The 43,389-nt window shown below is 68.2% G+C and carries 43 protein-coding genes and 1 other RNA gene; 15 read left to right on the top strand and 29 right to left on the bottom strand.

The features are described from left to right. On the bottom strand, window positions 1-411 hold a 411-nt coding region (locus EK403_RS09980), incomplete at its 3' end, for an NUDIX domain-containing protein (protein ID WP_128777432.1). 102 nt (window positions 412-513) lie between these two features. On the opposite strand from EK403_RS09980, the gene EK403_RS09975 reads away from it, so the two are divergent. Continuing rightward, window positions 514-1,395, top strand: a complete 882-nt coding sequence (locus EK403_RS09975) for a metallophosphoesterase family protein (RefSeq protein ID WP_128777343.1) — start codon at window positions 514-516, stop codon at window positions 1,393-1,395. Between the two features lie 11 nt (window positions 1,396-1,406). Here EK403_RS09975 and EK403_RS09970 read toward each other — a convergent pair whose 3' ends face one another. From EK403_RS09970 to EK403_RS09945, 6 genes are all read right to left on the bottom strand, one after another. Then, entirely contained in the window at window positions 1,407-2,096 is a 690-nt protein-coding gene (locus EK403_RS09970; protein WP_128777342.1) for a hypothetical protein, read from the bottom strand. Between the two features lie 48 nt (window positions 2,097-2,144). Further along, window positions 2,145-5,696, bottom strand: coding sequence for a pyruvate carboxylase (gene pyc / locus EK403_RS09965; protein WP_128777341.1), 3,552 nt, complete (start codon window positions 5,694-5,696; stop codon window positions 2,145-2,147). A gap of 135 nt (window positions 5,697-5,831) precedes the next feature. Further along, complete coding sequence (locus EK403_RS09960) at window positions 5,832-7,070, bottom strand: OpgC family protein (RefSeq protein ID WP_128777340.1); 1,239 nt, start codon at window positions 7,068-7,070, stop codon at window positions 5,832-5,834. 120 nt (window positions 7,071-7,190) lie between these two features. Continuing rightward, complete coding sequence (locus tag EK403_RS09955; protein WP_128777431.1) at window positions 7,191-8,582, bottom strand: MFS transporter; 1,392 nt, start codon at window positions 8,580-8,582, stop codon at window positions 7,191-7,193. A 59-nt stretch (window positions 8,583-8,641) separates the two neighbouring features. Beyond that, window positions 8,642-9,634, bottom strand: a complete 993-nt coding sequence (gene galE / locus EK403_RS09950; protein WP_128777339.1) for a UDP-glucose 4-epimerase GalE — start codon at window positions 9,632-9,634, stop codon at window positions 8,642-8,644. Between the two features lie 120 nt (window positions 9,635-9,754). Further along, window positions 9,755-10,396: a Crp/Fnr family transcriptional regulator gene (locus EK403_RS09945; RefSeq protein WP_245479620.1), complete on the bottom strand. Its 642-nt coding sequence runs from the start codon at window positions 10,394-10,396 to the stop codon at window positions 9,755-9,757. 219 nt (window positions 10,397-10,615) lie between these two features. On the opposite strand from EK403_RS09945, the gene EK403_RS09940 reads away from it, so the two are divergent. From EK403_RS09940 to EK403_RS09900, 9 genes are all read left to right on the top strand, one after another. Next, window positions 10,616-11,263: a sensor histidine kinase family protein gene (locus EK403_RS09940; RefSeq protein ID WP_128777337.1), complete on the top strand. Its 648-nt coding sequence runs from the start codon at window positions 10,616-10,618 to the stop codon at window positions 11,261-11,263. A gap of 98 nt (window positions 11,264-11,361) precedes the next feature. Next, a complete protein-coding gene (locus EK403_RS09935; RefSeq protein ID WP_128777336.1) occupies window positions 11,362-12,156 on the top strand; it encodes a response regulator in 795 nt (264 codons plus the stop codon). A 141-nt stretch (window positions 12,157-12,297) separates the two neighbouring features. Then, window positions 12,298-12,807, top strand: a complete 510-nt coding sequence (locus EK403_RS09930; RefSeq protein WP_128777335.1) for a Dps family protein — start codon at window positions 12,298-12,300, stop codon at window positions 12,805-12,807. Between the two features lie 31 nt (window positions 12,808-12,838). Then, on the top strand, window positions 12,839-13,171 hold the full coding sequence (locus EK403_RS09925) for a hypothetical protein (RefSeq protein ID WP_128777334.1): 333 nt from the start codon (window positions 12,839-12,841) through the stop codon (window positions 13,169-13,171). 194 nt (window positions 13,172-13,365) lie between these two features. Then, a complete protein-coding gene (locus tag EK403_RS09920) occupies window positions 13,366-13,566 on the top strand; it encodes a NepR family anti-sigma factor (protein ID WP_128777333.1) in 201 nt (66 codons plus the stop codon). Further along, the gene (locus EK403_RS09915) at window positions 13,563-14,117 is read left to right on the top strand and encodes a sigma-70 family RNA polymerase sigma factor (RefSeq protein ID WP_128777332.1); all 555 of its coding nucleotides are present in this window, start codon (window positions 13,563-13,565) and stop codon (window positions 14,115-14,117) included. The genes EK403_RS09920 and EK403_RS09915 overlap by 4 nt, the downstream gene beginning before the upstream one ends. A 28-nt stretch (window positions 14,118-14,145) precedes the next feature. Further along, complete coding sequence (locus EK403_RS09910; protein WP_128777331.1) at window positions 14,146-15,519, top strand: sensor histidine kinase; 1,374 nt, start codon at window positions 14,146-14,148, stop codon at window positions 15,517-15,519. Window positions 15,520-15,574: 55 nt separating this feature from the next. Beyond that, the gene (locus EK403_RS09905) at window positions 15,575-17,383 is read left to right on the top strand and encodes an ABC-F family ATP-binding cassette domain-containing protein (protein WP_128777330.1); all 1,809 of its coding nucleotides are present in this window, start codon (window positions 15,575-15,577) and stop codon (window positions 17,381-17,383) included. Further along, complete coding sequence (locus tag EK403_RS09900; protein WP_128777329.1) at window positions 17,380-18,210, top strand: TrmH family RNA methyltransferase; 831 nt, start codon at window positions 17,380-17,382, stop codon at window positions 18,208-18,210. The genes EK403_RS09905 and EK403_RS09900 overlap by 4 nt, the downstream gene beginning before the upstream one ends. On the opposite strand, the gene recQ is transcribed toward EK403_RS09900, so the two are convergent. The 10 genes from recQ to tolQ form a co-directional block, all read right to left on the bottom strand. Further along, window positions 18,197-19,975 (bottom strand): DNA helicase RecQ, encoded by a 1,779-nt coding sequence (gene recQ, locus EK403_RS09895; protein ID WP_128777430.1) that lies wholly within the window; start codon window positions 19,973-19,975, stop codon window positions 18,197-18,199. The genes EK403_RS09900 and recQ overlap by 14 nt on opposite strands. A gap of 107 nt (window positions 19,976-20,082) precedes the next feature. Continuing rightward, on the bottom strand, window positions 20,083-20,568 hold the full coding sequence (locus tag EK403_RS09890; protein WP_128777429.1) for a copper chaperone PCu(A)C: 486 nt from the start codon (window positions 20,566-20,568) through the stop codon (window positions 20,083-20,085). Window positions 20,569-20,624: 56 nt separating this feature from the next. Continuing rightward, complete coding sequence (tilS, locus tag EK403_RS09885) at window positions 20,625-21,680, bottom strand: tRNA lysidine(34) synthetase TilS (RefSeq protein WP_128777328.1); 1,056 nt, start codon at window positions 21,678-21,680, stop codon at window positions 20,625-20,627. Window positions 21,681-21,731: 51 nt separating this feature from the next. Further along, window positions 21,732-22,808 carry a tol-pal system protein YbgF gene (gene ybgF / locus EK403_RS09880; protein WP_128777327.1) on the bottom strand — a complete coding sequence of 359 codons (1,077 nt, stop codon included), beginning with the start codon at window positions 22,806-22,808 and terminating at the stop codon, window positions 21,732-21,734. A gap of 124 nt (window positions 22,809-22,932) precedes the next feature. Further along, window positions 22,933-23,451 (bottom strand): peptidoglycan-associated lipoprotein Pal, encoded by a 519-nt coding sequence (gene pal / locus EK403_RS09875; RefSeq protein WP_245479619.1) that lies wholly within the window; start codon window positions 23,449-23,451, stop codon window positions 22,933-22,935. 210 nt (window positions 23,452-23,661) lie between these two features. Beyond that, window positions 23,662-24,012, bottom strand: a complete 351-nt coding sequence (locus tag EK403_RS09870; protein ID WP_128777326.1) for a hypothetical protein — start codon at window positions 24,010-24,012, stop codon at window positions 23,662-23,664. Window positions 24,013-24,113: 101 nt separating this feature from the next. After that, the gene (tolB, locus tag EK403_RS09865) at window positions 24,114-25,421 is read right to left on the bottom strand and encodes a Tol-Pal system beta propeller repeat protein TolB (protein WP_128777325.1); all 1,308 of its coding nucleotides are present in this window, start codon (window positions 25,419-25,421) and stop codon (window positions 24,114-24,116) included. A 91-nt stretch (window positions 25,422-25,512) separates the two neighbouring features. Beyond that, entirely contained in the window at window positions 25,513-26,742 is a 1,230-nt protein-coding gene (gene tolA / locus EK403_RS09860; protein ID WP_128777324.1) for a cell envelope integrity protein TolA, read from the bottom strand. A gap of 7 nt (window positions 26,743-26,749) precedes the next feature. Continuing rightward, on the bottom strand, window positions 26,750-27,199 hold the full coding sequence (gene tolR / locus EK403_RS09855; protein WP_128777323.1) for a protein TolR: 450 nt from the start codon (window positions 27,197-27,199) through the stop codon (window positions 26,750-26,752). Window positions 27,200-27,205: 6 nt separating this feature from the next. Then, window positions 27,206-27,883, bottom strand: coding sequence for a protein TolQ (gene tolQ / locus EK403_RS09850; RefSeq protein WP_128777322.1), 678 nt, complete (start codon window positions 27,881-27,883; stop codon window positions 27,206-27,208). Window positions 27,884-28,084: 201 nt separating this feature from the next. Between tolQ and EK403_RS09845 the strand changes: the two genes are divergently transcribed. Both EK403_RS09845 and EK403_RS09840 read left to right on the top strand, forming a co-directional pair. Further along, on the top strand, window positions 28,085-28,867 hold the full coding sequence (locus tag EK403_RS09845) for a trypsin-like serine protease (protein ID WP_128777321.1): 783 nt from the start codon (window positions 28,085-28,087) through the stop codon (window positions 28,865-28,867). Between the two features lie 153 nt (window positions 28,868-29,020). Beyond that, window positions 29,021-29,803 carry a S1 family peptidase gene (locus EK403_RS09840; protein ID WP_128777320.1) on the top strand — a complete coding sequence of 261 codons (783 nt, stop codon included), beginning with the start codon at window positions 29,021-29,023 and terminating at the stop codon, window positions 29,801-29,803. 340 nt (window positions 29,804-30,143) lie between these two features. Here the strand turns inward: EK403_RS09840 and ybgC are convergent, their stop codons facing one another. Both ybgC and ruvB read right to left on the bottom strand, forming a co-directional pair. Next, entirely contained in the window at window positions 30,144-30,584 is a 441-nt protein-coding gene (gene ybgC, locus EK403_RS09835) for a tol-pal system-associated acyl-CoA thioesterase (RefSeq protein ID WP_245479618.1), read from the bottom strand. Between the two features lie 4 nt (window positions 30,585-30,588). Continuing rightward, entirely contained in the window at window positions 30,589-31,623 is a 1,035-nt protein-coding gene (gene ruvB / locus EK403_RS09830; protein ID WP_128777319.1) for a Holliday junction branch migration DNA helicase RuvB, read from the bottom strand. 74 nt (window positions 31,624-31,697) lie between these two features. Between ruvB and EK403_RS09825 the strand changes: the two genes are divergently transcribed. After that, window positions 31,698-32,765: a hypothetical protein gene (locus EK403_RS09825; protein ID WP_128777318.1), complete on the top strand. Its 1,068-nt coding sequence runs from the start codon at window positions 31,698-31,700 to the stop codon at window positions 32,763-32,765. Here EK403_RS09825 and ruvA read toward each other — a convergent pair. From ruvA to EK403_RS09810, 3 genes are all read right to left on the bottom strand, one after another. After that, complete coding sequence (gene ruvA / locus EK403_RS09820) at window positions 32,762-33,385, bottom strand: Holliday junction branch migration protein RuvA (RefSeq protein ID WP_128777317.1); 624 nt, start codon at window positions 33,383-33,385, stop codon at window positions 32,762-32,764. The two genes, EK403_RS09825 and ruvA, sit on opposite strands and share 4 nt — an antisense overlap. After that, window positions 33,382-33,894 (bottom strand): crossover junction endodeoxyribonuclease RuvC, encoded by a 513-nt coding sequence (gene ruvC, locus EK403_RS09815; RefSeq protein ID WP_128777316.1) that lies wholly within the window; start codon window positions 33,892-33,894, stop codon window positions 33,382-33,384. The genes ruvA and ruvC overlap by 4 nt, the downstream gene beginning before the upstream one ends. A gap of 65 nt (window positions 33,895-33,959) precedes the next feature. Beyond that, complete coding sequence (locus EK403_RS09810) at window positions 33,960-35,207, bottom strand: Hsp70 family protein (protein WP_128777315.1); 1,248 nt, start codon at window positions 35,205-35,207, stop codon at window positions 33,960-33,962. Window positions 35,208-35,335: 128 nt separating this feature from the next. Here EK403_RS09810 and EK403_RS09805 point away from each other — a divergent pair, with 128 nt between their 5' ends. Continuing rightward, a complete protein-coding gene (locus EK403_RS09805; RefSeq protein WP_245479617.1) occupies window positions 35,336-36,088 on the top strand; it encodes a sulfite exporter TauE/SafE family protein in 753 nt (250 codons plus the stop codon). A gap of 17 nt (window positions 36,089-36,105) precedes the next feature. Here EK403_RS09805 and EK403_RS09800 read toward each other — a convergent pair whose 3' ends face one another. Beyond that, the gene (locus EK403_RS09800) at window positions 36,106-36,846 is read right to left on the bottom strand and encodes a YebC/PmpR family DNA-binding transcriptional regulator (RefSeq protein ID WP_128777313.1); all 741 of its coding nucleotides are present in this window, start codon (window positions 36,844-36,846) and stop codon (window positions 36,106-36,108) included. A gap of 447 nt (window positions 36,847-37,293) precedes the next feature. Here EK403_RS09800 and EK403_RS09795 point away from each other — a divergent pair, with 447 nt between their 5' ends. Beyond that, on the top strand, window positions 37,294-39,588 hold the full coding sequence (locus EK403_RS09795) for an FdhF/YdeP family oxidoreductase (RefSeq protein WP_128777312.1): 2,295 nt from the start codon (window positions 37,294-37,296) through the stop codon (window positions 39,586-39,588). Window positions 39,589-39,898: 310 nt separating this feature from the next. On the opposite strand, the gene EK403_RS09790 is transcribed toward EK403_RS09795, so the two are convergent. From EK403_RS09790 to ssrS, 6 genes are all read right to left on the bottom strand, one after another. Continuing rightward, window positions 39,899-40,339: a hypothetical protein gene (locus EK403_RS09790; protein WP_128777311.1), complete on the bottom strand. Its 441-nt coding sequence runs from the start codon at window positions 40,337-40,339 to the stop codon at window positions 39,899-39,901. An 8-nt stretch (window positions 40,340-40,347) separates the two neighbouring features. Next, complete coding sequence (locus tag EK403_RS09785) at window positions 40,348-41,271, bottom strand: ParA family protein (protein WP_128777310.1); 924 nt, start codon at window positions 41,269-41,271, stop codon at window positions 40,348-40,350. A gap of 91 nt (window positions 41,272-41,362) precedes the next feature. Continuing rightward, entirely contained in the window at window positions 41,363-42,187 is an 825-nt protein-coding gene (locus EK403_RS09780) for a TIGR00282 family metallophosphoesterase (protein WP_128777309.1), read from the bottom strand. A gap of 73 nt (window positions 42,188-42,260) precedes the next feature. Beyond that, window positions 42,261-42,386 carry a hypothetical protein gene (locus tag EK403_RS23600; protein ID WP_280986584.1) on the bottom strand — a complete coding sequence of 42 codons (126 nt, stop codon included), beginning with the start codon at window positions 42,384-42,386 and terminating at the stop codon, window positions 42,261-42,263. Between the two features lie 109 nt (window positions 42,387-42,495). Next, window positions 42,496-43,101 (bottom strand): 5-formyltetrahydrofolate cyclo-ligase, encoded by a 606-nt coding sequence (locus EK403_RS09775; RefSeq protein ID WP_128777308.1) that lies wholly within the window; start codon window positions 43,099-43,101, stop codon window positions 42,496-42,498. Between the two features lie 15 nt (window positions 43,102-43,116). After that, a non-coding RNA gene (ssrS, locus tag EK403_RS09770) (6S RNA) lies at window positions 43,117-43,277 on the bottom strand. Window positions 43,278-43,389: the final 112 nt, after the last annotated feature.

Below are 43,389 nucleotides of genomic sequence, written 5' to 3'. Positions count from 1 at the left end.
GCGGGTCGCGGCCGTCACGCCCTCCGGCAGCGTATCGGGCGCGAACCAGCCGCGCTCCGCGATTTCGCGGTTCGGAGCAGGCTCCGGCCGGCGCTCGAAGCGTTCGATACGAAACAGCGCGACGTGGTCCCGCCCGCCATAGGACCGGTTGAAGTAGAGGCCGACCAGCACCGGCCGGCCCAGCGCTTCGAGGCCCGTCTCCTCCAGAAGCTCGCGGACAGCCGCGATCTCTGCGGTCTCGCCCACCTCGACCGCGCCGCCGGGCAGGTGCCAGCCGGGCGCGTAACCATGGCGGACCAGCATCACCCGGCCCGCCTCGTCGGCCGCGAGCGCCCGCACGCCGAGCGTCATGCCGCGGGTGGCGCGTCCCCATCGCGCCAGCGCGGCGCGCAGCAGCTTCGACTTCACCATGCCTACGATCTCGGCCTCCGGAGGGCGGCTCGACCCGGAACCGCGTCGATGGCCGCCCGAAAGCGATGGGCGCGCCGCCGCAGCGCCGCTATATGAGCCCGCGTGACAGTCATCGCCCATCTTTCCGATCCCCATCTCGGGCCGCTTCCGAGCTTCAGCGCCTTCGACCTGCTGTCGAAGCGCGGCCTCGGCGCGATCAACTACATGCGCCGTCGGCGGCGCTGGCACGACATGAACGTGCTCGATCGCCTTGTCGCCGACCTGGTCGACGAGGCGCCGGACGCGGTCGCGGTCACGGGCGACCTCACCAATCTCGGACTCGAGGGCGAGTTCCTGCCCGCCGCGCTGTTCCTCGGGCGGCTCGGTCCCCCAGAGAAGGTCGCGGCCATCCCGGGCAATCACGACGCCTATGTGCGCAACGTCCGCGGCGCCCCGGCGCGGGTCTGGGGCGCGCATATGTCGAGCGACGACGGCCGCGTCGGCTTTCCTTACGTGCGCCGGCATGGTCTCACCGCGCTGATCGGCCTTTCCTCCGCGGTGCCCACCATGCCGCTCGCGGCGACCGGCGACGTCGGCCCCATCCAGCGCGACGCGCTCGGCCCGCTGCTGCGAAGCCTCAAGGAAGAGGGCCTGTTCCGCATCGTGCTCGTGCATCACCCGGTCGCGGAGGACGGCACGCCGTGGCTGCGCCGTCTCCGGGACGCCGCCGAGCTTCGCGACGTGATCGCCCGCGAGGGCGCGGAACTCGTGCTCCACGGACACAATCACGAGCCCGCCCGAGCCGAGATCGCAGGGCCCGAAAGCATCGTGCCGGTTGTCGCCGTGCCCTCCTGCTCGACCGGGATGCTCAGCCACGAACCGCTTGCGGCCTACAACCTCTATAGCGTGTCGGGGGGTCCCGGCGCCTGGGAGTGCGAGGGCGTGACGCGCGGCCTGACGCGCGACGGCGAGATCGCCGAAACCGACCGCTTCCGGCTGGCCTGAGCCGTCCTCGCTCAGAACGGCAACAGGCCCTTGGCGGACGCGAGGATGACGCCGCCGACGACCGCCGCCCCGAGCGCGCCGCCGAGCATGAAGGCGAGCAGGATCGTGATCGCCCGGAGCCACGGCCGCCCGGCAGGCGGGGCCGCCGGCGGCGCCGGCGCTCTCGCGGCCGACGGCGGAGGGGGACTCGCGGACTGCTCTGGTTCGGATCGTGCGGCCATTTCGTGCATGTGCGTTCTTGAAGAGCTGGAGTCGAACACCCGGTCGTCATCTGCGAGCAGTCGCTCACGCTCGATCAGCCGGCGCGCGACATAGGACGTGATCGCCTCGACGATCGCGGCGGTCTTCTCGCTCTCGGCGGCGCAGACGCGGCCGTGCCTGCCGTCGCGCATGAAGCGGTACATGCGCCGGTCGCGGCTCATCTCGACGAACGACACCATGTCGACGAACAGTCGCGGCCGGTCGCCCGGCGCGAGGCCGACGTCGAACAGATCGACTTCGGCCGGCACTTCGGCGAAGACCGGCGCGAGCTCGTCCCTCAGCATCTCGAGACGGGCGATCTCGGCCTGCCGCAAGTCGATCACCACGTCGGTCTGCTCGGCGGCTTCGATCCGCGCGCGGCGGAGCGCCTCGCGCAGCAACCCGCCTTCTCGCGGCGGCGGCGCCTCGGGCGGGCGACCGGGACTTGTCTGATCCAACATGGGGAAGACACTAGCGGCTCCCGGCGCTCGGCGGGAGTCCGGCGGCGCCTACTCGCCCAGCACGACGAGCAGGTCCTTCGCGTCGACCGGCGTTCCGGGCGAGACCAGAACCTCCTTCACCGTCCCGTCTCGCTCGGCGTGAAGCGCCGTCTCCATCTTCATCGCCTCGATCGAGCAGATGACGTCGCCGGCCGAGACCGACTGCCCTTCCTTGACCGCGACCGTCGAGATCACGCCGGGCATAGGGGCGGCGACGTGGGAGGGGTTGCCTTCCTCGGCCTTGCGGCGCGCCTCACGCGTCGCCGAGGCGGAGCGGTTCGGCACCTTGATGACGCGCGGCTGGCCGTTCAGCTCGAAGAACACGCGGACCTGGCCCTCCTCGTCGGTCTCGCCGACGCCGACGCAGCGGATCACCAGCGTCTTGCCACGCTCGATCTCAACCGAGATCTCCTCGCCGGCTTGAACGCCGTAGAAGAAAACCGGCGTCGGCAGCGACGAGACGGGACCGTACTTCTTCTCCGCCGCCGCGAACTCGACGAACACCTTCGGATACATGAGGTAGGAGGCGAGCTCGACGTCCGAGACCTTGCGCTCGACCTTCCCCTCGACCTCCGCCCGCACGGCGTCGAAATCGGCCGGCGGCATCAGCGCGCCGGCGCGCTCGGTCAGCGGGGCCTCGCCCTTCAGCACCTTCTTCTGGATCTTTTCCGGGAAGCCGCCGGGCGGCTGGCTGAGCTCGCCCTTCATCAGCTGCACGACGCTTTCCGGGAACGAGACCTCGACGTCCGGGTCCTCCACCTGCGCCCGCGTGAGGCCGGCCGAGACCATCACCAGCGCCATGTCGCCGACCACCTTGGAGGTCGGCGTGACCTTCACGACGTCGCCGAACATGTCGTTGACGTCGCGATAGGTCCGCGCGACCTCCGACCAGCGGCTCTCGAGGCCCATGGAGCGCGCCTGCTCCTTGAGGTTGGTGAACTGGCCGCCCGGCATTTCGTGCAGGTACACCTCGGACGCGGGCGCCGACAGGTCGCTCTCGAAGGCGGCGTATTGCCCGCGCGCCGCCTCCCAATAGAGCGAGATCGCCCGGATCACCTCGAGGTCGAGCCCGGTGTCGCGCCCGCCGTTCTTAAGCGTCGCGACGATCGAGCCAAGGCAGGGCTGGGACGTCATGCCCGACAGCGCGTCCATGGCCGCGTCGACGGCGTCCGCGCCAGCCTCAATCGCGACCAGCAGCGTCGCGGCCGAGATGCCGGAGGTATCATGAGTGTGCAGATGCAAGGGCAGCGCGATCTCTTCGCGGAGCGCCTTGATCAATATGCCCGCGGCAGAGGGCTTCAGCAGCCCTCCCATGTCCTTCACGCACAGGACGTGGGCGCCGGCCTTCTCGAGCTCCTTCGCGAGCGACACGTAGTATTTGAGGTCGTATTTCGCCCGGCTCGGGTCGAGCATGTCGGCCGTGTAGCAGATCGACGCCTCGCAGAGCTTCCCGGCCTCGTTCACCGCGTCGATCGTGACGCGCATGTTCTCGATCCAGTTCAGGCAGTCGAAGACCCGGAAGACGTCCATGCCTTCCTTGGCGGACCGCTCGATGAAGCTCTCCACGACATTGTCGGGATAGTTGGCGTAGCCGACGCCGTTCGAGCCCCGCACGAGGCATTGCAGCAGGAGATTCGGCGCTCCCTCGCGGATCTTGGCGAGCCGCTCCCACGGGTCCTCGGTCAGGAAGCGCATCGCGACGTCGAAGGTCGCGCCCCCCCAACATTCGAGGCTGAGCAGCTGCGGGAGGCCGGACGCGTAGGAGCCCGCGACGCCCGCGATGTCGATCGTGCGCATGCGGGTCGCCAGCAGCGACTGGTGGGCGTCGCGCATTGTGGTGTCGGTGACCAGCACGCGCTTTTCGGCCCGCATCCACTCGCCGAACTTCTTGGGGCCGAGCTTGTCCAGCAGCTGCCTGGAGCCGGGCGGCAGTTCGCCCTCCCCCGAGCCGACCGTCGCCGGCCGCTCGGATTCGCCGGTGACCGGACCCTCGTCGGGATCGGCTCCGGGTCGGACGTCGCCCTTCGGCCGCGCGAAGACCGGCGCGATCGGGGTCGGCGCGCCCGTCTTCGGCCTGGCGCGGCCCTTGGTCTCCGGATGGCCGTTGACGGTCACGTCGGCCACATAGGTGAGAAGCCTCGTCGCGCGGTCCTGCCGCTTCTCGAAGGCGAACAGCTCCTTGGTGTCGTCGATGAAGCGCGTGGTCGTCTCGCCGGCGAGGAAGACCGGGTGCTCGACCACGTTTTCGAGGAAGGCGAGGTTGGTGGCGACGCCGCGGATGCGGTATTCGCGCAGCGCCCGGCTCATGCGCTTCGACGCCTCCTCGGGCGTCGGCGCCCAGGCCGTGACCTTCTCGAGCAGCGGGTCGTAGAAGCGCGTGATGACGGCGCCCGAATAGGCCGTGCCGCCATCGACCCGGATGCCGAAGCCCATCGCTCCGCGATAGGCCGAGATGCGGCCGTAGTCCGGGATGAAATTGTCTTCCGGGTTCTCCGTCGTGATGCGGCACTGCAACGCATGGCCGTTGAGCTGGAGCTCCTCCTGGCTCGGCACACCGCTCTCCGGCGTCCCGATCTTCGCGCCTTCCACGAGCTTGATCTGGGCCTTCACGATGTCGACGCCGGTGACGACCTCGGTCACCGTGTGCTCGACCTGGACGCGCGGATTGACCTCGATGAAGAAGAAGTCGCCGGTGTCGGCGTCCATCAGATATTCGACGGTGCCGGCGGCCAGATAGTCGGTCGCCGTCGCGATCCTGAGCGCGCTTTCGCAGAGCGTCTTGCGGCGCTCGTCGTCGAGATAAGGCGCCGGCGCCCGCTCCACGACCTTCTGGTGGCGACGCTGCACCGAGCAGTCGCGTTCGAACAGATGCACGGCGTTGCCGTGCCGGTCGCCGAGGATCTGGACCTCGACATGGCGGGCACGCTCGACAAGCTTCTCGAGATAGACGTCGTCCTTGCCGAAGGCCGATTTCGCCTCGCGCTTGGCGTTCTTCACCTCGCTTGGGAGCTTGGCGAGGTCGCGGATGACGCGCATGCCGCGCCCGCCCCCGCCCCAGGATGCCTTCAGCATCACCGGCAGGCCGATCTTCTCGGCCATCCGGCTGATCTCGGCGTCGTCGTCGGGCAGCGGCTCGGTCGCGGGCATCACCGGCACGTCGACGCTGATCGCGAGGTTGCGGGCCGCGACCTTGTTGCCGAGCTTCTTCATGGTGTCGGGACTCGGCCCGACGAACAGGATGCCGGCCTTGGCGCAGGCCTCGGCGAATTCAGGGCTTTCGGAGAGGAAGCCGTAGCCCGGATGGATGGCGTCCACGCCGGCGTCCTTCGCGACCCGCATCACCTCAGGGATGGCGAGATACGCCTCCAGCGGCCCCATCCCGCGTCCGACCTGATAGGCCTCGTCCGCCTTGAAGCGATGCAGCGAAAGCTTGTCTTCCTCGGCATAGATCGCGACCGTCCGGATCCCGAGCTCGGCCGCCGCCCGAAAGACTCGGATCGCGATCTCCGACCGGTTCGCAACCAGAAGCTTCTTGATCTTGCGGGCGGGCGCGGCGGTCATTGGGGGTCGGAGCCTCTGGGACGCGGGCACCGGGCGGCCGCCCGGGCGGCGCTCACTTTTCGCGTTTGCGAAGAGAGGCGCAAGACCTCGCCGCGGCGCAATGACGGAAGCGCGCCGGGCGGCCGCCGGACCGGTTCAATGGATCTCCGGAGCCGCCGCCGCCATGCTGGGCTGAGCGCCGCCGCCGGGCGCGCGGCTCGCGGGTTTGTCGGGCGAGGAGACGGGCGCTCCGGGGCCGCCTTTGGTCGCACGGTCGAGGGCGTCGGCCACGAAAGCGAGGCCGATCAGCACGCCGGCCATGCCGAGCGAATAAATCACCTGGACCGCGAACGACTTGCCGAACCAGTCGAACACGCCGTGGCTCATGGCGGCGAACACCGTCGAGATCACGAACAGCGGCAGGCTTCGCCGCCCGATCAGAACCATCGAGCGTCCGAACAGGCTCGTGCCGAGCGGATTGTCGATCGCGACCGCCCAGGTGGCGAGATGGGCGAGTGCGAGGAAATGGATCAGCCGGATCGGCGAGGCGTTCGTTTTGTCGGCGTGATCGGTGATGATCCAGAGCGGCCGCCAGTCAAGCAGCCCAAGCGTCGCCCATGGCGCGGCCGCGACGAAGCCCACGATCACGATGGTGATCGACAGCGCGAGCGTCGCCGGCGCGGTCACGACGCGCCTCAGCCAAGGCTCCTCGCGCGCGAGGCACATGACGAAGCCGGCGAGGAACACCGCCTGCCAGGCGAAGGGATTGAAGGTCCAGAGCCGCGTGTCGGGATAGGACGACAGGGTGATCCCTGTCGCCCAGGCGATCAGCCAGACGACGACCGCGAAGGCCGCGTAGTAGCGCCAGCGGTCTCGGAACGCCCAGAACAGCAGTCCGACCAGCAGCGTCAGCAAGATGTAGAGCGGCAGGATGTCGAGCAGCGGCGGCAGATAGAGCAGCGTCGCGAGCTTCGGCAGCACCGTCTCGGTCGCGATGAAGAACGGGCGGATGAACAGGTCCCGCTCCATGACGCTCGACCCGGCATAAGTCCGGTAGGCCGAGGCGAGCGTCGCGATCACCACGAAGGCGGTGATGTGATGGATGTAGAGCGTGAAGGCCCGGCTTACCGAATAGGGCGCGGCCATCATCGGGCGGCTCAGGAACTTGGCGAGGAACATGCTCGCCATGGCGAAGCCCGACAAAAAGACGAACAGCTCGGCCGAGTCGGACAACCCAAAATATTTCGTCGTGAACCAGCTCATGACGTTGTCGACGGAGTGGTTCCAGAAGATGAAAACGATGGCGAGCCCACGCCAGAAATCGATCCGCCAGTCGCGCGGCGCCTTGGGTTTCCGGCCGGCTCCCGGAGGCTGCGACGTCGCGGCGTCGGTCATCGATCCTCCTTCCTGGCGCGCGGGCGGCGGCGAAGCGTGGGCGGGCGCGGCTGCGAAAGGGTCCAGACTCGTCCCATAGCCGCCGCGATCAAACTCCCGCAATGCGGCGAAGGTTGCGCGTCAGACGGCCTTCGACAGCGGCGCCGCGATCTCCTCAAGCGAGCGGCCTTCGGCGTCGACTCCGAAAAGCAGGGCGGCGACCCCGGCCGTGATCATCAGCGCCGCCGCGAAGGCGTAGCCGCCGAAGATCGGCCAAACGTCGCCCGCGCCGATCAGCGCGCCGAACACGAAGGGCGCGACGACGCCGCCGAGCGCCGTGCCGATCGCGTAGAAGGCCGCGATGGCGAGCGCCCGAACCTCAAGGGGGAACGCCTCGCTCGCCGTGAGATAGGCGGAGCTCGCCGCCGCGGAGGCGAAGAAGAAGATCACGCACCAGGCCGCGGTCTGGGTCGCCGCGGTCAGCGCGCCCTGCGCGAACAGAAGGCCGGTCAGGAGCAGGAGCGCCCCTGAGACGCTATAGGTCAGGAAGATCATCTTACGTCGGCCGACGGTGTCGAACAGCGGACCGAGCACGATCGGACCGAGCACGTTGCCGATCGCGAATGGCACGAGGTAGAGGCCGACATGCCCGGCTTCGACGCTGTAAAATCTCGTGAGCACCAGCCCGTAGGTGAAGAAGATCGCGTTGTAGAGGAAGGCCTGCGCGATCATCAGCACGAGCACGAGAGCCGAGCGCCCCCGATGCTCGCCGAGCATCGAGGCGAAGATCAGCCGGAAGCCGAAGCTCTTCGCCGGATGGATCTTCAGCGTGCCCACGGCCTTAGGGAGCGGCCGGCCGATTTCGGCCTCGACCGTGCGTTCGATCTCCGCGGTCACGGCCTCGCCTTCCGGGATGCGGTCGTGGCAGGCGAGCCAGCGCGGACTTTCGGGCACGTAGCGGCGCGTGAACAGGATCAGGAGGCCGAGCGCGGCCCCGACCGCGAAGCCCAGGCGCCAACCGAGGTCGGCCGCGAACAGGTCCGTGTCGAGCAGCGCGACCGTCGCGATCGCTCCGACGCCGGCGCCGGCCCAGAAACTGCCATTGACGATCAGGGCGACCCGTCCCCGGAGCCGCGCCGGTATGAGTTCGTCGATCGCCGAATTGATCGCCGCGTATTCGCCGCCGATGCCGAGCCCGGTGATCAGGCGGAACAGCGCGAGGCTCCAGAAGTCCCAGGCGAAGGCCGAGCACAGCACGCCCGCGCAATAGACCAGCAGCGTGGTGAAGAAGATCAGCCGCCGCCCCAGCCGGTCCGTCAGCCAACCGAAGCCGAGCGCGCCCGCGACCGCGCCAGCGAGATACGCCGAGGCGAGCGCGCCGATGTCGGCTTCGCCCAGGCCCAGCGTGTCCTTGTCCTGAAGTCGGGGAGCCAGAGCGCCGACGATGGTGACCTCGAGCCCGTCGAGCACCCAGGTGACGCCGAGCGCCACCACGACGAGCAGGTGAAAGCGCGACCAGGGCAGCCGGTCCATCCGGGCCGGAATGTCGATCTCGCGCGCAGGCGCTATCCCGGCGCCGGCCGGGTCAGCCGTCACGCCGCCGCGCCTCGTTCGGCGAGCCGCCTCTCCCAGGCGAGCGCGTGGCCGACGATCTCGTCGAGGTCGTCATGGTCCGGCGTCCAGCCGAGCGTCGAGCGCGCCTTCGAGGGATCCGCGACGAGCGAGGCGGGATCGCCGTCGCGCCGCGGGGCCGGCTCGACCAGGAAGTCGGCGCCGGAGACGCGCTTCACCGAGGAGATGACCTCGCGCACCGAGGCCCCGCGGCCATAGCCGCAATTCGCCACGAGGCTGGCGCCGCCAGCCGCAAGATAGTCGAGCGCCAGGACATGGGCCTTGGCGAGGTCCGTGACGTGAATGTAGTCACGCACGCAGGTGCCGTCGGGCGTCGGATAGTCCTCGCCGAACATCTGCAGCTTGTCGCGCAGCCCCGCCGCGGCCTGCGACGCGACCTTGATAAGATGCGTGGCGCGCGCGCTCGACTGCCCGGCCCGGCCCTCGGGATCAGCCCCAGCCACGTTGAAATAGCGCAGCGCCGCATAGGCGAGCCCATAGGCGCGCGAGGCGTCGGCCAGCATGCGTTCCGTCATCAGCTTCGAGGCGCCGTAGGGCGAGACCGGATCGAGCGGCGCCGTCTCGGTCAGGGGCTCGGAGGAGCCCTCGCCATAGACCGCCGCAGTCGAGGAGAACACGAAACGCTTGACGCCTCCCGCGACAGCCGACGCGATCAGGGCCCGAGAGCGCACGGTGTTGTTCAGATAATAGCCGAGCGGATCAGTCACGGAGTCCGGGACCACGATAGACCCTGCGAAATGCACGATGGCCTCGACGCCGTGCTCGGCGATCACGCGGCCGACCAGTTCCTCGTCGCCGACGCAGCCTTCGACGAAGGGAACGCCGTCCGGAATGGCTGATCGGAATCCGGTCGAGAGATCGTCCAGCACGACCACGGGACGGCCGAGGTCGACGAGCGCAAGCGTCATGTGGCTGCCGATGTAGCCGGCGCCGCCGGTGACGAGAACGGTCATCGCATGGGTCCCCTCAGAACAACGGCCGTCGCGCTTCGGCGAGCGGGCGGCGGGCGAGTGCGAACATCGTCGCCCATCGGGAGGCTTCAAGTCCCGAGGCCGAGAGCGCGGGTCGGAGTCTCAGATGAGGGGCCGCGGCGCGAGATCCTCCTCGAAATGCTGCGCGAAGCGGCTGAGGCCGCGCAAATTGCGGATGACGAGATGTCCCCCCGAGATCGTGAACAGGCCCTGCGACCGCAGCTTCGCGAGGGTCTTGTTGGTGTGGACGAGCGACAGCCCGAGCGCGTCGGCGATGTGCTGCTGGGTCAACGGCAGTTCGAGGACGCCCTCCTTGACCAGGCCGAGGGGCTCGGCGCGCTTGTAGAGCGAGCACAGCAGCGCGGCGATCCGTTCCCCGGCGCCGCGTCGGCCGACGGACAGGAGGTTCTCGTCCACGAGGGCCTCGGACCGGGCCCCGAGCCAGGTCACGTCGTAGGCGATTTCCGGCATGCGTTCGAACAGGCGCAGCATCCTGCGACGGGGGATGACGCAGAGCTGGATGTCGGTCAGCGCGATCGCGCCATAGAAAGATTTCTCGAACAGCGACGCCTGCAGACCGATCAGATCGCCGGGCAGCGCGAAGCTAAGTATCTGTCGCCGCCCATCGCCGAGCTCCTTGTACCGGAACGCCCATCCGGCGAACAGCGTGTAGAGTTCCGCGTCGGATTGTTCGGGATGAATAAATTCCGACCCGGCCTCGAGGGTCAGATGATCGCTCTTCATCGAATTGATGACGGCGACCTCTTCCTCGCCCTTCTGACGGAACGCCGGCTTTCGACGCAGCGGACAGCTGGGACATGGTACGTACATTGAGCGTGCGCGGTCCGACCGGGTCGTTCAATCAATCATGATCGAGCTCGCTTCACACTTCCACCACTTTCGAACGAGCCGCTATGTCAAAACACATAGGAGATGGGCGGAATAGGCGATAAATCCCATCCGATGGAAGCCGATCCGAACCTCCCAGAGCCGTCCTTCGCGCCGGACGACGCGCGCCTTGCGGCCTTGCGGCACCGCTTCCGGAACCAGACCCAGACGATGACCAGTCTGCTCGGCCTGTTCGGCCGACGGCTCCCCGCCGGCCCCTGCCGCGTCGCCTTCGAGGATATGCGGATCCGCTTCGAGGCGGCCGCCTTCGATCCCTTCCCCGACGCCGATCCCACTGACCTAGGTCCGCGCCCCGCCGATCTCGCGGCCTTCGCGAAACGGGCGCTCGCAATGCTCGATCCCGATTTCGTTCACCGCGTCTCGATCGAAGGCGACCAGGTGCGCGCCGCGCCGCGCCGCGCCTGCGCCCTCGCCCAGATCATCGCCGAGCTGCTGATATGTCTCGTTCGCGAGGGCTTTGCCGGGCGCGTCGGGTCGGGCCGCGTGACGATCTCGGCGTCCGGCGACGGCGAGACGCATATCTTGGTGCTGCAGACGGACGGAAGCGCGGGCGGGCGGCCGATCAAACCGAGCGAAGCGACGGAACTCGGCCTCCAACTCGCAAGCAGCCTCGTCCGCAGTTTGGGAGGACGGCTCTCGATCGAGGCCGCCGGGCCGTTCCGCGCCGAGGCGACGATCCCCAGCGAGCCGCAAGAACGTTGACTTCACCCGCCGAGGCTTGCTCATTGCCCGCCGCGCGCCATCTTGCGCCAGCATTTGCCTGACTCTCCGTCCCTGACGTCGACCGGACACCTCGCTTCATGGCACTCGCCGACACGATCGCTCCCCATCTTCCGTTCCTTCGCCGCTACGCGCGCGCGCTCACCGGCCGGCAGGACAGCGGAGACGCCTATGTGGCCGCTGTCCTCAAAGCGCTGATCGCAGATCCGAGCATCTTCCCGGCCGACGCCGATCCGCGTGTCGGACTCTATGGGATTTTCTCACGCATCTGGTCCTCGGTGGCGCTCAACGTCGAGACCGGCGTCGAGGCTGCGCAGTCGGAGCGCACGATCGAGGCGCTCACGCCGCGCTCGCGGCAGGTCTTCCTGCTGGTCTCCGTGGAAGGCTTCACGCCGGCAGAGGCCGGACGGATCCTGGGACTGTCCGAATCCGAGATCACGCGGGCGATCGACGAGGCCGGCCGCGAGATCGCCGAGCAGGTCGCGACCGACGTCCTGATCATCGAGGACGAAGCCATCATCGCGATGGACCTCGCCAAGCTCGTCGAAGGGCTCGGGCACCGGGTGGTCGGAACCGCCCGCACCCATTCGGAGGCGGTCGCCCTCGCCGAGCGCACGAAGCCGGGACTGGTGCTCGCCGACATTCAGCTCGCCGACGGCTCGTCGGGCCTCGAGGCGGTGCAGGAGATGCTGCCCAATCTCGAGGTGCCGGTGATCTTCATCACCGCCTACCCGGAACGGCTGCTCTCGGGCGAGCGGCCTGAGCCGGTGTTCCTCGTCACCAAGCCGTTCCAGACCTCGACGGTCAAGGCGATCGTCAGCCAGGCGCTGTTCTTCGGAGCCAGGGCCCGGAGCGGCGGCCGCGTGGCGATCTGACGGGAAGGCTCCGTACTAATACGTAGTCGGCTCGATCACTGAAACCTTCGGCCCGTTGCCGCGTTACCGAGGCGAAGTCCGAATACGGACAGCCGCCAATGATCTGCTGGCGGCTTAAAACCTCGATGACAGGGCATGAGCATGTCGAACGTTTCCGCGGCGCTCAAAATACAGCCGCGCGTCGTCAAGCCGTCGACAGGTCTTCGCGATAAAGACCGCAAGGTCATCGCTGAGACTCTGAGCGACATCACGGTCCAGACTTACAGGACGTTGCTGCGTTCGCAGGTCGTCCACTGGAACGTGGTTGGTCCTTTATTCCGGCCTATCCATGAGCTTACTGAGCAGCACTATAGTGAGCTGTTTGGCGCCATTGATGCGCTCGCCGAGCGGATTCGCGCCTTGGGCTTCCCCGTTCCAACGGGCAAGGCCGCGGTCGGGCTCGACAAGGCGCTCGCCCTCGGCGGCCGCATGACGGCCCAGTCGATGGTGGAGGAGCTCATGGAGGACCATGAGGCGCTCGTGCGCCTGATCCGCGAAGGCGCGGGCCAGGCGGAAGAGTTCGACGACTTCGTGACGCACGACCTGCTCGCGGACCGGCTCGCCTTCCACGAAAAGGCGGTCTGGATGCTAAGGGCGATCGTCGCCGAGTGACTCGGCGCGAACAGGAACGGAGGGCATGAGCATGGCGTATGTCGGCCTTGGTCATCTGCGCGAGGCGCGCGACTTTCGGACGGCGTTGGCGGCGGTCGCCTCTCCGTCGGTCCTGGCGCGCTCGGCGCTGATCGCCGTGGCCGCAGCCGCCGCGATCCTGGCGCTGTCCGACGGCGGCGCGACGACCGCAGAACAGCCCCAGCTTGTGGCGACGAAGAAGGCGGATCGCCTCGTCGCGACGACGCCGCTGGCTTCTTCGCAAGCGGCGATCGTCAACGATGCCAAAACGCAGACGACGACGGCGGCGCGCGGGGCCGTCATCCCGTTCGGCGCTTCGTCGCCGATAGGCGCGGGACATCGATGATCCCGCCAGCCCGACGCACGGACGGCCTGCGACGATTTAGCTCGCGTGGAATCGGGGGCGATCATCGTTAGCGGATCGTCAATCGGGGCATGCCAGCATCCTGCGATGGGGTCGCATAAGCGGACCATCGGCTGGCGGTGTGGTGAAGTCGGGCCTCGCCGAAGCGGGCGACGAGGCCGCGGAAGGATTTTGGAATGACGCAGCGTAAGGGCGAGGCCTCCGAGCTCGACACTGACGTGCAGGCTCACATAGGGCGGCAGCTCAGAGCCGGATACGTCGATATCCTGAACCAGCCGGTGCCGGACCGCTTTCTCGAACTGCTCGCCGAATTGGACAGCCGCGAGGGGCGGCGCGCCGGCGAAGAGAACGACGTCCGACAGAATCGCTCTCGATGAGCGAGGCGCCACCTCCGGCGCCTCGGGATGAGCTTCTGGTCCACATCCCGAGCCTTCGCGCTTTCGCCGTCTCGCTTTCCGGACAGATCGACCGGGCCGACGACCTCGTCCAGGAGACCCTCGTAAAAGCCTGGCGCAACCTCGGCAGCTTCACCGAGGGCACGAACATGCGCGCCTGGCTGTTCACGATTTTGCGCAACGTCTACATCTCGGACATCCGCCGGCGGCGGCGCGAGGTGCAGGACACCGACAGCGTGTTTGCCGAAAGCGTCGCGGTGGCGCCCCAGCAGAACGGCCACATGGATCTCGCGGATTTCCGCAAAGCCCTGGCGGATCTGCCGGAAGAGCAGCGCGAGGCGTTGATCCTCATCGGCGCCGCGGAATTCTCCTACGAAGAGGCTGCAGAGATCGCGGGCTGCGCGGTGGGGACTGTGAAGAGCCGCGTCAACCGCGCGCGCAACGCGTTGGCGCGACGCCTCAATCTGGACGTCGGGGAGATCGGGCTCGAGCCACAGCTCCGCGCGGCGCTCGGCACGCCGCCGCATTCTTGACGACGCGCGCCGACGGACCGGGCGCGCCATGGCGATTTCCATGTTCAAGACCCTGAGGAGCCGGATCGCGCTCCTTCTGGTCGCCGCCAACCTGCCGGTGATGGCGCTGGCGGTCGCGATCGGCGTCAACCAATCGAACGTTTCCGACGTCGCCGACCGGGACCGGCTCGTGCAGGCCGCCGCGCTCGTCGCTGCTCGCGCCGGAGGGTTCCGCGGCGAGGGCGCTCCGCTCACCGGTCAGATGCAGGAGGCGATCTTCCGTGACCGCGGTTCGCGGTCGGAGATCGCCGCGGCGGTGGTCTCGCCCGACGGCAAGCTCATCGCTCAGGACGTCGAGGCAACGCCCTTCGGTGATCGATGGCTCCCGGCCGACGGCCTGCCTAAGTCGAGGATCGAGAAGGACAGCCGCCTCCTGAAGGGGCGCGGCGCGGACGGACGCGCCTATCGCTACGCGATCGCCCCCATCCGGGGCGGCGAACGAGTCGCGATCGTGGCCTCGCCCTTCGACCTCCTGAACCGCAGCAAGACCCAGTGGCTGCTGCTCGCGCTCGTGCTGCCGGCCCTGATGATCCTGCTCTGCGTGGGCCTGGTGCTGTTCGGGATCGAGCGTTTCGTGCTGCGGTGGATCCGCGGCTTGCGGGCCGCCGCCGCCGCCTCCGACGGCGGCGGCATGGCCGTGCGGTCGACCGATTTCCGCGGCGCGCCCAACGAACTGGTCGAGCTCGGCGACGCCCTCGCGGCGATGTCGCGCCGCGTCGAGGACCGCTCGACGGCGCTTACCTCGGCGATCGACGACCGCGACCGGCTGCTGCGTGAGCTGCATCATCGCGTGAAGAACAATTTCCAGATGATCGCGAGCCTGCTCGCCCTCCAGCGTCAGGAGGCGCCCGAGACGCTGAGCGCGATCCTGCGCGCCCCCGAGGATCGGGTGCGGGCAATGGCGGCCGCCTACAAAGTCTCTTACGCCTCGGGCGAGATCGGCCATGTCGACGTCGCCGAACTGGTGCGCGACGTCGCCGCGCAGGCCCGTCAGGCGATGGGGGCGCGCACTTTCGAGGTCGCGGCCAATTTCCCGAAGGACGCCGGCGAGATCGATCTCGACCGGGCGGTCTCGCTCGCACTCCTGATCATGGAGCTGCTCAACGCCGCCGCGACCGCGAGCGCAACCGCGAGCGTCACCGGCGACGCCGGCGCCGATGGGCGTCTGGCTCTCACGATCGCCGGCCCGTCGCCCGGCTGGCTGCCCGAGAGCGGACTGTCGCAGCGGCTGATCCACGCCTATGCGGACCAGCTCGGCACGGTGATCGAGGAGCTCGACGGCGGCGCGATCCGCCTCGCCGCGCCACTCGCCTCGGAAAAGCCGAAGATCGGCATGAAGCCGCGCGCGACCGCGGTGCACTGAGGGCGCCGAGCGACGGTCTTGCGGCGTCGCATCGCCACGCTCTATCACCTGCCGCATGGCCCCTCCCCTTCTTCTCCTGAAAGACGTGTCGCTGACCTTCGGCGGCCGCCCCCTGCTCGATGGCGCGGAGCTGTCGGTCTCCCCGGGAGAGCGGCTCGGCCTCGTCGGCCGGAACGGTTCGGGCAAGTCGACGCTGCTGAAGATCGCGGCCGGCATCGTCGAGCCTGACGACGGCAGCCGGTTCCTGCAGCCCGGAGCGACGGTGCGCTACCTGGCGCAGGAGCCCGATTTCGGCGGCGTTGCGACGGCCCTGGCCTATGTCCAGGCTGGCCTCGCGCCCGGCGACGACGCACACCGCGCCGCCTATCTGCTTGATGCCCTGGGAGTCGAAGCGGACCGCGATCCGTCGAAGCTCTCGGGCGGCGAGGCGCGCCGCGTGGCTCTCGCCCGCGCTCTCGCCCCCGAGCCCGACATCCTGCTGCTCGACGAGCCCACCAACCACCTCGACCTGCCAGCGATCGAGTGGCTCGAAAACGAGCTCAGGTCGACGCGCTCCGCGCTCGTGCTGATCAGCCACGACCGGCGCTTCCTCGAGACGCTGACGCGCGCGACGCTCTGGCTCGACCGCGGCCGCACCCGCCGCCTCGACCAGGGTTTTGCGGGTTTCGAGGCTTGGCGCGACGAAATCTTCGCCGAGGAGGAGCGCGGCCTCCACAAACTCGAGCGCCGCATCGAGGCGGAGAAGGACTGGTTGCGCTACGGCGTGACAGGCCGCCGCAAGCGCAACATGGGCCGCATGCGCCGCCTCGAGGACATGCGCGAAGCACGGCGCTCCGCCCGCGGACCGCAGGGGCTGGTCAAGCTCGCCGTGACGGAGGCCGAGACCTCGGGCGTCCTCGTGATCGAGGCAAAATCCGTGTCGAAATCCTATGGCGAGCGCGCCATCGTGAAGGACTTCTCGACCCGCATCGCCCGCGGCGACCGGATCGGCCTGGTAGGCGCCAACGGCGCGGGCAAGACGACGCTCGTCAACCTGCTGACCGGCGCGCTTGCGCCCGACGAGGGTCGCGTGCGGATCGGCTCGAACGTCGCGATCGCCACCATCGATCAGCGCCGCGCCACCCTCGATCCGAATGTCAGCCTCAAGGACGCGCTGACCGGCGGCGGCGGCGACACGGTCGACGTGGGCGGCCAGACCAAGCACGTCATGAGCTACATGAAGGACTTCCTGTTCTCGCCCGAACAGGCGGGCTCGCCGGTGCATGCGCTGTCCGGCGGCGAGCGCGGCCGCCTGCTGCTCGCCCGCGCGCTGAGCCAGCCGGCCAACCTGCTGGTGCTCGACGAGCCCACCAACGACCTCGACCTCGAGACGCTTGATCTTCTTCAGGAGATGGTCGCGGACTATCCGGGCGCCGTCATTCTGGTCAGCCACGACCGCGACTTCCTGGATCGGACCGTGGACGCGGTAGTTGTCGCCGAAGGCGACGGCAGATGGGTGGAGTACGCCGGCGGCTATTCGGACATGGTCGCCCAGCGCGGCCACGGCGTCGGGGCGAAGGAGCCGCCGGCTCGGGAGCGGCGGCCTGCGGCGGCCGCCGCCGCGCCCTCATCGCCGGCGCCGCGCAAAAAACTGTCGTTCAAGGACCAGCACGCGCTCGAGACGCTGCCGGAGCGGATCGCCGAGCTCGCGGCGCAGATCGCGGCGCTGGAAGTCGCCTTGGCCGACCCCGGCCTCTACGCCCGGGACCCGAAGGCCTTCGCGAGAACGAGCGAAATGCTCGAAGCCGCCAGCGCCGAGCGCGCCGCCGCCGAGGACCGCTGGCTGGAGCTCGAACTGATGCGGGAGGAGCTCGCGGCGGGATGACGGATGCGCGAGACCTGGTCGCGATCCACGATCCCGACGATCCGCGCATCGCCGCCTATCGGGCGGTTCGCGAGCGCGACGTGGTGGGCCGGGGCGAACGCTTCGTGGCCGAGGGTGAGGTCGTGCTCCGGCTGCTGCTTGGGCCCAGTTGCCGCCACCGCGTCGAAAGCGCGCTGATCGCCAAAAGCCGGTTGCCGGCGCTCGCCGACCTGCTTTGCGCGCTGCCGCCCGAGGCGCCGCTCTACGCGGCTTCCCAAGCGGTGATGGACGCCGCCGTCGGCTTCCATATCCATCGCGGCGTGCTCGCGATCGGCCGCCGCGCCGAGGCCCAGGATGCGGCCGCGCTGCTCTCGGAACTGCCGCCCGAGGCGCTCGTGGTCGCGCTGGTCGGCGTCTCCAACCACGACAATGTCGGCGGCGTGTTCCGCAACACCGCGGCCTTCGGCGCCGACGCCGTGCTGCTCGACGCCTCCTCCTGCGATCCGCTCTACCGCAAGGCGATCCGCGTCTCGGTCGGCGCGAGCCTGATCACGCCCTTCGCGCGCGGCGGCTCTGGGGCGGAGCTGATGGACGCGCTCGACGCCGCTGGTTTCCGGACGGTCGCGCTCAGTCCCGCCGGGAAAACGCGGCTCGACGAGATCGAACCCGCGCCCAGAACGGCGCTGCTGCTCGGCGCCGAGGGACCCGGACTTCCGACCGCCCTGATGGCGCGCGCGAGGAGCACGGCGCGGATCGACATGGTGGCGGGGTTCGACAGCCTGAACGTCGCCGTCACGAGCGGCGTCGCGCTCTACGCGATGACGCGCGGCGGCGTCAGGCCTCGTTGAGCACGCTTAAGAAGGCCTCGCCGAAGGCCTCGAGCTTCGCCGCGCCGACGCCCTTCACGCGGGCGAGCTCCTGCGGCGTGCGCGGACGCGTCGCCGCCATCTCGATCAGGGTGCGGTCGGCAAACACCACATAGGCTGGCACGGAGCGTGCGACCGCGAGATCGCGGCGCAGCGCCTTGAGCCTCGCCAGCAGCGCGCCGTCGACGTCCGGATGGTCGACGGGCTCGGCCGCCATCCGCCGCCGCTCGGCGCGGCGCTTCGGCCGGGGCTTCGCGATCAGCGCCCGCTCCTCGCCTGTGAGGATGCGCTCGCCCTTCTCCGTCAGCGCAAGGCCGCCATAGGCGCCGACATCGACCTCGAGGGCGTGGCAGGCGACGAGCTGGCGCAGGATCGCCCGCCATTCCGCCGCCGGCCGGTCGGCGCCGCGGCCGAAGGCCGGCAGCCGGTCATGGCCGCGCGCTTGGACGGTGTCGCTGAGATGCCCGACCGCGAGCGCCGTGATGTGGGCCGCGCCGAAGCGCTGGCCGGTGGCGGCGACGAGCGACAGCAGCAGCCGCGCCTCCTCGGTGCCGTCGACGACCTCCGGCGGGTCGAGGCAGACGTCGCAATTTCCGCAGGGTCTTGAGGCTTCGCCGAAATAGGCGAGCAGCGCCTGCCTCCGGCACGAGCTCGTCTCGCAGAAGCCGACCAGCGCGTCGAGCCTGCGGGACTCCACCCGCTTGCGCTCGGCGACGGAGTCCTGCTCGTCGATGAACCGCCGGCGCGTGCGGATGTCCTCGAGGCCATAGAGCATCAGCGCCTCGGCGGGATCGCCGTCGCGTCCCGCGCGGCCGATCTCCTGGTAGTAGGCCTCGAGGCTGCCGGGGACGTCGCCATGCACCACGTAGCGGACGTCGGACTTGTCGATCCCCATGCCGAACGCCACGGTCGCGACCATCACGACGCCGGGCTCGGCCAGAAACGTCTCCTGTGCGGACGCCCGCTCGGCCGCCTCCATGCCGGCGTGATAGGCGAGCGCATGGACGCCCGCCGCCCTCAGGCGCGCGGCCGTCTCGTCGACCTTCTTGCGCGAGATCCGGTAGACGACGCCGCTCATGCCCTTCCGGGCCAGGACGAAGCGTTCGATCATCGTTCCGGCGTCGCGCTTCTCGGCGACCGCGATCGAGATGTTGGGCCGGTCGAAGCCGGCCACGAAGGCCTCGGCGCGGCCGTCGAACAGCTTCGCCAGAATGTCGTCGCGGGTCGACTGGTCCGCGGTCGCGGTCAGCGCGATCATCCGGGCCTTCGGCAGCGCCTCGCGCGCGCGGCCGAGCGTAAGGTATTCGGCGCGGAACGAATGGCCCCATTGCGAGACGCAGTGCGCCTCGTCGATCGCGATCAGCGACACCGGCATGCGCGCGAGCGCGGCCAGCATCCGCTCGGTCATCAGGCGCTCGGGCGCGAGGTAGAGGATGCGCGCCTCGCCGGAGGCGACGCGGCGCCAGGAGGCGACGTTCTGCTCGCGCGTGCGGCCGGAATGGATCGCCTCCGCCGCCACCCCGTCGAGCCTGAGCCCCGCGACCTGGTCCTCCATCAGCGCGATCAGCGGCGAGACCACGAGGGCGAGCCCGCCCATGACGAGCGCCGGCGCCTGGTAGCAGAGCGACTTCCCGGCGCCTGTGGGCATCACGGCGAGCACGTCGCGGCCCGACAGCAACGCGTCGATCACCTGTTCCTGGCCGGGCCGGAAGGCGTCGAAGCCGAAGGCCTGCTTCAGCACGCGCATCTTCTCGGCCTGCAGGGCAGGATCGAGAGCGAATCCATTCGAACTCGGCGGCGTCGTGGTCACGCCGGGAGGCTTACGGCATCGGGCCGAGGCTTGCGAGGGCGCGCTCAGTGGCCCTTGTGGTCCATCCCCTCCATCGACGGCTTGGCTCCCGCCGCCTCGACTGCGAATTCCACCTCGACCTTGCCAGCCTTCTCGAAGACCAGTTCGCCCTTGACCTTTTCGCCCTTGGCGAGCGGCTTAGTCAGGCCCACGAACATCAGATGCTTGCCGCCGGGCGCGAAATCGACGGTCTCGCCGGGGGCGATCGCGACTCCGCCCTCGATCTCGCGCATCCTGGCGACGCCGCCCTCCATCGAGCTCTCGTGAATCTCGGCCTTCTCGGCGAAAGGCACGGTGACGGACACAAGCCGATCGGCCTCGCCGCCATGGTTCATGATGGTGAGATAGCCCCCCCCCACCTTGCCGCCCGGAACGGTGGCGCGCGACCAGGGGTGACGGATCATCAGGCCGCCGACGTTGTAGTCGTGGGCCGCGGCGGGCGCGACGAGCAGCGCGAGCGCCAGTGGCGCGATGAAGCGTAGCTTGATCATGTCGTTCACTCCGGAACCGGCCGCCTCCTCAGCCTGGAGGATCGCGGCCGGCGACTTCATAGCGGCCCGTGCCCGTGCGCGCCACGTGCGCGGCGCGGCGGCGCCGGGCTGACGGAGATCGCCCCGTCGGAGGTCCATTCCACCCGGGCGCCCGCGAGCGTGCCGACGCCGGAAGGTTTGGTGACGATCCGGTCGGCGAGCCGCTCCAGCCGGTCGAGCCGCGCCCGTGCGTCCCCGACCTTCTCGATCACGGTTCTTAGCAATCGCAGCTTGATCTCGTCGGCGAGCCCATAGGCCGTCGGCTCGATCCGCAGCGTCGCGCCCTCGGCTCGGACATGCGCCCCGAAGGCGGCGTCGACGGCCTGGTCGAGCGCGGCGTTGACGCGCAGCATGCGGAAGGCGAAAACCGCGAGCCGCTCGGCCGTCAGCCCCTCGCGTTCGAGCGCCTCGCGGCTGGCGCGAAGACGCGGCCGCGCAAAGCGCAGATCCGCGTTCATCGCATCCTCGGCCCAGCCGATCTTGCGGGCGCGCAGCGTCTCGACGAGCCGCCGCTTGGGAACGCCGAGGAAGGGTCGGATGGTGACGACGCCGTCGCGCGACACCTCCTGCCGGATGGCCGCGAGGCCCGAGGGTCCGCTGCCGGCCGCAAGGCGCATCAGGACGGTCTCGGCCTGGTCGTCCAGGGTGTGCGCCGTCGCGAGCGCGTCCGCTCCGATCTCCTTGGCGTGGTTCGCGAGCGCCGCATAGCGCAGGCGGCGCGCCGTCTCCTCGATTCGGGTCGCCCCGCCCGTGAGCGGCGCATCGAGCCGCGCATGCGGCAGGCCGTAGGACGCCGCGAGGGCCGCGACCGCCTCCGCCTCCTGAGCGGCTTGGGGCCGCAATCCATGGTCGACGGTGGCGACAAACAGCGACGGGCCGCCCCTCCCCTGAGCCCATTCGGCCGCGAGGACGAGCAGCGCTGTCGAATCCGCGCCGCCCGAGACCGCCAGAACGATGCGTTCCTGTCGCGGAAAGGCGCGCTCGAAAAGGAGGGCGCTCTCGACGCCGCCGATCGCGTCGCTGCGCTGCGCCTCGCTCGTCTGGGACTCGTCCTCGACGTCGTCCTGGCTCATCGGTCCGTCAGCCCTGCGCTCCGACGGAAGCGGACCGTGCTTCGGGACGACTCAGCACGACAGCCGCTTCAGCTCTCGGTCCGACTGCGCCTTGATGCGGGAATATTTCCGACCGGCCTCCGCGATGGTCGCGCAGGCCTCCTCCTTTTTGCCCATGCCGTTCAGCGACATGCCGAGCTTCAGCATGCTCTCGGGGGCCTTCGCGGATTGCGGAGCGTCCTTGTAGATCGAGAAGAAGCTGTCGGCGGCGTCGGTGTATTTCCTGCGCTGATAGAGGCTCTCGCCGAGCCAGTAGCGCGCCTCCGCCGCCTTGGCGTCGTTCGGATGCGCGCGCAGGAAGTCGCGGAACGTCGCCTCGGCCTGACCGTAGTCACGGCGCTGCACGAAGCCGACGCCGAGCGCGAACTGGTCGCTCGCGTCGCCGGAGCCAGCCGTCACACCCATGTCGCGCGACGCCATCCGGTCGCCGTCGCCATAGCCGCCGCCCGAAGAGCCATACCGGTCGCCGCCGCCCACGCCAGGCGGGCGTATGCTCATCGGCGCGTTGGGGTCGTCGTCCTGGCCGCCGTCGATCAATCCGCCGATGGCGTCGCCGCCGCCCGACGAACGGGTCTGGCCGAGCGTGGCGGGAGGCGCGCCGAGCCCGGTGTCGGCCGAGCGCGATCCGCGATCCGGCGACGTGGTCCCGGTCGCGTCGCCGGCGTCGCTTCGGCGCGGGGGCTTGGAGGAGCTGGACGAGCCGCCGCTCTTGCCGCCTTCGAGATCCTGCAGGCGGAAGTCGACGTCGCCCTGGAATCGCTTGAGCTGCTCGTCGTTGCGCCGGCCCTGGAATTGGAGCTCCTCGAGCCGGCCGTTGAGCTGGCGCATCTGGTTCTCAAGCCGGTCGAGCCTCACCGCGATGTCGGCCATCGAGGACTGCGCGGGCTGCACGGCGCGAGGCGCCGGCGGCTCGTCGCGGTTGCCGAAGAACGCCAGGCCGCGCTCGAGGCCGTCGACACGGCGCTCGAGCCATGACGGCGCGTCGTCCGAGCCCGAGGACTGCGCCATCGCGCCCGTCGAGGCGAGGCAGGCGAATACGGCGCCGAGCGCGAGGCGTCGGACGAGCGAAGAGCGCGAAGAGGCGATCATGTGCGGAAGAGGTCCCGGCCGATAAGCGAGGCGATACAAGGCGGTTACCTCCCCAGTTCGGCCGAAATAGGGCCGGCTCCGGCGGCTTCCCTGCAGGAAGGAAGACGCCGGAGCCGATGCTTCGTCAGGAGCCGGCGCCGCCGCTCAGCGCCGTGACGGCGCGGCGGTTCTGCGACCAGCAGGAGATGTCGTCGCACACCGCGACCGGACGCTCCTTGCCGTAGGACGTCGTGCGCATGCGGCCGGCCGAGACGCCGCGGGCCGCAAGATAATCGCGGGTCACCTGGCTGCGGCGGGCGCCGAGCGCGAAGTTGTACTCGCGGGTGCCGCGCTCGTCGGCGTGACCCTCGACGAGGATCTTGTAGCGCGGATATTTGCCGAGCCACGACGCCTGCTTGTCGAGCGTCGAGCGCGCGGTCGACGTGAGCTCTGTCGAATCGGTTTCGAAGAAGACGCGATCGCCGACATTCACGACGAAGTCCTGCGTGCTGCCGGGAGGGCCTCCGCGGCCGCCCGCTCCGTAGCCGCCGGCGCCATCGAGGCCGTCGGCTCCGGACTTCTTGGCGCAAGCGCCGAGAGCAAGCGCCGCGCACAGCGCGACGGCGATCTTGGCGCTGCGGCCGATACGCATGGTACGCAACATCCCCGATGACTCCTTGTGACTGTCGGTTGCGACCTGCATAGCATCGTCCCCCTTAACCGAAGGTTCCGTTAGGCTTAAAGAACGGTTGATTTCGCGGTCCGCGAAGTCCTGTCCCCGAGCCCGAGCGATCGCCCGCGAAGACGGCGCCATCGTGACCCGATGGCGGCGGAAGGGGGTTTGGCGACGGGGTGAGTCCGCGGCGCCACAGCGTCAAAGAGCCATCTTCTTTCTGTCCACACCCCCGGCCTTTTGCCAGGCATGGTATCTGTGGGTAGCAGCGCCAAAGCTGATGCCCATGGCTGAAGCCACAGCGTAGCGAGATTTTCCAGCGTCAAAGAGGCGGTAGCAAACCTCGACCCCTTGCTCGGTGAGCTTCTCAAGGCCGCCAACTTCGTACTTATTTTTTGGACTCTTTGGATCAATCGCATCCTCACCGACTTCAGGCGGGGGATCGAGGAGCCCTTTGAGTACGTTCAAACCAGAGAGGGTTTGCTCCACTCCAGAAATAATCAACCCGAGCGCCGCGCGCGCTGCATCTCGTTCACTTGAGGAAATCGACATGCTCTTTCCTTATAGTGGCTATGGATAGTAACCTTCCATAGTCACCATAAGGATGGATGTCAATTGATATCTGTAAGGTGATTACAGACAGGTAACGATCCTCAATTCAGCGGCGGCGACCAGGCCGGGTCGGAGGCGAAGCCCTGAGTCGGGATGACCTGCTCGTTCCGGCCGGTGATGTCGATCGAGTAGATCTTCGGGCCGCCGCCCTGGTCGCGGAAGAACATCAGCACCCGGCCGTTCGGCGCCCAGGTCGGCCCCTCATTGTGGAAGCCCGAGGTCAGGACGCGCTCGCCGCTTCCGTCGGGCCGCATGACGCCGATCGAGAACTGGCCGCCGGACTGCTTGGTGAAGGCGATCAGGTCTCCGCGTGGGCTCCAGACAGGCGTCGAGTACCGCCCCTCGCCGAAGGAGATGCGCTGCGCGCCCCCGCCGCCGCCGCTCATGACGTAAATCTGCTGGTTGCCGCCGCGGTCGCTCTCAAACACGACCTTGGAGCCGTCGGGCGAGAAGGACGGCGAGGTGTCGATCGCGCCGGAGTCGGTCAGCTTGGTGGTGGCGCGCGAGCGGAGGTCCATCACGTAGATCGAGGAGTTGCCGCCCTGCTCGAGGCTGAAGGCGACGCGCTGGCCGTCCGGCGTGAAGCGCGGCGAGAACGTCATCCCCGGGAAATTGCCGACCTGCTCGCGCTGCCCGGTCTCGATGTTCAGCAGATAGACGCGCGGGTCCGCGTTGCCGAACGACATGTAGGTGATTTCCTGGCTGGTCGGGCTGAAGCGCGGGGTCAGCACCAGCTCGGAGCCGGAGGTGATGAAGCGGTTGTTGAAGCCGTCCTGGTCCATGATGGCCAGGCGCTTCACCCGCTTGTCCTTGGGACCGGTCTCGGAGACGTAGACCACCCGGGTGTCGAAATAGCCCTTCTCGCCGGTCAGCCGCTCGTAGATCATGTCGGCGATCAGATGCGCGACGCGGCGCCAGTTCTTGTCGGTCAGGAACTGCTGGCCCTCGAGCTGGTTGCCCGCGAACACGTCCCACAGGCGGAACTGCGTCGAGACGCGGCCGTCGCCCTGCCGCACGACCTGGCCGGTGACGAGCGCCTGGGCGTTGATGATGCGCCAGTCGCCGAAGCGCGGCGGCGCGTCGAAGGACGAGATCCGCTCGATGAAGGCCTTCTGGTCGATCGGCGCGAATAGGCCGGAGCGCTTGAGGTCGGCGGAGATGACGCTCGCGATGTCGCGCGCGAGTTGCGGGTCGCCGCCATTGGCCAGGAAGTCCGGGATCGCTATCGGGAGCGGCTGGACGTTGCCCTGGTTGATGTCGATCGAGACCTGCGCGGACGCCGGGGCTGCGAAGATCAACGCGAGCGCCGTGACGGTCGCGCTGAAAAGGCGGATGGCGATGGACGTCATCGAGCTCTTCCGGAAAGAGGGTGGATGGGCGCGAGGGCGAGTCGCCCGCGCCCTCTGACGATCCCATGCGGCGAAGCCAAGGCGAGAGCGGTCATCCGCCCATCATTTCCTTGGGATCGAAGTTGATGTTGACCTGCCGCCAATAGTCGTAGGATTCGGCGGGCAGCTTGAGCGGCGCGCAGCGCTGGACCGCGCGCGTCGCGGCGCCGGCGGCGGCGCGGAAGGCCGGGTTTGAGGAGGAGTTCACGACCGTCGGCCCATCGGCGAGCGAGCCGTCGGCGTTGAGGGTGAACTTCACGCGCACGGCTAGGCTGCCGTCGTCGGCGGCGCCGATCGGCGGGTTCCAGCACTGCATGACCTGTTCGCGCACCGCGTTGTCGATGCCCGTGCGCTCCGACATCGAAAGCTTCGCAGCCGTGCCGCGGCTGGTGCCGGCGGTCGTCTCCGGCGCGGTCTCGCGCGCCGAAGCGGCCTTGCGGCCGGGATCGCGGACGTCCTTGAGGGCGCTGTCGCTCGAGGACGACTTGTTCCCCAGCAGGCTCGCGATCTTGGACGGGTCGAACTTGCGTTCGGCGGCCTTCGCCTTCTCGGCCTCGGCCTTCGCCTTGGCGGCCTTCTCGGCTTCGGCCTTGGCGAGCTTCTCGGCCTTTTCCTTGGCGGCCTTCTCGGCGGCGAGCTTGGCCGCCTTCTCTGCCTCCGCCTTGGCGGCCTTCTCGGCCTCGGCCTTCTCCTTGGCGGCCTTCTCGGCGGCCTCGGCCTTGGCGAGCCGTTCCGCCTCGGCGGCCTGAGCGGCGAGCTTCTCGGCCTTTTCCTGGGTCGCCTTCTCCTGCGCGACCTTGGCGGCCTTTTCGGCGGCCGCCTTCTCCTGCGCGGCCTTCTCGGCTTTCTCGGCCTTTTCGGCGGCTTCCGCCTTGGCGGCCTTCTCGGCCTCGGCCTTCGCGGCCTTCTCGGCCGCGACCTTGGCGGGGTCCGGCTCCGGCTTCGGCGCGGGCTTCGGAGGCGCTTCGGCCTGCGCCGGGGCGGGCGCCGGCGGAGGCGGAGGAGCCTTCACGTCCTCCTTCGCGACAGGCGTGTCGTCGTCGACCGGGTCGCTGTCGACGGCCGCGACCTGCTCGGCCTTCTGCTTGGGCGCGTCGACCTTCTTCGAGGTCTTGGAGCCCTTGGTCATCGCGTCGAATTCCTGCGGCGTCAGGATCTCGATCGGCAGCGCCTCGGTCGGTCCGACCTCGAACGGCTTCGCCGAGCTCAGCCCGATGAACGCATAGGCGAGCAGCGCCGCATGCGCGCCGGAGGACAACAGGATGCCGGGCCGCACCTTCATCGAGGCGTCAGCTCCCCTGCTCCAGGTCGGTGACGAGCGCGACCCGTTTGAAGCCCGCCGAGGACAGCGTGCCCATGACCTTCATCACCTGGCCGTAGTTCACGTTTCTATCGCCCCGAACGTAGATGCGTTCGTCGTAGCCGGAATTCGTGATGGCAATGAGGCGCGGCGCCAGCTCTTCGACCTGGACGGGAGTCTCCTGCAAGAAGACTTCGCCTTTGGTGTTCACCGTGATCGTCAGCGGCTCCTTCTCTTCATTGAGAGGATTGGCCGAGGTCTGCGGAAGATCGATCGGCACGCCGACGGTGAGCAGCGGCGCCGAGACCATGAAGATGATCAGCAGCACCAGCATGACGTCGACCATCGGCGTCACGTTGATCTCGGACATCACATGCGTGCGCCGGCGCCTGCGCGCGCCATGCGCAGCCCCGCCTCCGCCGCCCGAGCTCATGCCCATCTGGGTTTAGCCCCGCTCGTCGATCTGGCGAGACAGGATCGCCGAGAACTCGTCGGCGAAGCCCTCCATCCGGCTCGCCTGGCGCGTCACCTGATTGGAGAACTTGTTGTAGAAGATGACCGCCGGGATCGCGGCGATCAGGCCGATCGCGGTCGCGAACAAGGCCTCGGCGATGCCCGGCGCGACGACCGCGAGCGACGTGTTCTTGGACGCAGCGATCGACTGGAACGACGTCATGATGCCCCAGACGGTGCCGAACAAGCCGATGAACGGGCCGGCCGAACCCACCGTCGCAAGCACCAGCAATTTCGATTCCAGCCGCTCGACCTCGCGCGCGATGGTCACGTCCAGCACCTTGTCGATGCGCTGCTGGAGCCCGGCGACCGAGCGCGAGCCGCTCTCATAGGAGCGCTTCCATTCCCGCATCGCGGCCACGAACAGCGCCGCCATCGCCGAGTTCGGCCGGTTGAGCAGCGAACGGTAGAGCTCCTCGAGGCTCTGGCCGGACCAGAAGATCTTCTCGAACTTGTCCATGTTGCGCTTGGTGCGCGAGAACAGCAGCTGCTTGTCGATGACGATGGCCCAGCACCAGACCGAAGCCGCGAGCAGGCCGAGCATGACCAGCTTGACCACGAGCGCGGCCTGGAGGAACAGGCCCCAGAGCGACATGTCGGGCGTGGGCATCGTCTGGTCGTCTCCAGTCTGCGCGGGCCTTGGTCGCCGCGGCCGCGCCGTCGGGGCGCAGGCGACCGGCCGCCCGGCGCGCGTCCTTCGACCCCAAGGCTCGGAACGACCGCGCCTTTGGCGCGCAACTGTGTTGAAACTTCGACCCGATCCCGCAGGGCTCTCCCGTTCATGGACTGTCAAGGTTAAGACGGCGTTACGATGGCCGACCTGTCACTCATCCGCGACACTTCGACGATCCGCCGGGCGGCGCCGGCGTTTGTCGTCGCATGGCTCGCGGCCGTGGGGGCGGCGCGCGCCGATCCGGCCGACGCGGCCGCGGCTGCGGCCGTCGCGGTGCAGGCGGTCGAGCTGATCGGCGGCGGGCGCGCCCGCGTCCAGGACTGCAGCGGCGCTCTGATCGAACCGGACCTCGTGCTGACCTCCGGCCACTGCCTCGACGGCGCGTCCGACCCGTCGCGGGTCGCGGTGTTCGCCTATCGCGACGGCAAGCCCGCCCCGCAACCGATTATCGCAGCGGCCTTCTCGCGCCACCCCTCCCATGTGGTCGGATGGCGCAAGACGCCCGGCGATCCGGAGACCCGCCAGCGCGAGATCGCCTCCGACCTCGCGCTCATCCGCCTCTCCGCGCCTGTCCCGGGCGCAGCGCCGCTCGGCTTCGGCACGCTGGCGGGAGCGACTGGCGGAGCGGCCGGAACCGGCGGCGCCGGACCTGCCAGCCGTTCGGGCGCGATGAAGCGCGTCGCCCTCGCCTCCGTCCGCGCCTCGACGGGGTCGGGAGCGCGCGTGGTCTTCGCCAGCGCGGACAAGACGGTCTGCGGCGGCGACAGCGGAGGACCGGCGGTCGGGACGGACGGCCGGCTGTGGGGCGTGGTCGCCGCAGTGCTCAAGCCGCGCGGCGGCTGCGGGCCCCGCATCGCGATCACCCCGGTCGATCCGGCGTCCGAGGAGTTTCGGCGGATGCGCGCAGGGCTCGGCCGCTAGCCGCGTGGTTGTCGCTTGACGGACACAGGCGGCGCGCCACGTCCCTGCGACCTCATTTGGAGACCTTACGGTCAGCCGGCGCCGTGCCATGGTGCGGCTCCCTGCCTCGTCGAGGCTCCGCCGCGCCAGCGGCTGAACGCAGGATGTCTCTCGATGCATTCGAGTTTGCGCCGGCTCGTCGCGGCGATCGGGCTCCTGGTCGTGGCCGCGACGCCTGCGGCGGCGCTGGTCGGCGGATCGGCCGCACGGACCGGCGATCGGGTCGCCCGGGCGACGGTGTTCATCACCGCGCTGACGCCCTCGGGCCGCAACCGCGCGCAGGTCGGCAACTGCACCGGCGTCCTGATCGACCCACAGCTCGTGCTGACCGCCGGCCACTGCCTCAGCGACCTTGGCGGCCCGAGCCTCGTGGTGGCGCAGTTCTTCGACCGCTACAACCGCGTCTCCCACACCATCCAGGTGGCGTCGGGCGCGATTCATCCGGATTATGCGGGCCGCGCCTCGGCCGACGATCCGAAACCGGAGCTTCTCGGCGCGGACCTCGCGGTCCTCAAGCTCGCCGAGCCCGCGCCCCGCGACCGCAAGCCGATCGCGCTGGCGCGCCAGCCGCTCGAGGCCGCCAAGGCGCGCTCGGTCCTGTTCGGCGCCGGCTTGCGCGTCGCTTCAGACGAGGGCTCGGGCGGGCAGCTCCGCGTCGCGCGGGTGTCGGCGGAGGTCGTGACCGCCGGCCCGACCGCGGTCGCGCTCGGCGCTGCAGCGGGCGCGATCTGCCGCGGCGACAGCGGCGGCCCGGTGGTGTCGTCTGGCGGGCTCTGGGGCGTGATCATCGCGATCGTTCGCCGCAAGAACCTCTGCAACTCGACCGTCTTCATGGCGGTGCTCGACCCGGACTCACGCTCGTTCCGCGTGATGCTCGCACGGGCGCGCCGCGGCTGAGGGCCGAGCGCATCCGACTTGCCGAACGGCGACGGCCGCATCATCGACGGCCTCGGCCCGACGATCGGTCTCTCCGCGAAAGACGATCGATGCCCGGATCAAGTCCGGGCATGACGGCCGCGCCTCGGTCCGAGCGGTCCTGCCTCCAAGAGCCCGTCCGGAAAGCCGCTTCGAGTCGGCTTTGAGCTTTGACGCCGTCGTTCCGGGCGAAGGCCCGGAACCCATTTCCTCTGCGTTTCGATGAGTTCGGCGACGGTGGCGGAAATGGATGCCGGGACTTCGCCCGGCATGACGACCCGCCTTCGACCGTCGACCAACTTATCCGACGGGCTCTAGGAGCTCACTCGGTCCGCAGCATCTCGCGGCGCATGCGCTCAGGCATCCGGGCCGGGCGGCCGGCGCGCAGATAAGCGCATTGCGCGGTCGCGGCGACCAGCATGTCGCCGCCGCGCGTGACCACCTGCCGAAGCACGAGCGACGCCGCCTTCACATCCTCCGCCTGGGTCGTGACGGCGATCACGTCGTCCATCTGGGCGGGCTTCAGATAGTCGATCGTCATCCGGCGCACGACGAAGCCCTCGCGCTTTTCCTCCCACAGACGACGGTGGTCGAAGTCGATCGCCCTGAGGATCTCGGTGCGTGCGCGTTCGAGGAAGCGCAGATAGCTCGCATGGTAGACGAAGCCCGAGAAGTCGGTGTCCTCGTAATAGATCCTCAGCGTGAGCACGTGGCGCACGCCCTCCATGCGGCCGCCGAGGCCGTCGGTCACGTTGGCGATCAAAGAATCAGTCCTCTTCCCCCTCGAAGAGCGGCATCTGGGCGGCGTTCGGCGGCGTCGCAAGGCCGAGATGCCGGTAGGCGCGCTGCGTCAAAACGCGACCCCGCGGCGTGCGCTGAAGGAAGCCCTGCTGCAGCAGATAAGGCTCGATGATCTCCTCGATGGCGTCCCGTGGTTCGGAGAGCGCGGCGGCCATCGTCTCGACGCCGACCGGGCCGCCGCCATAGTTCTCGGCGATCGCCGAAAGATAGCGTCGGTCCATGGCGTCGAGGCCGAGATCGTCGACGTCGAGCAGCCTCAGCGCGCGGTCGGCGGAGGCGCGCGTCACCTCGGGCTCGCCCGAGACGGAGGCGAAATCGCGCACGCGCCTCAGCAGCCGCCCCGCAATTCGCGGCGTGCCGCGCGCGCGGCGCGCGATTTCTCGCGCGCCCTCGGCCGCCATCGGCAGGCCGAGCACGCGGGCGCCGCGCGCCACGATCAGCTCGAGCTCCTCGACCGTGTAGAAATTGAGCCTGACCGGGATGCCGAACCGGTCGCGCAAGGGGGTGGTCAGCAGCCCCGCCCGCGTGGTCGCGCCGATCAGGGTGAATTTCGAAAGGTCGATCCGGACCGAACGCGCCGCCGGCCCCTCGCCGATGATCAGGTCGAGCTGAAAATCCTCCATCGCCGGATAGAGGATCTCCTCGACGGCCGGGTTGAGCCGGTGGATCTCGTCGATGAAGAGGACGTCGCGCTCCTCGAGATTGGTGAGCAGCGCAGCCAGATCGCCGGCCTTGGCGATCACGGGGCCCGAGGTCGCGCGGAAGCCGACGCCGAGCTCGCGCGCCACGATCTGGGCGAGCGTCGTCTTGCCAAGGCCCGGGGGGCCGGCGAGCAGCACATGGTCGAGCGCCTCGCCGCGGGCGCGCGCCGCCTGAATGAACACAGCGAGGTTCTCGCGCGCCTGTTTCTGCCCGGTGAAGTCGGCGAGCGTCTTGGGGCGAATCGAGGCGTCGAGCTCGTCATCGCGGACGTCCGGGTCGCGGATGGGGCTTGCGGTCATCGGGCCGATCGATCTCGGAGGCGCTCGTCGCCCGTGATAAGGGTTCGCCGGTCCTCTGCAAACCGGATGAAGCGATGCAGGACACTCCGCCCCCGGCCTCGACGCGCCGCGCCTATCTCCACATCGGCGCGCCGAAGGCCGGCAGCAAAACGATCCAGGGGTTTCTGGGCGTTTATCGTGACGCGCTGCTCAAGCGCGGCGTCGAGGTCTGCGACTTCGGACATGGCGACGTGGTCACGGGCCCGCTCGCCCTCACCGGCGCGCTCAGCATCGAGCGCGATCCGGAACGTCCCCAGAGCGCGCCCTGGCGGTGGCTGGACAGGCGTCTCAAGGAAACGGACAGCCACATCTGCGTCTCGCGCGAGCAGTTCTGCAACCATCTCAATGACGCCGACCAGCTCGCCTTCATGCTCGGCCTCTTCGAACGGCGGGGCGTCCGGCCGAAGCTCATCGCCTATGTGCGCGACCATGTCGGCTATCTGAACGCCGCCTACACCCAGCAGGCCAAAAAGCTCCGGCTGACGGAGGAGTTCGACGTCTGGGCCGCGCGGCTCGTCGCCTCTCCCCCGCCGCGCTATTCCTACTGGCGGATGTTCCGCCACATCCTCGAGACCGAAGGCGTCGACTTCGTCGTGCGCCCCCTCAACGAGGTCGCCGAGGGGCGGCTGGTCGAGGCGTTCTGCGGCGAGATCGCTTGCGGCGATCTCGACGTCTCGGGCTTCGACGGCGCGCCCTACCGCAACGAGACGCCGGGCTCGCGCGCGATCGCCGCCAGCCTCGTGGTCGGCCGCGCGCTTGCCGAGCGCGGGATCGACCCCGACGAGCATCCGCATCTGGCGCGCGTCTTCAAAGAAGGGGTTAGAGCGCGCGGCTGGACCGAGAAGGCGTTCTTCGGGCCGGACGAAGAGACCGCCGGGCGGCTCGAGGCGGCCTACGCCAAGGCGGATGAAAGGCTCGCACGGTCGGTATGGGGCGTCGGCTGGCGCGAGCGCGTGCCGCCGACGCGCCGGCCCCGCAACGTCTTCGACATCGGAGCGGCATCGGCGGCGGAGCGGGCGGAGATCGACGACCTCGCCCGCGAGGTCGTCGACAGGGCGACCCGAAAACCGTTCTGGAAGCGACTGCTTCCGGCCCGCGCCTAGGATTTCGCGAGCTCCTTCAGCCCGCCGCGGATCAGCTTCTCGGTCGTCGCGTCCTTGTCCAGCGCGCGGGCGGCGGCCGCGACGGCGGCGCTCGCCTGCGGCGCGGCGTAGCCCAGATTGACGAGCGCCGAGACGGCGTCACGCACGGGGCTCGTCTGCCCTTTCGCCTCGGCGACCTCGCCCGCCAGCCGAGCGGTTCCGGGATCGACGTCGGCGAACAGCGGGGCTTTGTCCCGAAGCTCCGCCGCGATGCGCGCCGCGACCTTGGGGCCGACGCCCTGGGCTCGCGCGATCGCGACCTTGTCCTGAAGCGCGATCGCGGTCGCGAGGTCGGACGCGTCGAGGGTCGACAAGATCGCGAGCGCCACCTTGGTCCCGACGCCTTGAACAGTGTTGAGCAGGCGGAACCATTCACGCTCGAGATCGGCCATGAAGCCGAACAGCTGGATGCGATCCTCGCGCACATGGGTCTCGATTGAGAGCCGCGCGGTCTCGCCGGCGTTCGGCAGCCGCGACAGCGTCTTTGAAGAGCAGTGCACGACATAGCCGACGCCGCCGACGTCGAGGATGACCCAGTCAGATCCGACCGAGTCGACGACGCCGGTGAGCTTGCCGATCATGCCGAGACCTTGAGCGCGAGGGCGCGGACGCCGCGGTGCTGAGCGTGGCAGATCGCGATCGCGAGCGCGTCCGCGGCGTCGGCGCCCGCGACCCGCGCGCTCGGCAGCAGGACTGCGATCATCGCCTGGATCTGGCGCTTCTCGGCGTGGCCCGCGCCGACCACAGTCTTCTTCACGAGGTTCGGGGCGTATTCGGCGACGTCGAGCCCAGCGAGCGCCGGAACCAGCATGGCGACGCCCCGCGCCTGTCCGAGCTTCAGCGTGGCCCGGGCGTTGGCGTTGACGAAGGTCTCCTCGACCGCCGCCTCGTGCGGCGCATGCTCGACGATCACCGCCGTCAGCGCGGCGTGGAGCGCCGCGAGCCGTTGGCCGAGCGGCAGCGTCTCCGGCGGCGCGATCACGCCAGCGGCCAGGAACGACAGGCGCGTCCCCTCGGACGCGACCACGCCCCAGCCGGTGCGGCGGAGGCCCGGATCGACGCCGAGGATGCGAATCGGGAGCGTGCTCATCCGGGCCAGACTAGCGGCCAATCCTTGACGGAACACAAGCGGAACGGACGGCGCGTTCGGCCGCCTCACCCGTAGCGGCGGGCGGCCTCGATGGTGAGCCCGGTTCCCACCGCGCCGAAGATGTCGCCCTCGACGACCTTGGCGTCCGGGACCTCGCCAAGAATCGCCGCGCGGACATGCGGGATGCGGGTCGAGCCGCCGGTCAGGAACACGGCGTCGATCCTGTCGGCCTCAAGTCCCGCGGCGGCGAGGCAGCGGCGGATGCGCTCGGCGATCCTGCCGGCGAGCGCCGCGGTGTGGCGCTCGAACGCCTCTCGGCGGATCGACGCCTTCAGGCCGGCATCCGCCCAGTCGAGCGCGATCTCCGTCTCCTCGCCGTCCGACACCCGGATCTTGGCGCTTTCGACGGCCGCCGCGAGGCCGTGGCCGCGCTCGTCCTCGACCGCGCGGATCAGCCGGTCGATGAGCTCGGGCCGCGCGGCCTCCCGGCGCACCTCGCGGATCTGGCGGAGCGCGCGGCCGTCATAGAGCCGATTGATGCTCGACCAGGTGGCGAGGTCGTGGAAATAGACCGAGGGCGCCTCGAGCTCGCGCCGCTTCATCGGCGAGCCGAGGCCGAACAGCGGCATGACCGAGCCGAGGCTCAGCCGCCGGTCGAAGTCGACGCCGCCGACCCGCACGCCTTCATTCGCCAGCACGTCGCCGCGACGGTCCTCTCGCCTGCGCCGGCCGGGACCGATGCGCACGACGGAAAAGTCCGACGTACCGCCGCCGATGTCGGCGATGAGCGCAAGCTCCTCGCGGGCGACGCCGCGCTCATAGTCGAGGGCGGCCGCCACGGGCTCGAGCTGGAACGACACCTCGCGGAAGCCGACCGAGAGCGCGATGCCGCGCAGCGTCTCCTCCGCGCGGGCGTCGGCCTCGTCGTCGCCGTCGACGAAATGGACCGGGCGGCCATGCACCACCGCATCGATCTGCCGGCCGGTCGCGGCCTCGGCGCGGCGCTTCACGATCGCGAGGTAGCGGGCGATGACCTCACGGAACTTGACCCGCTCGAGCCCGACCTGGGTGGCCTCGTCGATCAGCGAGGTTCCGAGCACCGATTTCAGGCTGCGCATCAGCCGGCCGGCCTCGCCGTCGAGATAGGCCGACATCGCCGCGCGTCCGACCTTGGGCGCGGCTCGCGGCGCGAAGAAGATCGCGCTCGGGATCGTGGTCTCCTCGCCTTCCAGCCGCGCGAGCAGAGGCCGGCCGGCGTCGATCACGCCGAGCGTTGTGTTGGATGTTCCGAAGTCGAGGCCGCAGGCTGTCATGGCGCTGCTCCTCGCCCAGGACGCGCGCGATGGCGATTGGACGAAGCGACGCGCGACGCCGCGGAAATGGCGGCGCAAGACTGCAAAAAAGCTCGATCGCGGCGGGCCGCGCGGTGCTACATCCGCGCGTGCTTCAGTCCGTCGTCGATTCCACGCTTGGCCTCGCCGTCGCCATCGCGCTGCTCTCGGGAGTCGTGCGCGGCTTTTCGGGCTTCGGCAGCGCGCTGATCTTCGTGCCGCTGATCTCGGCGCTCTACGATCCGGCGCGGGCGACGCCGGTGTTCTGCCTCATCGACGCCGCTCTGATGTTCCCGATGGCGCTGCGCGCGTTCAGGCGCTGCCACTGGCCCGAGGTCGCGCCCATGGCGCTCGCCACCGCGGCCTTCACGCCGGTCGGCGTCTACGCCCTGGTGGTGGTCGATCCGGTCGTTCTGCGATGGGCGATCGCCATCGCGGTCACGGCTACTCTCGCGCTGCTCGCGAGCGGCATGCGTTATCAAGGCCGCCCGCATATGGCCGCGACGCTCGGGGTCGGGGTCGTGGCGGGGGTGCTCGGCGGCTCCGCCCAGATCTCGGGGGCGCCGGTCGCCGCCTACTGGCTGGCGGGCCCCGGCGAGCGCGCAACGATCCGCGCCAACATGATCGCGCTGTTTGCGGTGGTGTCGGCCGCAACCTTCGCGTCGCTGCTCTGGGCCGGCCTGCTGACCGCAGAGGTGGCGCGGCTCGCGCTCTGGCTCGGGCCGGCCTATGGACTCGGCATCTTTCTCGGCGCGAGGCGCTTCGTCGGCGCGACGGACGCCGGTTACCGCCGCGCGGCCTATGCCGTGATCCTGCTGGCGGCCGCGCTGTCGGCTCCGGTGTGGGACGGGATCTGGCGGTAGCGCGCAGACCCCGCGCCTCAGAGCTTCGCCATAACCTCGTCGGAGATCTCGTAATTGCCGTGGACGTTCTGGACGTCGTCGTCCTCGTCGAGCGCGTCGAGCAGCTTCATCAGCGATGCGGCCTTGTCCTCGTCGAGCGCGGTCGTGACGTTGGGCCGCCAGACAGCCTTGGCGCTCTCGGCCTCGCCGAGCGACGCCTCGAGCGCCTTCGACACCTCGTTCAGATCCTCGAAGGCGCAGGTGACGACGTGGTTTTCCTCGGACGACTCGACGTCTTCCGCGCCGGCCTCGATCGCGGCCTCCAGCACCTGGTCGGCGGAGCCCGCCTTCGCCGGATAGACGATCTCGCCCACGCGGTTGAACATGAAGCCGACCGAGCCGGTCTCGCCGAGCGCGCCGCCGGACTTCGTGAAGTAGGAGCGGACGGCCGAGGCGGTGCGGTTGCGGTTGTCGGTCAGCGCCTCGACGATGATGGCGACGCCGCCGGGGCCGTAGCCCTCGTAGCGCACCTCCTCATAGTTCTCGGTGTCGCCGCCCGCCGCCTTGTTGATCGCGCGCTGGATGTTGTCCTTCGGCATGGACTGCGCCTTGGCGGCGTTCACCGCGAGGCGCAGCCGCGGGTTCATGTCCGGGTCCGGCATCCCGGACTTGGCCGCCACCGTGATCTCGCGCGCGAGCTTCGAGAAGAGCTTCGCCCGGACCGCGTCCTGGCGGCCCTTGCGGTGCATGATGTTCTTGAACTGCGAATGTCCGGCCACGGGGCGGGGCTCCGGCTGCTCCGGACGCCCCCGGGTCGCTGCTTCGGCGCGCGCGGCGGGACGTCCGCTGTCTGGAAAGCCGGCCTTATAGAGCCGAGCGCCTGCGAAAGGAAGCGGCGCCAAACGCTTGCGCCGCCTGACGAAGGCGGCCCCGGGTCATGCGGAATGCGCAGAGGCCCCATGCTGCAATGCGATATCAGACTCGAACTCGCAGCCGTCCGAGCCGCGCCGATCGAAAGGCGAAAGCGAGCCTCTCGCCAAGAAAATGATCGGAATAGCTTATCAAGCTCGGCTTGATCCAATTCCACTTTTCAAGTGTCAATAGGCGAAATCGATCGCTGCATCAGCGGCGCAGATCACTCATTTTCATTGCATGCCGGCCATTCCGACCGCACTTTTCTTCCGTCGCGGCGCATGTGTCGCGTCCATAGTTGATTGAGATTTTCTATGAGCGATGCGGCTTCGCCTCTGAAGAAATCCAAGGCCGCCGGCGGCTGGGGTGCCCTTCGCAGTTGCGGAAAACATCTGCTGGCGAGCGGGTCGGCGCTGGCCGGCGCGAAGGCGATGCTCAGCGCCAACCAGCCGGACGGTTTCGACTGCCCCGGCTGCGCCTGGGGCGATCCCGAGCACGGCTCCTCCTTCGAGTTTTGCGAGAACGGCGTGAAGGCGGTCGCCTGGGAGGCGACTGAGAAGCGCGCCGCGCCGACCTTCTTCGCCCGCCACACCGTGACTGAGCTCAGAGGCTGGACCGACTACGACCTCGAGAATGTCGGCCGCCTCACCCAGCCGATGCGCTACGACCCGGCGAGCAACCGGTTCATCGCGGTCGGCTGGTACCAGGCCTTCGCCGAGATCGGCCGCGAGCTCAACGCGCTTTCGAGCCCCGACGAGGCCGAGTTTTACACCTCCGGCCGCGCCTCGAACGAGGCAGCCTTTCTCTACCAGCTGTTCGCCCGCGCCTTCGGGACCAACAATTTTCCCGACTGCTCGAACATGTGCCACGAGGCGAGCGGCATCGGCCTCATTCAGTCGATCGGCATCGGCAAGGGCACGGTCGAGCTCGAGGATTTCGAGCTCGCCGACGCGATCTTCGTGATCGGACAGAACCCGGCCACCAACCATCCGCGCATGCTGGGCGACCTCCGCCGCGCGGCCCAGCGCGGGGCCAAGGTTGTGGCGCTCAATCCGGTGCGCGAGCGCGGCCTGGAGCGCTTCGCCGACCCGCAGGACAAGATCGAGATGCTGCGCGGCGGCTCCCGCCCGGTCGCGAGCCATTACGCCCAGCCGAAACTCGGCGGCGACATGGCGGCGATCCGCGGCATGGCGAAAATCGTGTTCGCGCGCGACGCCGCCGACCGCGCCGAAGGCGGGCCGGGCCTGCTCGACGACGCCTTCATCGCCGAGCACACGACCGGCCTTGAGGCCTGGCGCGCGGAGGTCGAGGCGGCGGGCTGGGACGCGATCGAGGACCAGTCGGGCCTCGACCGCGCCGAGATCGAGGCGCTCGCCGAGATCTATCTCGGCGCCGAGCGCGTCATCGCCACCTGGGCGATGGGCGTGACCCAGCACAAGCATTCGGTCGCGACCGTGCGCGAGATCGCGAACCTGCTGCTGCTGCGCGGCCATATCGGCCGGCCCGGCGCCGGCCTCTGCCCGGTGCGCGGCCATTCCAACGTGCAGGGCGACCGCACGGTCGGCATCAACGAGAACCCGCCCGCCTGGCTGCTCGACAATCTCGACCGGGAGTTCGGCATCGCGGTTCCCCGCGCCCCCGGCCACAACGTGGTGGCGGCGATCAAGGCGATGGCGGAGGGCCGGTCGAAGGCCTTCATTGGGCTCGGCGGCAATTTCGCCCGCGCGACCCCCGACACCGCGTTGGTCACGGAAGCGCTCCGCCGCTGCCGGCTGACCGTGCAGATCGCCACCAAGCCCAATCTCGGCCACATGGCGGTCGGCGAGGTCGCCTATCTGCTGCCCTGCCTCGGCCGCACCGAGATCGACCGCAACGCCGCCGGCAAGAGCCAGATCGTGACCGTCGAGGACTCGATGTCGATGGTCCACGGCTCCGGCGGCATCAACAAGCCGGCCTCGCCGCATCTCAAATCCGAGGTCGCGATCATCGCGGGGATGGCGGAGGCGACGCTCGGCAAGAGCCTCGGCTGGGCCGCGATGGCCGAGGACCACGACCTGATCCGCGACCGTATCGCCCGCGTCATTCCGGGCTTCGAGGACTTCAACGTCCGCGTGCGCCAGCCGCGCGGGTTTCGCCTGCGCAACGCCGCGGCCGAGCGCGTCTGGGAGACGCCGTCCGGCCGCGCCGAGTTCTCGGCCGCCCCCCTGCCGCTCGAGATCGAGCACCAGGCGGCGCGCAGGCGTTCCGGAGAGTTCGTGCTGCAGACCTTCCGCAGCCACGACCAGTACAACACCACGATCTACGGCCTCGACGACCGCTATCGCGGCGTCTATGGCGAGCGCCGCGTCGTGTTCATGCATCCGGACGACATCGCGGCGATCGGCGCGGCGCCGAACGCCCGGGTCGACGTCGTCGGGACGCATGAGGACGGCCGCTCGCGGGTGGCGGAGGACTTCCGGCTCGTCGCCTACGACATCCCGCGCGGCTGCGTGGCCGGCTACTACCCCGAACTCAACGCCGTGGTGCCGTTCTCGCGCGCCGGGGAGCAGTCCGACACGCCCTTGTCGAAGTCGACGCCCGTGACCTTCCGGCCGAGGGAAGCCGCGTGACGGAGGCCGAGGCCTTCCTGGCGCGCGTCGACGCGCTCGCCGTCCGCCTCGGCCTCGCCCCGCTCGACGCCGCGATCTTGCTCGCGGTCGACGAGGGCGTCGCTAGCGATACGCGCTCCTTCTCTAAAGTCTTCGGAGTCCCCCATTCTTTAGTATTACGCGCCACAAATGAAATGGCCGATCGATTTGTTTCAATTGCTTGCCACAATTCACGCACTTTGCGAAGGCACTTCAAGCTCACAAGACTTGGCCGTCTAGTCATAGCAGGAGACTAAATATATTTACACGGATACAGAATAATAAAACTACATTAATCACCTCTTATTGCACGGGACCTAAGCTTATATCCAATTGTCGCATCAATAATCTTTTCCACCAAAACCTCAACGTCATCCGATTTCGTCATAGGCAACCTCAATCGCCGAGCGATACTTTCCAATTCTGCCTTTCTCTCCACGGTCTTATTTATGTATAATTTAAGATCATCTCTGGTTTCGTATGCACGAAACCGTTCAATGATTTGATCAAGGTGCTCAGACGTCAATCGTTCTGTGGTCTTGTGCGACTGCTCTAAGTCCATGCGAGCCTGCATGCCGCCTTGCACTCCGGGCCCTTTCAATGATTTTCTATTTTCTTTCAGTACATTCTTCAGATGCTGATTAACACTGTCAACATCATCGATAGAGCCGCTCTCCATTAGTTCTGCAACTTGTTTGATCAACTGTGTTAATTTTTGCGACCTGTTGGCCATCTCAGACCTCATATGCCAACTTGATCAATGAATTCATCAACAACATCTTCAAGACTGTTGACTACAGATTTATACGTTCCTGAACTTTGCTGGTTTAGAACCACGGGTATCCCAGTTTCCGGCGCACCGGCGAACAATGTGTCATTCCTCTTGATATACCTTTCGAACACATACAATCCGCTCTGCCTTCGGATCTGCTGAATGTAAGTGTTCTGCGCTTGGATCGGCTGACCCGACCTCTCTTGTATCATATTAAATACGACACCTATTGTTGCAGGATTAATTTCCTCCACATGATCGTCACCCTCCTTAGCGTAATCATTATAATCTCTAACCAGATCTGACAAATTTCGTATTAAGTAATCAATTCCAAGTGTACTCAAAAAATCTGGCCTTGTGGGAACCAACACAAAATCACTCGCCACTATCGCGGTCTTTGTAACAATATTAAAATTTGGAGGACAATCAATTAGAATAATGTCATAATCATCGTTATTTATATCCTGAATATTATCCCTCAGTCGCCGATGTACCTTAATAAAATTTTTCTTTGATTGCTTTAAACTTGCGCCAGATAGCAGCGTCGCCAACTCTAAATCAACATTTATTAATCCCAAATGAGAACTAATGATGTCGAGCTTACCAGAGCCATTCAATTTTACTTTAACTCTATTGGGTGTATAGATAAGATTATTAACATCAAAATCGTCGTTCGACAATAGTGCGTCGAACGATTGTTTAATCGTCTTGCTATCAGCAAAGGATTTTTGCCAATCCTCTGGCCGTATGAATGAAAATGTTAAGTTTGTCTGTGGATCGAGATCTATTGCTAAAACCTTATAATTTCTGAAAGCCAGCTCCCCTGCAATGTTCCACGTTACTGTGGTCTTTCCAACGCCGCCTTTATAGTTGATGACGGATACGACTTTCATTTAGCGCCCTCCCCACCATGCTATTCAGATTGTATTTTTGACCCTTCTAGAATGAGGCGTACGCTAGAATTTTGCAACCTAAGCGGTGTCTTCAGCCTTCCCAGAACTCCGGGCGCGCCTCGCTCAGGGCGCCGCCGATCCGCACCGGCGCCACTCGCGCCGCGAGCCCGCGCTCATCCAATTCCACCGCGAGTCCCGACAGCGTCCCCTCCCCGTCCGAAGGCTCGAAGCGGCCCGACGGGAGCTTCGCCAGGAAGCGGTGGACGGGCTCGTCCTTCTTCATGCCGAGCACGCTGTCGTAGTCGCCGCACATGCCGGCGTCCGACATATAGGCGGTGCCGCCCGCCAGGATGCGATGGTCGGAGGTCGGCGTATGGGTGTGGGTGCCGACCACGAGGCTCGCCCTTCCGTCCGCGAAATGGCCGAAGGCCTGCTTCTCGCTCGTCGCCTCGGCGTGGAAGTCGACGATCGCGGCGTCGCAGCCATGGCCGAGCGGGCAGGCCTCGAGCTCCGCCTCCGCGGCGCGGAACGGATCGTCGAGCGCCGGTCCCATGTAGACCTGACCCATGACGTTGACGACCAGCACCCGCGCGCCGTTGCGCGCCTCGATCAGCGCTGCCCCCCGGCCGGGGGTGCCCTTCGGAAAGTTGACCGGGCGGATCAGTCGCTCGGCGCGCTCGATGAACACCAGCGCCTCGCGCTGGTCGAAGGAATGGTTGCCGAGCGTGACGGCGTCGCAGCCGGCGTCGAGCAGATCCTCGTAGATCTGCTCGGTGATGCCGAAGCCGCCGGCGGCGTTCTCACCGTTGATCACGACGAGATCGAGCTCCCAGCGCTCCCGCAGGGCCGGAAGCTTTTCGATCACGACCGCGCGGCCGGCGCGGCCGACCACATCACCAAGAAACAGCAGACGCATAAGATCCCTCGAAGCGGCGCCGGAGCGTTAGGCGCGAACGCCCCGACGTCTCTATCGAAGGCTCAGCCGATCGTCACCGTCCGGTCGCGGCCTTTCCGGTCGCGCTGATGTCGTTGCGCACGCCGCGCACGGTGTTGGCGCAGGCGCTGAGCGCGATGGTGCTGACGATGAGCGAGACGACGACGAACAGACGGCCCACGGCGAACCTCCCGGACATGACTGGCCCCGCGAACCCGGTCATCTGGGCTCGGCCTTCATGAACGCCGAGGACGTGAATTGGTTCTTGGGCGCCGCGGCGTCTTCGCCCGTCAGGCGGCGCCGGTTCGACGCAGTCCCTTCTCGGTCAACACGCCGTCGAGCGTGACGTCGTGGCCCACCGTCGGGACCTTGTCGACCTCCTGGGCCGCGAAGGCGAGACCTATCGCCATGGCCGGCCCAACGGCCCGCAGCTTCAGCAGCGTGCGGTCGTAAAAGCCGCCGCCGTAGCCCAACCGCGCTCCCGCCGAGTCGAAGGCGGCGAGCGGCACGAAGAGCAGATCGGGAACGACCTCCGCGGCGCTTTCGGGCGGCTCCTTCAGGCCGAACGGCCGATCGTCGAGCGGGCCGCCCGGCCGCCAGTCGCGGAAGACCAGCGGCTCGCCCTTTTTCACGATCACCGGCAGGCAAAGCGGCACCCCCGCCCGAGCGAGCTTTTCCGCCAACGGGCCGGTGTCGATCTCGCCCTTCACCGAGACGAAGAGCGAGACCCGGACCGGCTTCTCGCGCGCCACGATCTCGCCGCCGAACGCGGCGATCGACCGGCCCGCCTCGAGCCGCGTCGCCGCGTCGATCAGCGCGCGCGCGCCAAGCGTCGCCTTGCGGATCGCCGCCTTGCGGGCGGCGATGTCGGCAGGCGGAGCTGAAGGCTGGGTCATGGACGAGAAACAGAGCGCGGAGCCACGATGGCCGTTGGACGGTTCGATCCCGGGACACCTACAGAGTAGGTGGGCGCCGTTTTGGCCAAGACCACGGTCGAGGCCAGGGACAGCTCCCGTTCGGAATCGTAAGGGCCCGGGGATTCAATTTGTCCTGACGCACCCCGCAGCACCGCCGGAACAAGATAGGCGAGCGACGTGCGCCGCGCCAGTGGCGTTTGCGCGATCCTTCGCGGACCTATTCCCGTCGCGTGCCCTCGGAGAGCTCCTCGGCCATGCGCTCGAGCC

The organism is Hansschlegelia zhihuaiae (genome assembly GCF_004103825.1).
In the GTDB taxonomy this organism is placed as follows: Bacteria; Pseudomonadota; Alphaproteobacteria; order Rhizobiales; family Methylopilaceae; genus Methylopila; species Methylopila zhihuaiae.
The sequence above is the reverse complement of the archived record's forward strand: the minus strand, read 5'-3'. Positions and strand labels throughout refer to the sequence as shown.

What these genes read in the sequence shown, in the direction of transcription:
- EK403_RS09970 (WP_128777342.1), bottom strand. Translation starts at nt 2,096, where the DNA reads ATGTTGGATCAGACAAGTCCCGGTCGCCCGCCCGAGGCGCCGCCGCCG.
- pyc (WP_128777341.1), bottom strand. Translation starts at nt 5,696, where the DNA reads ATGACCGCCGCGCCCGCCCGCAAGATCAAGAAGCTTCTGGTTGCGAAC.
- EK403_RS09960 (WP_128777340.1), bottom strand. Translation starts at nt 7,070, where the DNA reads ATGACCGACGCCGCGACGTCGCAGCCTCCGGGAGCCGGCCGGAAACCC.
- EK403_RS09955 (WP_128777431.1), bottom strand. Translation starts at nt 8,582, where the DNA reads ATGGACCGGCTGCCCTGGTCGCGCTTTCACCTGCTCGTCGTGGTGGCG.
- galE (WP_128777339.1), bottom strand. Translation starts at nt 9,634, where the DNA reads ATGACCGTTCTCGTCACCGGCGGCGCCGGCTACATCGGCAGCCACATG.
- EK403_RS09945 (WP_245479620.1), bottom strand. Translation starts at nt 10,396, where the DNA reads ATGAAGAGCGATCATCTGACCCTCGAGGCCGGGTCGGAATTTATTCAT.
- EK403_RS09940 (WP_128777337.1), top strand. Translation starts at nt 10,616, where the DNA reads ATGGAAGCCGATCCGAACCTCCCAGAGCCGTCCTTCGCGCCGGACGAC.
- EK403_RS09935 (WP_128777336.1), top strand. Translation starts at nt 11,362, where the DNA reads ATGGCACTCGCCGACACGATCGCTCCCCATCTTCCGTTCCTTCGCCGC.
- EK403_RS09930 (WP_128777335.1), top strand. Translation starts at nt 12,298, where the DNA reads ATGTCGAACGTTTCCGCGGCGCTCAAAATACAGCCGCGCGTCGTCAAG.
- EK403_RS09925 (WP_128777334.1), top strand. Translation starts at nt 12,839, where the DNA reads ATGGCGTATGTCGGCCTTGGTCATCTGCGCGAGGCGCGCGACTTTCGG.
- EK403_RS09920 (WP_128777333.1), top strand. Translation starts at nt 13,366, where the DNA reads ATGACGCAGCGTAAGGGCGAGGCCTCCGAGCTCGACACTGACGTGCAG.
- EK403_RS09915 (WP_128777332.1), top strand. Translation starts at nt 13,563, where the DNA reads ATGAGCGAGGCGCCACCTCCGGCGCCTCGGGATGAGCTTCTGGTCCAC.
- EK403_RS09910 (WP_128777331.1), top strand. Translation starts at nt 14,146, where the DNA reads ATGGCGATTTCCATGTTCAAGACCCTGAGGAGCCGGATCGCGCTCCTT.
- EK403_RS09905 (WP_128777330.1), top strand. Translation starts at nt 15,575, where the DNA reads ATGGCCCCTCCCCTTCTTCTCCTGAAAGACGTGTCGCTGACCTTCGGC.
- EK403_RS09900 (WP_128777329.1), top strand. Translation starts at nt 17,380, where the DNA reads ATGACGGATGCGCGAGACCTGGTCGCGATCCACGATCCCGACGATCCG.
- recQ (WP_128777430.1), bottom strand. Translation starts at nt 19,975, where the DNA reads ATGCGCGTGCTGAAGCAGGCCTTCGGCTTCGACGCCTTCCGGCCCGGC.
- EK403_RS09890 (WP_128777429.1), bottom strand. Translation starts at nt 20,568, where the DNA reads ATGATCAAGCTACGCTTCATCGCGCCACTGGCGCTCGCGCTGCTCGTC.
- tilS (WP_128777328.1), bottom strand. Translation starts at nt 21,680, where the DNA reads ATGAGCCAGGACGACGTCGAGGACGAGTCCCAGACGAGCGAGGCGCAG.
- ybgF (WP_128777327.1), bottom strand. Translation starts at nt 22,808, where the DNA reads ATGATCGCCTCTTCGCGCTCTTCGCTCGTCCGACGCCTCGCGCTCGGC.
- pal (WP_245479619.1), bottom strand. Translation starts at nt 23,451, where the DNA reads ATGTTGCGTACCATGCGTATCGGCCGCAGCGCCAAGATCGCCGTCGCG.
- EK403_RS09870 (WP_128777326.1), bottom strand. Translation starts at nt 24,012, where the DNA reads ATGTCGATTTCCTCAAGTGAACGAGATGCAGCGCGCGCGGCGCTCGGG.
- tolB (WP_128777325.1), bottom strand. Translation starts at nt 25,421, where the DNA reads ATGACGTCCATCGCCATCCGCCTTTTCAGCGCGACCGTCACGGCGCTC.
- tolA (WP_128777324.1), bottom strand. Translation starts at nt 26,742, where the DNA reads ATGAAGGTGCGGCCCGGCATCCTGTTGTCCTCCGGCGCGCATGCGGCG.
- tolR (WP_128777323.1), bottom strand. Translation starts at nt 27,199, where the DNA reads ATGGGCATGAGCTCGGGCGGCGGAGGCGGGGCTGCGCATGGCGCGCGC.
- tolQ (WP_128777322.1), bottom strand. Translation starts at nt 27,883, where the DNA reads ATGCCCACGCCCGACATGTCGCTCTGGGGCCTGTTCCTCCAGGCCGCG.
- EK403_RS09845 (WP_128777321.1), top strand. Translation starts at nt 28,085, where the DNA reads ATGGCCGACCTGTCACTCATCCGCGACACTTCGACGATCCGCCGGGCG.
- EK403_RS09840 (WP_128777320.1), top strand. Translation starts at nt 29,021, where the DNA reads ATGCATTCGAGTTTGCGCCGGCTCGTCGCGGCGATCGGGCTCCTGGTC.
- ruvB (WP_128777319.1), bottom strand. Translation starts at nt 31,623, where the DNA reads ATGACCGCAAGCCCCATCCGCGACCCGGACGTCCGCGATGACGAGCTC.
- EK403_RS09825 (WP_128777318.1), top strand. Translation starts at nt 31,698, where the DNA reads ATGCAGGACACTCCGCCCCCGGCCTCGACGCGCCGCGCCTATCTCCAC.
- ruvA (WP_128777317.1), bottom strand. Translation starts at nt 33,385, where the DNA reads ATGATCGGCAAGCTCACCGGCGTCGTCGACTCGGTCGGATCTGACTGG.
- ruvC (WP_128777316.1), bottom strand. Translation starts at nt 33,894, where the DNA reads ATGAGCACGCTCCCGATTCGCATCCTCGGCGTCGATCCGGGCCTCCGC.
- EK403_RS09810 (WP_128777315.1), bottom strand. Translation starts at nt 35,207, where the DNA reads ATGACAGCCTGCGGCCTCGACTTCGGAACATCCAACACAACGCTCGGC.
- EK403_RS09795 (WP_128777312.1), top strand. Translation starts at nt 37,294, where the DNA reads ATGAGCGATGCGGCTTCGCCTCTGAAGAAATCCAAGGCCGCCGGCGGC.
- EK403_RS09790 (WP_128777311.1), bottom strand. Translation starts at nt 40,339, where the DNA reads ATGGCCAACAGGTCGCAAAAATTAACACAGTTGATCAAACAAGTTGCA.
- EK403_RS09785 (WP_128777310.1), bottom strand. Translation starts at nt 41,271, where the DNA reads ATGAAAGTCGTATCCGTCATCAACTATAAAGGCGGCGTTGGAAAGACC.
- EK403_RS09780 (WP_128777309.1), bottom strand. Translation starts at nt 42,187, where the DNA reads ATGCGTCTGCTGTTTCTTGGTGATGTGGTCGGCCGCGCCGGCCGCGCG.
- EK403_RS09775 (WP_128777308.1), bottom strand. Translation starts at nt 43,101, where the DNA reads ATGACCCAGCCTTCAGCTCCGCCTGCCGACATCGCCGCCCGCAAGGCG.